General features: G+C 52.7%; 57 protein-coding genes (1 of these 57 cut by a window edge). 20 read left to right on the forward strand and 37 right to left on the reverse strand.

Features of this window, described 5'->3' with window-relative positions; genetic code table 11:
• Positions 1–1,482, forward strand: a 1,482-nt coding sequence (gene mltF, locus ACFFJP_RS11765) for a membrane-bound lytic murein transglycosylase MltF (RefSeq protein WP_377243955.1), incomplete at its 5' end; no start/stop codon positions are given.
• 229 nt (positions 1,483–1,711) lie between these two features.
• Here mltF and tadA read toward each other — a convergent pair.
• The gene (tadA, locus tag ACFFJP_RS11770) at positions 1,712–2,269 is read right to left on the reverse strand and encodes a tRNA adenosine(34) deaminase TadA (RefSeq protein ID WP_377243958.1); all 558 of its coding nucleotides are present in this window, start codon (positions 2,267–2,269) and stop codon (positions 1,712–1,714) included.
• Positions 2,270–2,469: 200 nt separating this feature from the next.
• Here tadA and ACFFJP_RS11775 point away from each other — a divergent pair, with 200 nt between their 5' ends.
• Entirely contained in the window at positions 2,470–2,688 is a 219-nt protein-coding gene (locus ACFFJP_RS11775; protein ID WP_377243961.1) for a hypothetical protein, read from the forward strand.
• 63 nt (positions 2,689–2,751) lie between these two features.
• On the opposite strand, the gene guaA is transcribed toward ACFFJP_RS11775, so the two are convergent.
• Positions 2,752–4,329 carry a glutamine-hydrolyzing GMP synthase gene (gene guaA / locus ACFFJP_RS11780; protein ID WP_377243964.1) on the reverse strand — a complete coding sequence of 526 codons (1,578 nt, stop codon included), beginning with the start codon at positions 4,327–4,329 and terminating at the stop codon, positions 2,752–2,754.
• An 85-nt stretch (positions 4,330–4,414) separates the two neighbouring features.
• Positions 4,415–5,884, reverse strand: a complete 1,470-nt coding sequence (guaB, locus tag ACFFJP_RS11785; RefSeq protein ID WP_377243967.1) for an IMP dehydrogenase — start codon at positions 5,882–5,884, stop codon at positions 4,415–4,417.
• 145 nt (positions 5,885–6,029) lie between these two features.
• Between guaB and xseA the strand changes: the two genes are divergently transcribed.
• Entirely contained in the window at positions 6,030–7,382 is a 1,353-nt protein-coding gene (xseA, locus tag ACFFJP_RS11790) for an exodeoxyribonuclease VII large subunit (protein ID WP_377243970.1), read from the forward strand.
• On the opposite strand, the gene ACFFJP_RS11795 is transcribed toward xseA, so the two are convergent.
• Positions 7,379–7,831, reverse strand: coding sequence for a hypothetical protein (locus ACFFJP_RS11795; protein ID WP_377243973.1), 453 nt, complete (start codon positions 7,829–7,831; stop codon positions 7,379–7,381). The genes xseA and ACFFJP_RS11795 overlap by 4 nt on opposite strands.
• A 112-nt stretch (positions 7,832–7,943) precedes the next feature.
• On the opposite strand from ACFFJP_RS11795, the gene ACFFJP_RS11800 reads away from it, so the two are divergent.
• From ACFFJP_RS11800 to ACFFJP_RS11820, 5 genes are all read left to right on the forward strand, one after another.
• A complete protein-coding gene (locus ACFFJP_RS11800; RefSeq protein ID WP_377243976.1) occupies positions 7,944–9,995 on the forward strand; it encodes a TonB-dependent receptor plug domain-containing protein in 2,052 nt (683 codons plus the stop codon).
• Between the two features lie 104 nt (positions 9,996–10,099).
• The gene (locus ACFFJP_RS11805; RefSeq protein WP_377243979.1) at positions 10,100–10,909 is read left to right on the forward strand and encodes a MipA/OmpV family protein; all 810 of its coding nucleotides are present in this window, start codon (positions 10,100–10,102) and stop codon (positions 10,907–10,909) included.
• Positions 10,899–11,297, forward strand: a complete 399-nt coding sequence (locus ACFFJP_RS11810; protein ID WP_377243982.1) for a DUF3019 domain-containing protein — start codon at positions 10,899–10,901, stop codon at positions 11,295–11,297. The genes ACFFJP_RS11805 and ACFFJP_RS11810 overlap by 11 nt, the downstream gene beginning before the upstream one ends.
• A gap of 1 nt (position 11,298) precedes the next feature.
• On the forward strand, positions 11,299–12,003 hold the full coding sequence (locus tag ACFFJP_RS11815) for a response regulator (RefSeq protein WP_377243985.1): 705 nt from the start codon (positions 11,299–11,301) through the stop codon (positions 12,001–12,003).
• Positions 12,003–13,301 carry a HAMP domain-containing sensor histidine kinase gene (locus ACFFJP_RS11820; RefSeq protein ID WP_377243988.1) on the forward strand — a complete coding sequence of 433 codons (1,299 nt, stop codon included), beginning with the start codon at positions 12,003–12,005 and terminating at the stop codon, positions 13,299–13,301. The genes ACFFJP_RS11815 and ACFFJP_RS11820 overlap by 1 nt, the downstream gene beginning before the upstream one ends.
• A 74-nt stretch (positions 13,302–13,375) precedes the next feature.
• Here the strand turns inward: ACFFJP_RS11820 and der are convergent, their stop codons facing one another.
• The 21 genes from der to trmJ form a co-directional block, all read right to left on the reverse strand.
• Entirely contained in the window at positions 13,376–14,857 is a 1,482-nt protein-coding gene (der, locus tag ACFFJP_RS11825) for a ribosome biogenesis GTPase Der (protein WP_208931755.1), read from the reverse strand.
• 218 nt (positions 14,858–15,075) lie between these two features.
• Positions 15,076–16,275 (reverse strand): outer membrane protein assembly factor BamB, encoded by a 1,200-nt coding sequence (bamB, locus tag ACFFJP_RS11830; protein ID WP_377243992.1) that lies wholly within the window; start codon positions 16,273–16,275, stop codon positions 15,076–15,078.
• A gap of 9 nt (positions 16,276–16,284) precedes the next feature.
• Positions 16,285–16,923, reverse strand: coding sequence for a YfgM family protein (locus tag ACFFJP_RS11835; protein WP_377243995.1), 639 nt, complete (start codon positions 16,921–16,923; stop codon positions 16,285–16,287).
• Between the two features lie 11 nt (positions 16,924–16,934).
• The gene (gene hisS, locus ACFFJP_RS11840; RefSeq protein ID WP_377243998.1) at positions 16,935–18,206 is read right to left on the reverse strand and encodes a histidine--tRNA ligase; all 1,272 of its coding nucleotides are present in this window, start codon (positions 18,204–18,206) and stop codon (positions 16,935–16,937) included.
• Positions 18,207–18,229: 23 nt separating this feature from the next.
• Positions 18,230–19,342, reverse strand: a complete 1,113-nt coding sequence (gene ispG, locus ACFFJP_RS11845) for a flavodoxin-dependent (E)-4-hydroxy-3-methylbut-2-enyl-diphosphate synthase (RefSeq protein ID WP_377244001.1) — start codon at positions 19,340–19,342, stop codon at positions 18,230–18,232.
• Between the two features lies 1 nt (position 19,343).
• Positions 19,344–20,417 (reverse strand): RodZ domain-containing protein, encoded by a 1,074-nt coding sequence (locus ACFFJP_RS11850; RefSeq protein WP_377244004.1) that lies wholly within the window; start codon positions 20,415–20,417, stop codon positions 19,344–19,346.
• Complete coding sequence (gene pilW, locus ACFFJP_RS11855; RefSeq protein ID WP_377244007.1) at positions 20,414–21,844, reverse strand: type IV pilus biogenesis/stability protein PilW; 1,431 nt, start codon at positions 21,842–21,844, stop codon at positions 20,414–20,416. The genes ACFFJP_RS11850 and pilW overlap by 4 nt, the downstream gene beginning before the upstream one ends.
• A 24-nt stretch (positions 21,845–21,868) precedes the next feature.
• Positions 21,869–22,996, reverse strand: coding sequence for a dual-specificity RNA methyltransferase RlmN (rlmN, locus tag ACFFJP_RS11860; protein WP_208931761.1), 1,128 nt, complete (start codon positions 22,994–22,996; stop codon positions 21,869–21,871).
• Positions 22,997–23,210: 214 nt separating this feature from the next.
• Positions 23,211–23,642 carry a nucleoside-diphosphate kinase gene (gene ndk / locus ACFFJP_RS11865; RefSeq protein ID WP_208931762.1) on the reverse strand — a complete coding sequence of 144 codons (432 nt, stop codon included), beginning with the start codon at positions 23,640–23,642 and terminating at the stop codon, positions 23,211–23,213.
• Between the two features lie 156 nt (positions 23,643–23,798).
• A complete protein-coding gene (locus tag ACFFJP_RS11870) occupies positions 23,799–24,212 on the reverse strand; it encodes a phosphate ABC transporter substrate-binding protein (protein ID WP_377244011.1) in 414 nt (137 codons plus the stop codon).
• Positions 24,213–24,226: 14 nt separating this feature from the next.
• Positions 24,227–25,300, reverse strand: a complete 1,074-nt coding sequence (locus ACFFJP_RS11875; protein ID WP_377244014.1) for a porin — start codon at positions 25,298–25,300, stop codon at positions 24,227–24,229.
• Between the two features lie 47 nt (positions 25,301–25,347).
• Positions 25,348–26,475 carry a hypothetical protein gene (locus ACFFJP_RS11880; RefSeq protein ID WP_377244017.1) on the reverse strand — a complete coding sequence of 376 codons (1,128 nt, stop codon included), beginning with the start codon at positions 26,473–26,475 and terminating at the stop codon, positions 25,348–25,350.
• 227 nt (positions 26,476–26,702) lie between these two features.
• The gene (gene fdx / locus ACFFJP_RS11885; RefSeq protein WP_208931766.1) at positions 26,703–27,041 is read right to left on the reverse strand and encodes an ISC system 2Fe-2S type ferredoxin; all 339 of its coding nucleotides are present in this window, start codon (positions 27,039–27,041) and stop codon (positions 26,703–26,705) included.
• A 1-nt stretch (position 27,042) separates the two neighbouring features.
• Positions 27,043–28,899: a Fe-S protein assembly chaperone HscA gene (hscA, locus tag ACFFJP_RS11890; RefSeq protein ID WP_377244020.1), complete on the reverse strand. Its 1,857-nt coding sequence runs from the start codon at positions 28,897–28,899 to the stop codon at positions 27,043–27,045.
• 5 nt (positions 28,900–28,904) lie between these two features.
• Positions 28,905–29,429, reverse strand: coding sequence for a co-chaperone HscB (hscB, locus tag ACFFJP_RS11895; protein WP_377244023.1), 525 nt, complete (start codon positions 29,427–29,429; stop codon positions 28,905–28,907).
• A 12-nt stretch (positions 29,430–29,441) separates the two neighbouring features.
• Entirely contained in the window at positions 29,442–29,765 is a 324-nt protein-coding gene (gene iscA / locus ACFFJP_RS11900; RefSeq protein ID WP_208931769.1) for an iron-sulfur cluster assembly protein IscA, read from the reverse strand.
• Positions 29,766–29,770: 5 nt separating this feature from the next.
• Positions 29,771–30,154 (reverse strand): Fe-S cluster assembly scaffold IscU, encoded by a 384-nt coding sequence (gene iscU / locus ACFFJP_RS11905; protein ID WP_377244026.1) that lies wholly within the window; start codon positions 30,152–30,154, stop codon positions 29,771–29,773.
• 42 nt (positions 30,155–30,196) lie between these two features.
• Positions 30,197–31,411 carry an IscS subfamily cysteine desulfurase gene (locus ACFFJP_RS11910; protein WP_377244029.1) on the reverse strand — a complete coding sequence of 405 codons (1,215 nt, stop codon included), beginning with the start codon at positions 31,409–31,411 and terminating at the stop codon, positions 30,197–30,199.
• Between the two features lie 19 nt (positions 31,412–31,430).
• Complete coding sequence (iscR, locus tag ACFFJP_RS11915; protein ID WP_377244032.1) at positions 31,431–31,913, reverse strand: Fe-S cluster assembly transcriptional regulator IscR; 483 nt, start codon at positions 31,911–31,913, stop codon at positions 31,431–31,433.
• A gap of 118 nt (positions 31,914–32,031) precedes the next feature.
• Positions 32,032–32,841 (reverse strand): serine O-acetyltransferase, encoded by an 810-nt coding sequence (cysE, locus tag ACFFJP_RS11920; RefSeq protein ID WP_377244035.1) that lies wholly within the window; start codon positions 32,839–32,841, stop codon positions 32,032–32,034.
• Positions 32,842–32,856: 15 nt separating this feature from the next.
• Entirely contained in the window at positions 32,857–33,594 is a 738-nt protein-coding gene (trmJ, locus tag ACFFJP_RS11925) for a tRNA (cytosine(32)/uridine(32)-2'-O)-methyltransferase TrmJ (RefSeq protein ID WP_377244038.1), read from the reverse strand.
• 222 nt (positions 33,595–33,816) lie between these two features.
• Between trmJ and ACFFJP_RS11930 the strand changes: the two genes are divergently transcribed.
• From ACFFJP_RS11930 to ACFFJP_RS11940, 3 genes are all read left to right on the forward strand, one after another.
• Positions 33,817–34,641 (forward strand): class I SAM-dependent methyltransferase, encoded by an 825-nt coding sequence (locus ACFFJP_RS11930; protein ID WP_377244041.1) that lies wholly within the window; start codon positions 33,817–33,819, stop codon positions 34,639–34,641.
• A 12-nt stretch (positions 34,642–34,653) separates the two neighbouring features.
• Positions 34,654–35,943: a phosphoribosylamine--glycine ligase gene (gene purD / locus ACFFJP_RS11935; protein ID WP_377244044.1), complete on the forward strand. Its 1,290-nt coding sequence runs from the start codon at positions 34,654–34,656 to the stop codon at positions 35,941–35,943.
• Between the two features lie 91 nt (positions 35,944–36,034).
• Positions 36,035–37,807 (forward strand): ExeM/NucH family extracellular endonuclease, encoded by a 1,773-nt coding sequence (locus ACFFJP_RS11940; protein ID WP_377244047.1) that lies wholly within the window; start codon positions 36,035–36,037, stop codon positions 37,805–37,807.
• Between the two features lie 45 nt (positions 37,808–37,852).
• Here ACFFJP_RS11940 and ACFFJP_RS11945 read toward each other — a convergent pair whose 3' ends face one another.
• Both ACFFJP_RS11945 and ACFFJP_RS11950 read right to left on the reverse strand, forming a co-directional pair.
• Positions 37,853–38,245, reverse strand: coding sequence for an MAPEG family protein (locus ACFFJP_RS11945; protein ID WP_377244050.1), 393 nt, complete (start codon positions 38,243–38,245; stop codon positions 37,853–37,855).
• Entirely contained in the window at positions 38,245–39,129 is an 885-nt protein-coding gene (locus tag ACFFJP_RS11950; RefSeq protein ID WP_377244053.1) for a TolB-like translocation protein, read from the reverse strand. Before ACFFJP_RS11950 ends, ACFFJP_RS11945 begins: the two co-directional genes overlap by 1 nt.
• A 104-nt stretch (positions 39,130–39,233) precedes the next feature.
• On the opposite strand from ACFFJP_RS11950, the gene ACFFJP_RS11955 reads away from it, so the two are divergent.
• The gene (locus tag ACFFJP_RS11955; protein WP_377244056.1) at positions 39,234–40,127 is read left to right on the forward strand and encodes a phosphoribulokinase; all 894 of its coding nucleotides are present in this window, start codon (positions 39,234–39,236) and stop codon (positions 40,125–40,127) included.
• A gap of 46 nt (positions 40,128–40,173) precedes the next feature.
• Here ACFFJP_RS11955 and ACFFJP_RS11960 read toward each other — a convergent pair whose 3' ends face one another.
• From ACFFJP_RS11960 to ACFFJP_RS12000, 9 genes are all read right to left on the reverse strand, one after another.
• A complete protein-coding gene (locus tag ACFFJP_RS11960; protein WP_377244059.1) occupies positions 40,174–40,668 on the reverse strand; it encodes an arsinothricin resistance N-acetyltransferase ArsN1 family B in 495 nt (164 codons plus the stop codon).
• Between the two features lie 28 nt (positions 40,669–40,696).
• Positions 40,697–41,488 carry an adenosylmethionine decarboxylase gene (gene speD, locus ACFFJP_RS11965; protein ID WP_377244062.1) on the reverse strand — a complete coding sequence of 264 codons (792 nt, stop codon included), beginning with the start codon at positions 41,486–41,488 and terminating at the stop codon, positions 40,697–40,699.
• A gap of 67 nt (positions 41,489–41,555) precedes the next feature.
• Positions 41,556–41,999, reverse strand: a complete 444-nt coding sequence (locus ACFFJP_RS11970) for an OsmC family protein (RefSeq protein ID WP_377244065.1) — start codon at positions 41,997–41,999, stop codon at positions 41,556–41,558.
• A gap of 86 nt (positions 42,000–42,085) precedes the next feature.
• Positions 42,086–42,436, reverse strand: coding sequence for a DUF3802 family protein (locus tag ACFFJP_RS11975; RefSeq protein ID WP_377244068.1), 351 nt, complete (start codon positions 42,434–42,436; stop codon positions 42,086–42,088).
• Positions 42,437–42,620: 184 nt separating this feature from the next.
• Complete coding sequence (astD, locus tag ACFFJP_RS11980) at positions 42,621–44,090, reverse strand: succinylglutamate-semialdehyde dehydrogenase (protein ID WP_377244071.1); 1,470 nt, start codon at positions 44,088–44,090, stop codon at positions 42,621–42,623.
• 23 nt (positions 44,091–44,113) lie between these two features.
• Complete coding sequence (gene astA / locus ACFFJP_RS11985) at positions 44,114–45,130, reverse strand: arginine N-succinyltransferase (protein ID WP_377244074.1); 1,017 nt, start codon at positions 45,128–45,130, stop codon at positions 44,114–44,116.
• A gap of 175 nt (positions 45,131–45,305) precedes the next feature.
• Positions 45,306–46,523 carry an aspartate aminotransferase family protein gene (locus ACFFJP_RS11990; protein ID WP_377244077.1) on the reverse strand — a complete coding sequence of 406 codons (1,218 nt, stop codon included), beginning with the start codon at positions 46,521–46,523 and terminating at the stop codon, positions 45,306–45,308.
• 316 nt (positions 46,524–46,839) lie between these two features.
• Positions 46,840–47,985 (reverse strand): HDOD domain-containing protein, encoded by a 1,146-nt coding sequence (locus ACFFJP_RS11995; protein ID WP_377244080.1) that lies wholly within the window; start codon positions 47,983–47,985, stop codon positions 46,840–46,842.
• Between the two features lie 76 nt (positions 47,986–48,061).
• Positions 48,062–48,649, reverse strand: a complete 588-nt coding sequence (locus ACFFJP_RS12000) for an anthranilate synthase component II (protein ID WP_377244083.1) — start codon at positions 48,647–48,649, stop codon at positions 48,062–48,064.
• A 196-nt stretch (positions 48,650–48,845) separates the two neighbouring features.
• Here ACFFJP_RS12000 and ACFFJP_RS12005 point away from each other — a divergent pair, with 196 nt between their 5' ends.
• From ACFFJP_RS12005 to ACFFJP_RS12020, 4 genes are read left to right on the forward strand one after another with little or no spacing between them, the layout of a single operon-like run.
• Complete coding sequence (locus ACFFJP_RS12005; protein WP_377244086.1) at positions 48,846–50,117, forward strand: efflux RND transporter periplasmic adaptor subunit; 1,272 nt, start codon at positions 48,846–48,848, stop codon at positions 50,115–50,117.
• A 58-nt stretch (positions 50,118–50,175) separates the two neighbouring features.
• Complete coding sequence (locus ACFFJP_RS12010; protein ID WP_377244089.1) at positions 50,176–50,886, forward strand: ABC transporter ATP-binding protein; 711 nt, start codon at positions 50,176–50,178, stop codon at positions 50,884–50,886.
• 9 nt (positions 50,887–50,895) lie between these two features.
• Positions 50,896–52,206, forward strand: coding sequence for an ABC transporter permease (locus ACFFJP_RS12015; protein WP_377244092.1), 1,311 nt, complete (start codon positions 50,896–50,898; stop codon positions 52,204–52,206).
• 10 nt (positions 52,207–52,216) lie between these two features.
• Positions 52,217–53,434, forward strand: coding sequence for an ABC transporter permease (locus tag ACFFJP_RS12020; protein ID WP_377244095.1), 1,218 nt, complete (start codon positions 52,217–52,219; stop codon positions 53,432–53,434).
• Between the two features lie 239 nt (positions 53,435–53,673).
• On the opposite strand, the gene ACFFJP_RS12025 is transcribed toward ACFFJP_RS12020, so the two are convergent.
• Positions 53,674–54,543 carry a LysR family transcriptional regulator gene (locus ACFFJP_RS12025; protein ID WP_377244098.1) on the reverse strand — a complete coding sequence of 290 codons (870 nt, stop codon included), beginning with the start codon at positions 54,541–54,543 and terminating at the stop codon, positions 53,674–53,676.
• Positions 54,544–54,707: 164 nt separating this feature from the next.
• Between ACFFJP_RS12025 and ACFFJP_RS12030 the strand changes: the two genes are divergently transcribed.
• From ACFFJP_RS12030 to ACFFJP_RS12045, 4 genes are all read left to right on the forward strand, one after another.
• On the forward strand, positions 54,708–55,817 hold the full coding sequence (locus ACFFJP_RS12030) for an S-(hydroxymethyl)glutathione dehydrogenase/class III alcohol dehydrogenase (protein WP_446686833.1): 1,110 nt from the start codon (positions 54,708–54,710) through the stop codon (positions 55,815–55,817).
• A 48-nt stretch (positions 55,818–55,865) separates the two neighbouring features.
• Complete coding sequence (gene fghA / locus ACFFJP_RS12035) at positions 55,866–56,702, forward strand: S-formylglutathione hydrolase (protein WP_377244101.1); 837 nt, start codon at positions 55,866–55,868, stop codon at positions 56,700–56,702.
• Positions 56,703–56,862: 160 nt separating this feature from the next.
• A complete protein-coding gene (locus ACFFJP_RS12040; protein WP_377244104.1) occupies positions 56,863–57,036 on the forward strand; it encodes a hypothetical protein in 174 nt (57 codons plus the stop codon).
• Between the two features lie 425 nt (positions 57,037–57,461).
• On the forward strand, positions 57,462–57,671 hold the beginning of the coding sequence (locus ACFFJP_RS12045; protein WP_377244107.1) for a helix-turn-helix domain-containing protein. Its footprint extends 252 nt past the window's final position; only the first 210 of its 462 coding nucleotides appear in the window; the start codon lies at positions 57,462–57,464; its stop codon lies off the right edge, out of view.

Here is a 57,671-nt window from a genome sequence, read left to right on the forward strand (position 1 = left end):
CTGTCTGTATTGCTGTGGATTGTCCTGCTGACCGGCTGTAGCCCGGCGCCGGCACCTATGCATTTACATCAGATTTATCAAAGAGATAGCATTCGAGTTGGCATCTTAAATGGTCCTACCAGTTACTTTGTCGGCCCGGACGGCGCCACCGGTTATGAATATGAGCTGGCGCAGGCCTTGGCAGATAAACTGGGCGTCAAACTTGAACTGGTCAGCGCTTTTTTTATCGATGAGCTGTTAGTGAAACTCAGTAATGGCGATATTGATTTAATCGCCAGTGGTTCGACTATCTCCGAAGCCTTACAACAAAAATACCGACTGGCGCCGGCTTATCAGCTGGCTGACGAAGTGCTGGTGTTTGGCCAGCAAACCCGCCGGCCCAAAACACTGCAGGATCTGTCTGGTCCTATCGTGGTGTTAAAAGGCTCCAGCCAGGCCGAAACATTGCTGGCATTAAAAACATCTGAGCCGCAGCTGCAAATTGAATTAAACGACACCGACGACCCAACCGAACTGCTGCAAAAAGTCGCCGAAGGTAAAATCGCCTATACCCTGGCGGATTCGCACATGCTGGCGATTAATCAGCGTTTTTACCCCAATCTTGGCGTGGCTTTGACTTTAAAACGCCAGCAACCGGTTGCCTGGCTGCTGCCGAAAAATAATGATGATTCGCTCTACTCAGTGCTGATTGAGTTTTTTGGCCGCAGTTACGAAGGCGCGGATTTGCTGACGCTTGAAGATAAATACTTTGGTCACGTGCGGCGTTTTAATTATGCCGACACGCTGGATTATATCGAAGCGATCGACAGAACCCTGCCACGTTACAAAAACATGTTTGAGCAACATGCCGGCCCACTGGACTGGCGTCTGCTGGCCGCACTGGCGTATCAGGAATCACGCTGGGATCCGAAAGCGCGTAGCCCGCAAGGTGTCGTCGGCATGATGATGCTGACCGTCGATACTGCAAATCTGATGAAAGTATCGAGCCGCGTCGATGCATCACAAAGTATCAGAGGCGGCAGCCGTTATCTGCAGCGGATGCTGGACCGCTTACCCGAACGGATCCCGATGCCAGACCGGCTCTGGTTTGCGTTAGCCGCTTACAATCTGGGTTTAAGCCATGTTGAAAGCGCGCGTTTGCTGACAGAAAAAGATGGCGCCAATGCCGATAACTGGGCCGAAGTGAAACAGCGGTTGCCGCTGTTGCGCCAGCGCAAATATTACAGGCAGACCCGCACTGGTTATGCGCGTGGCGATATGGCGGTGTATTACGTGGAAAATATTCGCCGTTATTACGACACTTTGTTGTGGGTTGATGAACGCAAACAAGCAGAACTGGCAACACAAAAACCAACGGTGCAAAAACAAGGTAAACCGACGGCTGCAGCGACAGCATCAAAAACGGCTAAAACCGCGACAGCACAAAAACCTGCGCTGAAATCTGATAGCAAAGACAAAAAATCTGAACCAAAACGCAACTGAATGACTCGAATCGTTTCTGTTACAAGGCAGCGCTTGCTGCAGTGTGCTTGAAGATGCGGGACTATTTCCCCTATAGTGGCGGCATTCAGTAGAAGGAAGTGGATATGTTAAGAAGAAAAAGACCAAAAATGTTGCGCAAGCGCCGGTTGATGGATGTAGGCGCCAGTCGACGTCGGGTCAAACGCAATATGTCGGTGTTAAAACTGTTTCGCCGCCAGCGTGAATATAATCAGCTCGCGGCATCCCCTGTGTCTGCAGTCGCTGAGATCTGCGGCTGAGTCATCTCTGTTTGTTCGGCATTTTTCTGCAATTTCAGCGCTTTTTGCTCAGCGCGGCGTTTCTTAAAAAAATCTGACAATTGCCGGGCACAGTCTTCAGCCAGCACCCCGCCGCACACCTCCAACTGATGGTTCAGTTGCGGATGACGCACAATATCAAACACCGAACCACAGGCACCGGCTTTTAAATCGGTCGCCCCAAACACCAACCGCTGCACTCTACTGTGAACTAAAGCGCCGGCGCACATGGCACAAGGCTCCAACGTCACATACAAAGTACAATCCAGCATCCGGTAGTTTTTCAGCACCAGACCTGCCTGTCGAATCGCCTGCATTTCCGCGTGCGCGGTCGGATCATGCCGGCAAATCGATAAATTCCACCCCTCACCCATCACCTGACCATCTTTAACCAGCACTGCGCCGACCGGCACTTCACCGGCGGCTTCGGCTTTGGCAGCCAATTGCATCGCATATAACATCCAGTGCTGATCGGTATCGCTGCTGTTCACGAAGGTTCTCCTGTCATCATCGCGACCGATTTTATCATGGCAAGCGCCAGCTGCAGCGGTGAAAATCACCAGAAATTGGCGAAAATAAACTATTCACAGTTGCATGCTGTAACAAGTTCGTTGTTTTATAAGTGAAAAATTTATGGCATAACAGTTGCCAGACGACTTCTGTTCAGTCAAAAAATCAGAGGGGAATTCAGATGGGTGTATTTGATATTGGTTTTATCGCGGTTGTTGGCGCATTTGCTTATGCCTTTTATGAACAGCACACCAAGACCAAAGTAAAACTGGCTACCGCCAACCAGAATACCGACGATGTGCGGGCGCAGCTCGAGCAGTTAAAGCAGCGGGTAGCCACCTTAGAAGCCATCGTTACCGACAAATCCTATACATTAAAAGACCAAATCAACCGGTTATAACCGGTCTGATACGGAAACAAAAACAGCAGCCGGGGCTGCTGTTTTTGTTGTAAACGAGAAGGACTATTCCCACTCAATCGTCGCTGGTGGTTTACCTGACACATCATAAACCACACGGCTGATGCCGTTGATTTCATTGATGATACGGTTCGACACATGGCCCAGCAGTTCGTATGGCAGATGCGCCCAGTGCGCGGTCATAAAGTCGATGGTTTGTACCGCACGTAAGCTGACAACCCAGTCGTACTTACGGCCATCGCCCATCACACCGACTGATTTCACCGGCAGGAACACCACGAAAGCCTGACTAACCTGGTCGTACCAACCGCTGTTACGCAGCTCTTCGATGAAAATCGCATCAGCACGACGCAGAATGTCGCAATATTCTTTTTTCACTTCACCGAGGACACGCACGCCCAAACCTGGTCCCGGGAACGGGTGGCGGTACAGCATGTCGTATGGCAGACCGAGCGCCAGACCGACTTTGCGCACTTCGTCTTTAAACAGCTCACGCAGCGGCTCGACCAATCCCATCTTCATATCCGCCGGCAAACCGCCGACATTATGGTGCGATTTGATCACATGGGCTTTGCCGGTTTTCGAGGCGGCAGATTCAATCACGTCCGGATAAATAGTGCCTTGTGCCAGCCACTTGGCGTTTTGCAGTTTTTTCGCTTCTTCGTCGAACACTTCAACGAACACCCGGCCAATGATTTTGCGTTTGGCTTCAGGCTCGGCTTCACCTTGCAACGCATCGAGGAAGCGTTGTTCGGCTTTGACATGGATAATGTTCAGACCGAAGTGGTCGCCGAACATTTCCATCACCTGTGCGCCTTCGTTTAAGCGCAGCAGACCGTTATCAACAAACACACAAGTCAGGTTCTTCCCGATGGCGCGGTGCAGCAACATCGCCACAACCGACGAATCGACGCCGCCGGACAGGCCTAAAATCACCTGATCATCGCCGATTTGTTTTTTCAAATTGACGATAGCGTCATCGATGATCGACGCTGGTGTCCATAGCTTTTCACAGCCACAGATATCGACGACAAACTGCTCCAGCATGCGCAGCCCCTGACGGGTATGCGTCACTTCCGGGTGGAACTGCACGCCGTAGAATTGTTTAGCTTCGTTCGCCATCGCCGCATGCGGGCAAGTTGGCGTCAGCGCGGTCGTGACAAAACCTTCCGGGATCGCAACGACCTTGTCGCCATGGCTCATCCAGACGTCGAGTAAACCATGACCTTGTTCATTCAGGTGATCTTCGATGCCGTTAAACAACGCGCTTGGGCTGACCACTTCAACCTGGGCATAACCAAATTCACGTTTGTCAGAGCTGGCAACTTTACCACCCAGCTGTTCGGCCATCGTCTGCATGCCATAACACACGCCCAGCACCGGTACATTCGCTTCAAATACATATTGCGGTGCACGTGGGGAACCGGCTTCAGTCACACTTTCCGGGCCGCCGGACAGGATAATACCGGTTGGATTAAATTCAGCGATTTGTTCGGCCGTGACGTCCCAGGCCCAGAGTTCACAATAAACACCAATTTCGCGGACGCGACGCGCGATCAGTTGAGTGTATTGCGAACCGAAATCGAGGATCAGGATTTTATGGAAATGAATATTTTTGCTCATATCAACCTTTTTAAGGTACGGGGCCATGCTGGCCCGGAAAATACAGCGCCGGCGTCAGGAGGTCTGAGGCCGGCGCTGGAATTTTTTAACTGACGCGGTAGTTTGGTGCTTCTTTGGTGATCTGCACGTCGTGGACATGCGATTCACCCATGCCGGCGGCAGTCACTTTGACAAACACTGGCTTAGTGCGCAGCTCGCCAATGTTGGCACAGCCGGTCAGACCCATCGATGAGCGCAGGCCGCCCATTTGCTGGTGAATGATGTTTTCAATCGGGCCTTTGTAAGCCACACGGCCTTCAATGCCTTCCGGCACCAGTTTTTCCGCGCTGTTGCTACCCTGGAAGTAACGGTCTGATGAACCGTTGCGCTGTGCCATGGCACCCAGAGAGCCCATACCGCGGTAAGATTTGTAATAACGGCCCTGATACAGTTCCACGTCACCCGGTGCTTCTTCGGTACCAGCAAACATCGAACCGACCATCACACAATGCGCACCGGCTACCAACGCTTTTGACACATCACCGGAGAAACGGATACCGCCGTCAGCGATGATACAAACGTCCATGCCTTTAACACCTTCCACTGCGTCGGCAATGGCGGTAATTTGTGGTACGCCACAACCAGTAACAATACGGGTGGTACAGATAGAACCAGGGCCAATACCCACTTTCACCGCATTGGCACCGGCTTCGGCCAGCGCTTTCGCACCTTCAGCTGTGGCCACGTTACCGGCGACAATCTGCAAATCCGGGTACATAGCACGGGTTTGTTTCACCCGGTCCATCACGCCCTGCGAGTGACCGTGTGAGGTATCAATCAGCAGAATATCGACACCAGCTTCCACTAATGCGGCGATGCGCTCATCAGTACCTGGACCTACGCCGACAGCGGCACCGACACGTAACCGGCCAAATTCGTCTTTACAGGCGTTTGGTTTGCTGGCGGCTTTATAGTAATCACGCACTGTGATTAAGCCTTTGAGTTTAAAGGCGTTATCAACCACTAAGACTTTTTCGATGCGGTGTTTGTGCATCAGCGCTAACGCGTTCTGACGCGGAGAATCTTCATGCACAGTGACCAGGCGTTCACGCGGTGTCATTACTGAAGAAATTGGCGCTTGTGGGTTGGTTTCGACGTTTAAGTCACGGCCGGTGACGATACCGAGCAGATTGCCCTCAGCATCGACTACCGGGAAGCCAGAGAAACCATGTTGTTGCGACAGCAGCTGCACGTCACGCACGGTTTGTTCAGCACGCACAGTGACCGGATCAGACACCACACCACTTTCGTATTTTTTTACTTTACGAACGTTGGCGGCCTGTTCTTCAATGGTCATGTTCTTGTGGATAAATCCTAAACCACCTTCCTGCGCCAGCGCGATGGCCAGGCGAGCTTCAGTAACGGTGTCCATTGACGCGGAAACCATCGGGATATTCAGGCTGATTTTGCTGGTCAGTTGAGTCCGCAGATCTGCGGTATGAGGTAGTACGGTGGAGTGCGCCGGTACAAGTAACACGTCGTCAAATGTAAGGGCTTCTTTGACTATCCTGAGCATTGCAACAATCTCGCTGTGGTGGTTAAAAATCGGGGAATGTTGCGGCGCAATTTTATCCGCAAAGCGCGTTTCAAACAACGCATTTTTTGTTTTTGTGACTGTATTTGTGCTAGTTTAGCCAGATCACTTGTTATGCCTGCCTGCTATGAATCACACGCAAAATCCCAGCACAAACCCGGAGATCTATACGGTTTCGCGGCTAAATGCCGAAGTTCGCCTGACATTAGAGCTGCAATTCCGCCAGCTTTGGCTCTGTGGTGAGATCTCAAATTTTGTTGCCGCCAGTTCCGGTCATTGGTATTTCTCGCTCAAAGACGCAGCAGCGCAGGTTAAAGTGGCGATGTTTAAGCAGGCAAATCGCAATGCCGCTTTTGTGCCGCGCAACGGTCAGCAAGTGCTGATCCGCGCCCGCATCAGTGTGTATGAACCGCGGGGTGAGTATCAGTTGCTGGTCGATTTTATCGAACCCGCCGGCGATGGCTTGCTGCGTCAGCAATACGAAATGCTTAAAGCCAAGCTGACCGCAGAAGGCTTATTTGCGCCAGAACGGAAGAAACCGCTGCCATCACAAGTGCAGCGGATTGGCGTGATCACCTCGCCGACCGGCGCCGCAGTGCGCGATATCCTGACGGTATTGGCGCGGCGCGCGCCGGCGTTGGAAGTCATTCTCTATCCGGCTTTAGTACAAGGCGCTCAGGCCGCGCAGGATTTACAGGCTGCGCTGGCGCATGCGATCCGGCGCAATGAAGTCGATGTGCTGATCATTGGCCGTGGCGGCGGTTCACTGGAAGATTTGTATTGTTTTAACGATGAGCAACTGGCCCGTCAAATCGCCCACTGTCCGCTGCCGATTGTCAGCGCCGTTGGCCACGAAATCGATTTTACCATCGCGGATTTTGTCGCGGATGTGCGGGCAGCAACGCCTTCTGCTGCGGCCGAACTGGTGTCTCCCGATCAACAACATCAGCTGACGCAGCTGATCCAGCTGCAACAGCGCTTGCAGCGTGGGATCCGTCTGCAACTGGGCCAACAGGCCCAGTGGTTTTTACAGCAACACAGCAAGTTACAGCTGCTGCATCCGAAACGGCGGCTGGAGCAGCAGCAACAACGCCTCGATGAATTACAGTTGCGGCTGCAACGTGCCGGCCAGCAACAACTAGAGCGCAAAGAGCGCGGGCTTGAGCAGCAACGGCAACGGTTATTGCAGCATGCACCACGCACAGCAGTGCTGCAGCAACACACCACGATGCTGCATGAACGGCTGCAACGCGCGATGCAACAACAACTGCAGACGTTGACGCAGCAGTGGCAGCAACATAGCGCTTTATTGCATCAGGTCAGCCCGCTGGCCACACTCAATCGCGGGTACAGCTTAAGTTTCACTGCAGAGAATACTTTGGTTAAATCGGTGCAGCAGCTGAAAAGCGGCGACACACTGACGGTGCGCTTTGCCGATGGCGCTGTGCTGACTGAAGTAAAACAGGTAAAGGCAACCTAGCGCACTGACGCCAGCGCTGTGCGGATCAACGCGACTTTTTCTGGCCGCTCAAACAACTGATATAACTCCAGCCAGTCGGTAAGTGCCATCCAGGGTAAATCATGGCGCTGTTCACAGCGGTTCGGCGCAAATAGCCATTGCCGCATCGCGCCGGCTTGCCGGACCTGAATACCCGCCATCACCTCAATCACCAGGCCAGAGTGATGCCGATACCGGCGGAAAAACCGGCTGCAATATTGCGGATGCGCCGCCACCGGCAACTCAGTGCTGAACTGCTGCAGACGCGCCGCCAACTCAGGTGCAATGGCTTCGCTGCAGACTAAATCAATATCGCGAAAGTCTTCCTGCAGTTGGCGTTCAACCAATAACAAACTGCCACCGATACCCCAATCCGGTAACGTTGCCAACGGGGCAAGCAGCGCCAGCGCCTGCTGAAATTTGTCTGACATCACTGCAACTCCCTGACACTTTCTTACAGATGTACAGCAATTGGCCGACAGTTATCCGCGCCACGCTTTGGCAAACTGCCTGCCATCTGTGTCTATATCAAGCGAGTGTATCATGCGATTTGCCTTCTCCCGACTGACTCTGTGTCTGGGCCTCTGCAGCCCTTTACTGCTAAGCGCTGCTGAAACCGCTAAACCGGACCCGGCATCACCCATTGAACGCATTCAGGTCAATGGCAGTGCCCTGCCCGCAGCCAGTCAGACCAATGACGAAACCGAGCAGCTGTTGAAAGTGGCTGGCATTATGAATGACCCACTGGCGGCCGTATTCAGCTTGCCAGGCGTGGTATACGCCGGTGGCGATTTTGGTGGCATGCCGGCGGTACGGGGTTCCAGTCCCGACGACAATGCGTTTTTAATTGATGGCTTGCCGGCTGGTTATTTGTTTCATATGTTCGGCAACAGCGTGTTTAACGAAGCGCTGCTGCATGACTTTCACCTCGACAGTGGTGGTTTCGGCGCGCAATACGGTAATGCCACCGGCGGTGTGTTTTCGGCAACCTTACGCGACCCGAAACAGCAGGACATTGGTGGTGAAGCGGAGCTGAGTCTGTTGCAAATGAGTGCTTTGGTTGAGGGCGCTGTCACTGACGACCAAGCGTTTTATCTGGCGGCTCGACAAAGCACAGTCCAATTGTTTATCAAATCCGGTGATGAACTGGATGATGGCGTCAAAATTTACCAGCCGCCAAAAAGCAACGACTATCAGGCGCGTTATCTGTTTCAGCTATCTCCGGAGCAAAAACTGACCCTGACACTAACCGGCGCCAGCGACAGTGCGCGGGCCAATATCAGTAAAGCCTCAGAGCAAGGTCGTACCGATCCGGAATCGGTAGGAGATGTGCGGATTGATAGCGCTTTTGCCAACCAGCAACTGAGTTATCAATACCAGCATCCGGTCGGACATCAGTTGCAGTTGCGGTATCAGCACAGCAGCAACAGCGAAGACAATCAATATGGCGGTGACCAGTTTGTCAGCTACGAAGATGAGCAACAGTTTTTGCAATTGCAGTCACGCTGGCAGCTGACAGCAGCACAGCGACTGGAAGCCGGTGTCGAACGCAGTCAGCGTGATGCAGACTATCGTTTTGATGTGATCCCTTATTATTGCACCGACCATCAGGCCGATTGCTTTGCTCAGCGCGGCGATCGGATCAAAGCCAAAGACCAACTGCATTACAACACCGACAGTGCCTTCTTGCAGCATCATTGGATTTGGAATCAGTACCTGAGTTCGTCAGTCGGTCTGCGTTACGACCAGCAGGACTATACCGATGAAAGCTTTCTGCAACCGCGCGCAGAACTAAGTCTGCAGCTGACACCACAGCAGCGCTGGTTTGTCCGGGCCGGACGCTACAGCCGGCTGGCCGATCTAGAAAAAAGCCTGCCGCTGCTGGGTAATCGTCAGCTGAAACAACCAACCGCGACCCATTATGTGCTGGGACAGGACTGGCAGTTTGCCGACAACTGGAATTTCAGTACTGAACTTTATTTGAAAAAACTGCAAAAGCTGCCACTCGGTCTGACTGACAAAGACGCCGACCAGGCGCTGCATTACAGCAACGACAGTGAGGGGCAGGCCTATGGCACAGAATTACTGCTGAAAAAACAACGCAGTTCCGGCGACTGGTATGGCTGGGCGTCGCTGAGCTGGTCGAAAGCCGAGCGCACTGATCTACGCCGAAACCTGACTTCTGAGTATTATCTGGACACGCCGCTGGTGGCGAACGTGGTCGTAGCTTATCCCTACGATGAAAAATGGGACTTCAGCGCCCGTCTGACGGTACGCTCCGGTGCCAAATATACGCCGATCATTGGTAATAAACCGAATCCTTATTACCCGGATTACCGTGTGGCAGTATATGGCGAACTGAATTCAGCAACGTTGCCGGTATATCATCGGTTGGACTTACAGGCTGAACAACAAAGCACTTTATTTGGCCTGCCAGTCACTTATACCTACGCTATTCTGAACGTGTTAAACCGGAAAAATGTATCAGGTTACTTCCTGCAAAAAGGTAAAGCCGGCGAAATGCCTGAGTATCACATTGAGGCGGAGGAAAATCTTGGTTTGTTCCCGTCGGTGGGCCTCAAAGTGCAGTTCTGACGCCTGCACTCATTCCTGACGGGGCGACACCTGCTTACACTTTTTAAACATTCCATTTGCGGCTCCAGCGGTTATCATGGGGCCGTTTTTATGTGGAGCAAAGCATGCGACCCTGGTGGTGCCTTTTTTTCCTGATATTGAGTAGTACTCGCTGTGACGCCAGCTGGGATGAACTGGAGTTTACCGGTTACCTGGCGGTAGGCACCGGCTTCCAGCGCGCGCTGGTTGGCCCGCTGGACCGGACGGTGAATGATAAACTGCTGCTGAACTTGTCGGCCGATCTGCAATACCGCAACTTTTTTATCGAATCAGATGACCGCCGTAATGTACTGCGTTATGGCAGTGGACTGCTGGGTTATCATTTGCAGCAACAGGAAGACAGTGCCCTATCGCTCATTGGCACCAATTATCATGATGCCATCGGACCTGATCTGAATACGGGCACTGGCCGGGCGCATTTGCCTGAGCTGGATGGTTTACAGCTGCGTGATTCCGATTTTCTGCTCGGCCTGCGCTATCAGCGCTTCTGGCAACAGCATTATATGGCAGTAGAAATTGGGCAGGACATTGAGTCGCATTACAGCCAGCAACTGCGGTTGTTGTACAGCTATCGCCAGCCGCTACGTAACTGGGATTTATATTACAACGTCGGTGTGTCATTTTCGGCGGCGAGACTGGTGAATTATTATTACGGCGTCAGTGCCGCAGAGAGTCAGAGCGGACGGCCCACATACAGCGCCGGCGCCGGTCAGCAGCTACATCTGGGCGTCAGTGCTTTGTATCCGCTCAGCACCGACTGGCTACTTGAACTTGGCCTTGCCGTGAATGGCTTCAGCAGTGCTTATACAGGCAGTCCGCTGGTCACCCGGAACAGCGAGTTCCGCAGTCTGGTGAAATTCCGTTATGTGTTCTGACCAACGGTATCGCCCTACTCTGTTCACCCTGCTGTGCTGCGCTTTGCTGAGCAGCCCGGTGGCCGCTGTTGCTGAGGCAACCGGCGGCATCAAACTGGCATTGACCCCAGCCACCTGCGTGGCGCTGCAACAGGGGCGCCTGTGTTATGCCACAGTCCATGTGCGCTGGCAGAGCGCCACACCGCAGGACTTATGCCTGCAGGCCGGCACACAAAAATTATATTGTTGGCCCACCGGTCGGGAAGGCCAATGGCGTTATGAATTCGCCGAATATGACGGCCAGCAGCTGCAGCTGGTCAGCCCGGACGGCATCCAGGCGCAGGCGACCATCAGCGTCAATTGGGTGCAAAAGAACCCACGGGTGAAACGCCATTGGAGATTATTCTGACATGACAAACGCGGCCTATGGCACCATTTTACTTGTCGAAGACGACCTGTCGCTCGCCAGCTGGGTGCAGGAGTTTTTACAGCAAAAAGGTTATCAGGTATTGCTGGAACAGCGTGGCGATACGGTGCTGCCGCTGTTAAGGCGCCAGCATGTTGACTTAATTCTGTTAGATCTGATGTTGCCCGGTCTGAACGGGCTCGACGTCTGCCGGCAGATCCGCCGCGACTATGCAGTGCCAGTGCTGATGCTGACTGCTCAGGGCGAAGAGGTCGACGAAGTGATTGGGCTTGGCGTTGGCGCGACCGATTATCTTGTAAAGCCAGTGCGGCCGCGGATCTTGCTAGCGCGCATTCAGGCGGCGCTGCGTCAGAGCGCAGATGCGACGCCCAGTCAGCAGCTGGTGTTTGGCAGTCTGACGATTTGTGCCAGTTCACGCCGGGTTTTGCTCGGCGAGACCGATATTGTGCTGACCAGCGCCGAGTTTGCCTTGTTGTGGTATCTGGCCAGCCGGGCCGGTCAGGTCTGCAGTCGCGATCAGGTGTTTCAGGCGTTAAAGGGTCGTGAACACGACGGTCTGGACCGGCGTTTTGATGTGATGGTGTCGGTGCTGCGGAAAAAACTCGGCGATGATGCCAAAGAACCCAAACGCATTAAAACGGTATGGGGTCAGGGCTATCTGTTTGTCACCGAGCACTGGACGATCTGATGTTTAAACTGTCACTGAGCCTGTTGCTGTCGGCAATTTGTGCACTGTTTATGCTCGGTGCCGTCCTCGACCAACTGGCCAATGACGACAGCCAGCCCGCACCTGACCAGTTACAGTTGTATACTACAGTGCTTGATACCATCAGCCAGCAGGCCGACCAGCAGCAACCGGCACAACTCAGTGCTTTTATCACGGCACAACAGCAACATTGGCAATTAGCATTACATCTCTTGTCACGCGACAGCCTGGCATTGCCACCGGAACTGGAAGGTCAACTACATGCTACCGGCGGCCTGGCGCTGGCCGGCACTGACGGCATGTCTTATCTCAAAGCATTACCAAGTCATCCACAATGGCTACTACAGTTGCAACTGCCACAAGCAACCGGCCATCAACCGGGCGATTTATGGCTGACGTTAGCATTATACGGCGGGCTTAGCCTGATCATGCTGCTATGGCTGGCACCGCTGGCGCGCCGGCTTTGGTTGCTGAGCCAGACCGCTGGCCGTTTCGGAGACGGTGATTTACAAGCGCGGTTGCCACCCAGTCGCTGGTCATACATCAGTGCACTGGAACAAAGCTTTAACCAGATGGCGCAACAGATTGAACAACTGCTGGCCGACAACCAGTTATTGGCGTCCAGCTTATCGCATGACCTGCGCACGCCGATTGCCTGTTTCCGTTTTGGTCTGGATGCCGCGTTGGAAGAACCGGATCCACTGCGTAAAGATCAGTATCTGCAGCGGCTGGAACAGGATTTAGACCGGATGGAAGCGATGGTCAACGCCTTTCTCGAATACGCCAGTCTGAACCGGCAACATCAGCATTGGCAACTCAGTCAGGTCGACCTGCAGCAGACTTGCCAGCAAGCCATGCATAGCTGTGAACCGCTGGCCGCCGCCAGACAATTGCAACTGCAATTCGTCTGTTCGGCTGACTTACCGAGCATTTGTGGCCATCCACACTGGTTGTACCGGGTGCTGCTGAATCTGCTGCAAAATGCCTGTCGTCATGCGCAGAGTCAGGTACAACTGGGGATCTGGCAACAAGACCAGCAGGTATACATCCGCATCAGTGATGATGGCGCTGGCATTGCACCTGCCGATGCTGAGCGGATCTTTTTGCCTTTTGTCCGGCTGGAGACACAGTCGAGTATCGCGCCACAATTCGGGCTCGGCCTCGCGATTGTGCGTAAAGTGCTGGACTGGCATCAGGCCCGGATCCACCTGGAAACCACAGCACCAGCAGGCGCCAGCTTTTTGATTTGCCTGCCGCTACAAAACACAAAGCCGGCTTGATGCCGGCTTTGTGGTTAAATTGTTGACCTCATCACCACTCACAACACTATGCGAATGTGGCATTGACGCCAAACTCAGCCTTGGTTGTGGCCGATTTTTTTCTTGTTCGCCAGATTGGCTTTCGCTTTGATCAGTCGATCACGTTTGTACTGCTGATTTGGTGTCAGTGTATTGCGCTTCTCAGCATACGGGTTTTCGGTGCCACGGAATTCGACCCGGACCGGTGTGCCCATTAACTGCAGCGATTTGCGGAAATAGTTCATCAGATAACGTTTATACGAATCTGGTAAGTCTTCCACCTGGGTGCCGTGGATCACGATCAGCGGCGGGTTGTAGCCACCGGCGTGTGCGTATTTCAGTTTAACGCGACGGCCTTTCACCAATGGTGGCTGGTGATCTTCCTGCGCCATATTCATGATTTTGGTCAGTAAAGCGGTATTCACCCGACGCGTCGCCGAATCAAACGCTTCTTCAACCGATTCAAACAGATTACCAACACCAGAGCCGTGCAGCGCTGAAATAAAATGCAGGCGGGCGAAATCGATAAAACCCAGCCGGCGATCCAGCTCACGTTTCACTTCATCTTTAACACCGTCATCCAGACCGTCCCACTTGTTCACCGCAATGACCATAGAGCGGCCGGCATTGAGCACGAAACCGAGAATACTTAAATCCTGCTCGGAAATACCTAAGCGTGCATCTAACACCAGGATCACGACGTTGGCATCTTCAATTGCCTGTAACGTCTTGATCACCGAAAACTTTTCCACCACATCATCGATACGGCCCCGGCGACGTACACCGGCGGTATCGATCAGCGTGTATTCACGATCACCGCGTTGCATCGGAATATAAATCGCATCACGGGTGGTGCCCGGCATGTCATAAACGATGACCCGTTCTTCACCGAGGATCCGGTTAGTCAGCGTAGATTTGCCGACGTTCGGGCGGCCTATAATCGCCAGTTTGATATGTTTGTCGCGTTGCTCCTGATCATCTTCCGGATCAATAGCTTTAAGATCTTCACCAGCCTCAAAAGCCGCCAGACGCTGCGCTTGTTGTTCAGTCAGCAGCGGCACTAACGCCTGCTGTAATAATGATGTGACGCCGCGGCCATGCGCGGCAGCAATCGGGTAGACTTCGCCGATGCCTAAACTATAGAAATCAGCAATCGCCGTATCAGCATCCAGACCATCAGTTTTATTGGCGACCAGAAACACGGTTTTGTTGACGCGACGGATGTGATTAGCGATAGCTTCATCGGCAACTGTTGCACCGGCGCGGGCATCAACCAGAAACAGCACGACGTCGGCTTCATCGATGGCTTTTAATGACTGCTCGGCCATTTCCAGCTCAATGCCTTCTTCGCTGCCGTCGATACCGCCGGTATCTACCACGATAAATTCCAGGCCTTCATAATCGACAGAGCCATATTTGCGGTCGCGGGTCAGGCCCGGAAAATCGGCGACCAACGCATCGCGCGTGCGGGTCAGGCGGTTAAATAACGTGGATTTTCCGACATTGGGACGGCCAACCAGAGCAACTACCGGTAACATGTTTCACCTCAACTGAGCTGACACGCACCTGTTGGAGTCAGCTTCTGCAATCAAATCATCGTCAGCACTGACGATGGACTTTATTCGTGGCAAGCTCCTGCTGAGCCTGCCGATGACGGCTGTTGCAAAAGCAACGGACCATCCTTCCTGTACATCCTGTACATAAAAAAAACAGGCCTGCGAACAGGCCTGCTTTGGAGAAACTCGCTGGGCAGCCTTTAGTCAGCAGTGCGCAATACGTCGATTTCGCCGTTGCGTGTCTGCAGGATTAAATAATCCGATGTGCTGACAGCTTCGGTGTAAAAACCTGAACTGTCAAACTCATGCCGCGCCAGATATTCGCCTTTGTCGCGGCTGAACCAGTGCAGATTGCCCTCGTTATCACCGACGACCAGATAATTCTTATACACCGCCGGACCTGTGACAAAATGCTTATGCAAGGTCTGCTGCGACCAGATCTCCAGGCCATTGCGGGTATCTACTGCATACAATTTACCAGTTGAATCAACCAGATAAATGATATTATCGACAATCTGCATATCGAGGAAACTGGCGTAATCGCGTTTCCACAGCACCCGGCCACTACGCAATTCCATCGCGACAAGCTGACCGTTATAGGCAATGGCGTAGATTGTACCATTTTGCACTATCGGTGTCGCATCCACGTCGATAATCCGCGCCAGGTCAGTTGAGCCTTTCGCAACAGCCACTGCTTCTTCCCAGGCCGGCGCACCTTGTTCGGAGATCAACACACCTACTTTACCGTTACCGCTGCCGTAAACCACACCGCCTGCAGCAGTGGCAACTGACGAAATGCCGCGCAGAGTCAGTAAGGCGTTTTCGGTTTCATGCATCCAGCGCTGTTCACCGGTATCTGGCTGCAGCGCAAAAATGCGGCCACCACCGGTATTCACCAGGATCAGGCCTTCACCGGCCACAGGAGCCGCTAGCACTTCACCTTTGACTTTAACATGCCAAACTTTCTCACCCGTTTCCGGATTCAGCGCCAGCACATCACCGTCTTCAGTGCCGACCAGCACTTTGTCAAAACCAACTGCGACACCACCAGCCAGCTTGGCATTTCGGTTATTCCACCAGTGACTGATGCCACCAAACAATGGCGCATCGTCACCATTGCGCAAATCGTAGCTCCACAACTTGTCGCCATTTTGCAGATTAAACGCAACAATTTCGCCGGCACGACTGGCAACGAATACCTTGTCGCCAAATACCGCAGGTTTAATTTTCGAATCGTAATGTTCAATACCATCGCCAACCGAGCTGCTCCAGACATAGTCCGGCGTTACTTTGTTGTCGATTTCAGGTAAAACCAGTTCTTCTTCATCGTTTGACGAGCAACCAACCAGCACAAAGGCCAGCAGCGCTGGCACCAGCGTGGTGCGCACAGATAACTTCACAGCAACCTCTTAGCCGGCAACGTGGGCCAGTTCGTTCAATTTGACATCTAATAACGGGTTTTTGCCGACTTCAGTTACGGCTTGTGCCGCTTTGTAAGCAGACAGTGCAGCAGTTTCATCACCAGACTTCAGCAAGACATCACCTTTCAGCTCGTTCTGCTGCGCTGCAAAAGCCGCCGGCATTGTTGCTGCAAGTGTGGCTAATGCTTCTTTATATTTGGCTTGTTCTGCCTGGACCCGTGCCAGCCGTAATTGCGCAACGGCAACGACTTCCGGAACTTTACTTGCTGCCGCAACAGCAGATAATTGCAGCTCAGCTGCAGCATAATCTTTTAATACTACCGCTTCTTTGGCCGCCATCAGCGCAGTCAGGTGGCTGTAGTTAGAATCTTTGTGATCGGCAATGAATTTTTGTGCGTCGACCAGCCAGGCTTTTTTATCCGCGCCTTCAGCCGCGGCTTTGTCCACCAGAACGGCATAGGCCGCTGACTGAGCCTGCTGCGCTTCTAATTGCTTGGCCTGATAAAAGCGGAAGCCGTATAAGCCACCCAGGCCGATGACAATACCAGCCACCATCGACAGGCCATGTTCGCGGAAAAAGCGCTTAATCGCTTCAATTTGTTGTTCTTCGGTGTTGTAAATTTCCATCAGGGACTCCGTTAAACCTGAGCCAGTACTGCGGCCAGATCTGCAATAAGGACAGTTTGTTGTGGTTGATCGGCGCGTAACCATTTGACAGTGACCTGCCCGGCTGCCAGTTCGCTGTCGCCAAGCAACAGACCGATCGCAGCACCAGATTTATCCGCACGTTTTAATTGTTTCTTCAGATTGCCACCACCACAGTGCAACATGACACGTTTGCCCGGCAGGGCCAAACGCAGCTGTTCGGCAACAGAGACGGCAGCAAGTTCCGCGGCGTCACCTAGCGGCATCAGATAAAAATCCGCTGCATTGCTGATTTGTGGTAATAACGGCAGGCTTTGCAGTAACAGCACCAGTCGTTCCAGCCCAAGGCCAAAACCCACCGCCGGCGTAGCTTTCCCGCCCAGCTGTTCTACCAGGCCATCATAACGGCCACCGGCACAGACGGTGCCTTGTGAACCCAGATTGGTGGTCACCCACTCAAACACGGTTTTGTTGTAATAATCCAGGCCGCGGACTAAACGCGGATTGATGGTGAATTCAATACCAGCGGCCTGCAGACGCGCTTGCAGCCCGGCAAAATGCAGTTTTGAATCTTCATCGAGATGATCGAGCAGTTGCGGCGCACCGGCCAGCATGTCGGCCATCGCCGGATTTTTGCTGTCGAGCACGCGCAGTGGGTTGCTGTACAAGCGGCGCTGGCTGTCTTCATCCAGCAGCTCTTTATGTTGCTCCAGATAAGCCACCAGCTTATCGCGATAAGCCGCACGGGCTTCATTCGAACCAAGCGAGTTCAGCTCCAGCCGCACGTAAGGTGTCAGGCCCAGTTGCTGCCACAGTCGTGCCGATACCAGAATCACCTCGGCGTCAATATCCGGGCCCTGCATACCAAACACTTCCAGACCAAACTGATGGAACTGGCGGTAGCGGCCTTTTTGTGGCCGTTCGTGGCGGAACATCGGGCCCATATACCACAACCGTTGTTCCTGGTTATATAACAAACCGTTCTGAATACCGGCGCGCACACAGCAGGCTGTGCCTTCCGGCCGCAGTGTCAGGCTGTCGCCGTTTCGATCGGCAAAGGTATACATTTCTTTTTCGACGATGTCGGTGACTTCACCAATCGAGCGCTTAAACAGCTCGGTCATTTCGACGATCGGGAAACGGATCTCGTCATAACCGTAACTGTTGACGGTCTGCCGGATCATCTGCTCAACGTATTGCCACACCGGGGTATCCTGCGGCAGACAATCGTTCATTCCGCGGATAGCTTGAATTTCTTTAGACACTTAAATACCTGAATAGCTTAGTTTTATTCTACGTTTTTCACATCGATCAGCTGTTTTTGAGCGGCCAGGTACATACGGACCTGCTGCTCCAGCTGTTCGGCGACAGATTCATTGTCGATGCGCAGTTTTTGCCGCTCGCCTTTGAGATAAAAACCGCTTTTTTTGCTGGCGCCGGCAACGCCCAGATCAGAGATCAGTGCCTCACCGGGCCCATTAACCACGCACCCTATCACAGATACGGTCAGTGGGTCGACCACATCTTCCAGCCGCTGTTCCAGCTCGTTCATCGTCTTGATCACATCAAATTCCTGCCGCGAACAACTTGGGCAGGCAATAAAGTTGATGCCACGGGAGCGAATGCGCAGCGACTTCAGAATATCAAAACCAACCTTAACTTCTTCCACCGGATCGGCTGCTAAGGAAATCCGCAGCGTGTCACCAATGCCCTCGGCCAGCAACATGCCCAAACCGATGGCAGATTTCACTGCACCGGCCCGGGCGCCACCTGCTTCGGTAATGCCCAGATGCAATGGCTGTTCGATTTGTTTGGCCAATAAACGATATGCGCCGACGGCCAGAAACACGTCAGACGCTTTAACGCTGACTTTAAACTGATCAAAATTCAGCCGATCCAGAATATCCACGTGGCGCATGGCCGATTCGACTAACGCGGCCGGGTTAGGTTCGCCATATTTTTCCTGAATGTCCGCTTCCAGCGAACCGCCGTTGACACCGATGCGGATTGGAATATTGTGAAAACGAGCAGCATCTACCACTGCCCGGATCCGATCTTCCCGACCGATATTGCCCGGATTAATCCGTAAACAATCAGCGCCGTATTCTGCCACCTGCAACGCTATGCGGTAATCAAAATGGATATCAGCGACCAGCGGGATCGGCGATTGTTGTTTAATCAGCTTAAAAGCTTCAGCTGCGTCCATCGTAGGCACCGATACCCGGACCAAATCGGCTCCGGCTGCTGCGATGGCCCGAATTTGCGCCACAGTGGCATCAACGTCAGTAGTTCTGGTGTTAGTCATCGACTGCACCGCAATAGGCGCATCACCGCCAATCAGCACAGTGCCGACACGAATTTGTTTGGAAACACGACGGATAATTGGATTTTCAGCGTACATCTTATTCGGACCCGGTTAATGTCAGGCGCGCAACCTGACCTTGCTTATAGCCTGATAAATCAATTGGTTTGCCAGCGAGACTGGCTGTCACTGCCGCGGGATCGCCAAGTGTGACCTTCAATGGTCCGATACCGGTTAAGGTCAGCGTCTGTCCAGTGTTTTGCATGTTATACGCCAGGCGTTTGCCGTTGGCGTCAAACACCGAGACCCAACACTCAGCGCTAAACTGCAACTGCAGCTGTAACTCACTTGCGGCGGGAACTGTGGGGGTGACGTCCGATGGTGTCGCAGCGAGTGCAGTAGCATCTGTTTCAGTTGTAACCGCAGTCTCTGCCAATGTGCCGGCAGCCGCATCTGGTGCTGGCGGCAATGGAGTGTCCGTCGCGGCTGTGGCGGCAGGCACCTGCGCTGTCGTCACCGCTTGTGTGGTCGGCGCGGCTATCGTCGTATCATTTGCGCTGGCAGGCACTGCGAGCGAACCTGCGGCGTCGGTCGCTGTGATCTCGACGTTATTCACCGCTGCCTGCGGTATTTCAGCTGCATTTGAGGCCGTTGCAACACTGGTTTCGTCGGATTCGGCGACCACTGTCAATACCGGTGTTGTCGATACAGCTGGCGTTTTCACTGCAGGCGAAGTCGCAGTTTCAAGTTCTGGCAGCATTGATACCGGCTGGTCATTAAGCATATGCGTTTGCCAGAACCAGACCAGAAACAAACCAATCAACAATACTAATAAAAAATATGTCGCCAGCATAAAACGGCTTTCAGCGGCATCCCGGCTGGTCTTTTTCGAAAAGCTGTGCATCGGCGTTGGCTGCGGCATGGCGCTCAGCAACTGGTCAAATTGCGCCAGGACGTCGGTCTCATCAAGTTTGAGTAAACGGGCATAATGACGCAAATAGCCCCGAATAAATGTCGGCGCTACCCGGGCGTCCCATTGCTGCGATTCAAGCTGATGGATCACTGCGGCTTTCAGATTCAGGTGCGCGGCGGCCTGTTCGAGGCTCATGCCAAGTGTTTCGCGCCGTTGTTTCAGCATGGCACCAGGTCCGGAGGTGGCAGTAGACATCGTCATAGTGCGGACTCCACCGGGTCATGCAACAGAATAGTTTGGCCATTGCTAAGTGCCGCATCAGTCGCAAGCTGATTCCAGGCTGCCAGTTGTGCCAGCGCCAGATTAAATTTGTAAGCGATGCTGAACAGCGTATCGCCATCCTGCACTTGATATTCACGTGGCAGTGCGGCTGCTTCGGATAACTTCAGCACCTGACCGGCCCTCAAGTCGCCAGGATCAGTCAGCTGATTCAGCCGTTGCAACTCCGACACACTCAGTCGGTATTTGCTGGCGATGCGAAATAAGGTTTCGCCATATAGCACCTTGTGTGTGCCGGGCTGAGACTGGACGGATGCTGAGGTCACGGCATCTGTCGACGGCTCGCTGCTTGGCGCTGTTGCGGGACCTGCCGTCGCCTCAGCCGGAGCTGGCAATACTTGGGGCGTCAGCGCTGGCTCTGGTGAGGCCGCAGGCTGTGTACCTGTCGTTTCCATTCGTGGCAGACTGCGGTCAGTGGTCAAGCCATAGGCCTGAGATTCTGGTTCAACGCCAGTTTTGCGTTTAACAATTTTGATTTTTGGGTTGCTATTGGGGGTTGCCGCCAATACTGCCGGATCAACACCAAGCAGGCTGGCTTTATATTGCTGGCGCAATTTTTCCGGTTCAGAAGCGCTGAAATCCGCTGACAGCATCCAGGCTGTTTCCGGACTGGTCTGGTATACCGACAACATAAATTTTTCAGCGGCTTGTTGTTCGGTTTTATCATCGAGCTGGTAGGCAATCATATAACGCAACAAAGTCGCCTGTGGCGACACTTGCCCTAATTCTTGCAAGCGTTTTTGCCAGATCCGGGCTTTTTCCATGTCACCTTTGGCGTAATTCAGTACCGACAAGTTGTAGACAATGGAATGTTTCGCACCGTTGTGGCGTAGCGCTTGTTCCAGATATTGTTGATATTTATCAAAATCTTTGCGGCCTAGCGCACAAAAAGCCAAATTTTCGTAGCTCTCGGCTACCCGGATGTAACCCGGGCGTTTCACCGCAGCCTGCAGTAATTGTTCAGCTTCGTCGAACTTATTGATTTGGCACAGAAAAGCGCCGAAGTTATTGTAAGTATCGGCGTTATCATTGTCTTTGCGCAGGGCGTCACGGTAGGCGTCTTCAGCTTGGTCAAACTCGCCAACCTGTTGATAGTAATAGGCCATAGCGTTGGACACTTCCGGCAGATCCGGCGCCAGTTCGCGGGCTTTTTCCAGATTAAAACGGGCTTGAGACGTTTCACCGCGTTGCAGGTAATTCAGGCCCAGTGACAGGCGGGTCCGGGCAATCTGTTTGTTATCCGTCTGGCGTTCACCCTGCCGTTTGCTGTCGACAATAGTCGACTCTGATACGCAACCGAATAGCAGCGCACTGCAAAGCCCAACGCCAGCAAGCCAACTCAAACGCATAACTGATTGCCTGTCCTTGTCTTTTCAGACCATTTTTACTGAAATTTCCTCACCTTTCATCTGTTTTTTTACCAGACGTTTGGTGCGGTCGATCACGTCACCGACCAGCTGCCCGCAAGCGGCATCGATATCATCACCGCGGGTCTTGCGCACTATGACAGTAAAGCCATATTCCTGCAGAACTTTATTAAAACGATCGATGCGCGAATTGCTGGATCTTTTATACGGCGAACCCGGATATGGGTTAAATGGGATCAAATTGATCTTGGATGGGGTATTTTTCAGTGCCTCGGCAAGTTCATGTGCCTGATCAGTGCTGTCGTTGACGCCTTCTAACATGACATATTCCACGGTCACTTTATCATTGGCACGAGAATCGGCAACGTAACGTTTGGCTGCCGCGAGGAATTCTTCCATCGGGTATTTTTTATTTACCGGTACTAATACATCCCGCAGGGCATTATTAGGGGCGTGCAGCGAAATAGCTAACGCCACATCGATTTTGCCCTTGAGCAGATCCAGCGCTGGTACTACACCGGATGTAGATAATGTGACACGACGCTTGGACAGACCAAAACCATAGTCTTCCATCATCAGTTCCATCGCCGGTACCACGTTATTGAGATTCAGCAAAGGCTCGCCCATGCCCATCATCACGACGTTGGTAACCGGTTTTTCGCCGGTATCGCCATAACTGCCAATAATCTGACCGACCCGCCAGACCTGACCGATGATTTCCGATACCGTCAGATTGCGGTTAAAACCTTGCTGCGCAGTTGAACAAAAAGTGCAATCCAGTGCACAGCCAACCTGAGAGGACACGCATAAAGTACGACGGTCTTTTTCCGGGATCCAGACTGTTTCGACTTCCTGGCCACCTTTAAGCCCCATCACAAATTTGATGGTGCCGTCCGCACTGTCTTGCCGTGTTACAACCACAGGTGCGTCAATGACGGCATGGCGTTTCAGCTTTTCACGCAGCACTTTGTTGATATTGGTCATCTTGTCGAAATCATCGACGCAGAAGTGATAAATCCATTTCATCAGCTGATCAGCCCGGAAGGCTTTTTCGCCAAGGGACACCAAAAATTCTTTCATCTGCTCACGGGTCAGATCAAGTAAGTTGATTTTCTGTTCAGGGCTGGTGGTCATGATTCACTCCGATGGCAGCTGGGCTGCAATCTAACTTGCTGGATTGGTGCGGCGATTTTGTCTGGTATATCGGTCCGCATGGTGACGCAGTGGCCGACAGATATGACAGAAAAAATCGTCTCTGGTTCAAGACAAGAAAGGGGCCAAGGCCCCTTTCTGTCCGTGTCCTGATGATATGATTGGCGCGAAACGCCATCCTTTCATCTGTAACGGATTAACGTGTACGGCCACACAGTTCAGCATCGCTGAAGAAGAAAGCGATTTCACGGGCAGCTGATGCAGCAGCATCAGAACCGTGTACTGCGTTTTCATCGATGCTAGCCGCATAGTCAGCACGTAAAGTGCCGGCTGTTGCGTCTTTTGGATTAGTAGCACCCATGATTTCACGGTTTTTACGTACGGCGTCTTCACCTTCCAGTACCTGGATCATTACCGGGCCTGAAGTCATGAAAGAAACCAGTGCATTGAAGAATGGACGCTCTTTGTGTTCGCCGTAGAAACCTTCAGCCTGTTCACGGCTCAGGTGCAGCATTTTCGCTGCAACGATACGCAGACCTGCTGATTCAAAACGGTTGTAGATAGCGCCGATCACGTTTTTGGCAACTGCATCTGGTTTGATGATGGAAAAAGTACGTTCTAAAGCCATGTCAGACTCCCTTTAAAATAATGGTTGAAAATTTAGCGGTCGCGAATTATACGCTATCGCGCATTGCTTGCCTATGTTTTCTGATGGTGCTGACAGGCTGATGACATCACCATAAAAAAACCCGGCAAAAGCCGGGTTTTTCACAGGATCATTACGTCAGAACTTGCCAACCACTTTGACGGTCGCATCGACTGCTGCAGCATCAATATACCCGATTGCCGTAGGGTCTGCTGCCACTGCCGCTTTCACATCAGCATCTGTTGCCAGCTCTTTTGGCGGCGTACCTTTACCGGTAAATACCAGCTTTGACCAATACGCTTTCATTTGACTGGACGACTTTCCTAACACTTTAGTGTCAAATTCGGCCCGAGCCGGTGCTGCTTCCGCCAGATTTAATGGTGTGGCTTTACTACCGTTGTTAAAAGCACTGCCACGCCCGGTAAACAACCGGCTGATCTCAGCCTGATCCAGACTGGCCGCATTAGACGGGTGCACGACCACTGCGACCTCAGCGGAGGCTGCTGTCGCTGATAAAACCAATGGAATAGCTACAAATTTCAACCAGTTCATGGTTTTCTCCACACTTAGAATACTAAATCAATGCCAAACGTAATGGCTTTACTGTCACCGGCAACCATTTGGCCATTTATGCCGTCATCGGTGACGTCGTCGTATTGCACTTTAAACGCTGCTGAACTATGGAAATCCCAACGCGCACCAATACTACTGGTGCTATGCATCTCAGATTCCGAATCAAAATCAGCAAAGGAAATAAAAGGTGTCCACTGCCCCACGCGATATCCCGCCGACAGTAAATAGGTGTCAAAATCACCGCCATCGAGAGTCAGGCGGTTAAATTCAGTCAACACCACCCAATTGTTGTAATCGATGTTGGCCGACAAACCGGCAAACTTACCACGACGGGAATCATCACCATCCCAGGTGACTTTTACGCCGTTGCGATAACGTTCGTTCTGGTAAGTCATGTAGGTAAAGCGTAAATCCAACCAATCGCGGTTCAGACTCAGCACACCACCAACAATATTTTTCCAAATTTCGCGGATTGGCTGCGAACCAAAAAACTCGGACAACAGTTTGTTCTCGGTGTCATCTTCGCGGCCGGTATAAATATTACCGCTGACCGTCCAGTCATTGACCTGATAATTAAACTGCGCATTCACGCCGTTGTAGTTAAAGATCTGCCAAGTGTAGTTATCCGCCGCCGGGCGGATCCACAGGTAGGCGTAACTGACATCGAAAAAGTCAGAATAGTAATAGAGCGGCAAACGCTTTTTACCGGCTTGCAAGGTCCAATGTTCATTCAGAGTGTATGACAAATACGCCCATTCGAATTCGGCATTAAAATCATCTGCTCCGCGACCAACGACCTGAGCCGTCGCCGTCAGACCTTCTGTCAGGTCTGCACTGATTTGCAGGCCATATTTCGAATCTGGTTTAAAACTCCAGTCTTCTTCATAAAAACCGACGATTGGATAGTTAGCCAGAAAAGTGGGCTCAAGGCCAAACTCAGGCACGCCTTCCCCACTGATCACCTTACCGCCAACTACTGAGGCAAAACCAGAGATATCAACATCGGCATAAACACTGCCGCTGACCATACTTGCAGCCAGCGCGGCTGCAATCAGGGATGTTTTCATCGCAAAACTCCTCTCATACTTTCTGCTGCTCCCCTGCCGGGGCTTCATTAAAAGACCAGATCAACACCCATGCTCAGCAGCCGGTCTTTTTGCAAGCTGTAGTTGTCTTTGGCTGAGCTCAATTGCACTTTAAACGCTGCGGATGGGTGGAAGTCATAGCGCATGCCAAAACTCCAGGTATCGCGATCAACCAACTGACTTTCAACCACGCCAGCAACCGTCTTTTTCAGCGGAACCTGTGCCGGAATTGGTTGGTAAATAGCTGACTTACTCTCATCATCGTCTTTTTCATAAGAAATATAAGGTGTGATGCTGTCAAAACGCCGACCCACCGACAGGTAATAAGCATCTTTGTTAGCAAAATAAGTGTTCTTTACCCGGACGTGGGTGTATTCCGAGACTGCCACCCAGTTATCGCGGTCATAACTCAGACCAAAGCCAAAAAAACTGCCTTCATCTTCATTAAAATCAATTTCACGCGCGACTGCGCCAAAACCAAACTGGGTCAAAGCAGACAGCAGCGGGTTTAACGCGGTTGCATTAATAGTGACATCAGCCATGACATAAGCCAGTCGTGCGCTCAGCCAATCATTGCTCAGCTCCCAAGTGACGCCGGTCGCGTCCTGGATTTTGCTGTCTGACAGTGCTCCGTTAACAGATAACTCACCTTCATAGGAGCCGAAAATCAACTGCACATTGGATGTCATATCGGCGATAGTGCCGGAATAATACAATGATAAACCATCCATCGTATCGAATTGCAGGTCGTACACCGCTCGTGGCGTGCGCATCCAGTCATAGGCGTAACCCACGTCAAGATAATCAGAATATTTATAAAATGGGATACGGATCCGGCCGGCATTTAACCGCCAGTTATCATTGAGCTGATAACTGAGAAATGCCCAGGCAAACTTCGCATCATAGTCATTGGCACCTTTTGCCATCAACTGCGCAGTGACCGATAACTTTTCCCCGAGATCAGATGAAAGTTGTACTGCAAATAGCGATTCTTCTTTGAATTCAAGGTCATTGGTATAACCGTACAGGGTGTCATCTTTGCCTGTGGTCAAGCCACCTTTTATTGATGCAAAGCCATTGATATTTACTTCAGCCAGTGCCGTGTTTGACGTCACACAGGCTGCAGCCACCACCAATCCAATCAGAGTCTTTTTCATTCACACACGCTCCAGACTTACCACGACATTTTTCAACCAGCTTAGTTCACCGAAGTAAAAAAACCAGAAAATTCAGAACTATAAATTTAAGTTCCATAACGCCTGAAAAAAAATTTAGCGGACTTTATATTAGATTTCAGCAACTTACAAGAAATGACACGGATGGATAAAAAAAGCCTGCTGATGCAGGCTTTTTTGGTATCGAATCTCAGAAATTCAGTTATAAATCAATGGCCTTCGCTAACCATATTGATCGTATACTTAGGAATTTCCACAACCAGATCAACATCACTGACCCGCGCCTGGCAACCGAGACGGGATTCTGGCTCAAGCCCCCAGGCCTTATCCAACATATCCTCTTCCAGTTCATCACTCTCGTTCAGTGAATAAAAACCTTCACGCACCACCACATGGCAAGTGGTGCAGGCACAGGACTTTTCGCAGGCATGCTCAATGGAAATGCCATTTTTCAGCGCGACATCCAGAATCGTCTCACCGGAAGTGGCTTCTAATGCGGCACCATCGGGACACAATTCCGGGTGAGGTAAAAAAATAATTTGGGGCATATCAGACCTCGTCGACCTTATGACCCTGCAATGCCATCCGGATAGACATATCCATCCGTCGCGCCGCAAAATCATCAGTTAAATGATTGGTATGTTCGATAGCTGCTTTGATTGCAGCGGTATCTTCACTGTTGGCCAGCTGCAGCAGTTGATGCAGCGCCAGTTCAATCTGGTGCAATTCAGTAGCAGACAATAAATGTGCATCGGCGCTGATTGCCGCAGAAACCGCTTCATGCACCCGGTTCGCTTCGACCTGTTGTTCACGTAATAACCGCAGTTGCATATCCTGCTTGGCGTACAGCATCGAATTTTGAATCATCTGTGCTATCTGGTCATTGCTCAGACCATATGATGGCTTCACTTCAATGGACGCACTGACGCCACTGGATTTTTCTTGCGCAATAACACTTAGCAGACCATCCGCATCGACCTGGAACGTGACGCGGATATGCGCGCCACCGGCTGCCATTGGCGGGATCCCGGTCAAATCAAAGCGGGCCAGCGAACGGCAGTCACTGACACCTTCGCGCTCGCCCTGCAATACATGGATTGCCATCGCGGTCTGACCATCTTTAAACGTGGTAAATTCCTGCGCCCGCGCGACTGGGATCACAGTATTGCGTGGGATGATTTTCTCGACCAGCCCACCCATGGTTTCAATGCCCAGCGACAGCGGGATCACGTCAAGCAGCAGGGTATCGCTGTCCGATTTATTCCCCACCAACACATTAGCCTGGATAGCCGCGCCGATGGCGACCACTTTGTCCGGGTCGATTGAGGTCAGTGGTTCGGTTTCAAACAATTCTGCCACCGCCTGACGCACCAACGGCACACGGGTGGAGCCACCGACCATGACCACCTTGGCAACGTCAGCCACATCAAGGCCAGCATCACGCAAGGTTTGTTTACAGGCACGCAGCGTGCGGCGCACTAATGGTTGCACCAGGGCTTCAAACTCAGCACGGCTCAGGCTGAATGTCGTGGCGATGCCTGCAACATCCAGTTGATAGCTATAGCTATCGACGCTACTGATGGCTTCTTTGATTTGGCGGGATAACTGCAATAACTGGCGCAATTGTTGATGGCTCAGTTCAGTCAGACCTGCCTGCTGTTTCAGGTGACTCAATACCAGGTGGTCAAAATCGTCACCGCCCAATGCAGAATCGCCGCCGGTAGCCAGTACTTCAAATACGCCACGGCTCAAACGCAGGATAGAGATATCAAAAGTGCCGCCACCGAGGTCATACACCGCAATCACGCCTTCCTGACCAGAATCCAGGCCATATGCCAGCGCAGCAGCTGTAGGTTCGTTTAATAACCGCAAGACATTCAGACCGGCCAGACGTGCCGCATCTTTGGTGGCCTGACGCTGAGCATCATCAAAATAAGCCGGTACGGTAATGACGACGCCGGTCAGTTCGCCACCCAGTGTCTGACTGGCTGTATCTGCCAGCGTCGCGAGAATTTCTGCTGACACTTCCACCGGGTTTTTCACGCCTGCGATAGTCTCCAGCGCGACCAGACCTTGCTGATCGACCAGCTGATACGGTAAATCCGCAGCATGGGCAAGCGTTTCCTGATAACCACGGCCCATCAGGCGTTTGACCGAAACAATTGTATTATGCGGATCCAGTGCTGCGTCCGCCTGCGCTGTTTTCCCCACAATCACCTTGTCAGTGGTGTAACGCACGACCGATGGCACCATGTCATCACCCTGCTTATTTTGCAGCGTTCTGGCTTCACCACTGCGTACCGTGGCAACTAATGAATTGGTGGTGCCGAGGTCAATACCGGCAGCAAGTTTGTGTTGATGTGGCGCGGCGCTTTGGCCGGGTTCAGCAATTTGTAATAAGGCCATGGCGTTTAGTCTTGTGTCTGCTGTGCAATAAACTCAAGCTCTTGCTCGAGTTTGAAGAAAAATTTGAGTTTGCGGATTATATCAGCTGCAGCTAAATCCTGCTCATGTGTGTCATGGCCGAGGGCAGCACTTAAGGTGGCCAACAGCTGCTTTTTCTGCGAACGGATTTGTCGCTCTGCGTCGTCAATCAGTGTGTCAGGATCCGACGCATCAGCGATTTCGGCCAGCAACTCGCGCAATTCCATTTGTTGCAGCAGAAAAACAGTATCGGTAAAACTGCGCTGCTCGGCACTGATTTTTACACCACGCAACGCTAACAGATGCTCAGCGCGCAGCAGAGGCTGCTTCAGACTGTGATATCCGTCATTGATATTGGCAGCTTGTTGCACTGCCAATAAACGGTCACGCTCTGAAGCGCTGGCGAAGTTATCCGGGTGGAATTGCTTCTGCAGCGCCAGATAACGCGTGCCCAGCTCGGTCAGATCCACATCAAACTGCGCAGGAAGCTGAAACAGCTGGTAATAATTCATCGATGTACCTGTCTAAACGGTAAAGCTCTCACCACAACCGCATTCGCCATTGACGTTTGGATTGTTGAACTGAAAACCTTCGTTTAAGCCTTCTTTGACAAAATCCAACTGCGTGCCGTCGATGTAGACCAGACTTTTGCCGTCGACGATGATTTTTAAATCGTCTTGCTCAAATACCTGATCGTCTTCGTTAAGATCATCAACAAATTCCAGTACGTAAGCCAGGCCAGAACAACCTGTGGTCTTCACGCCGACACGCAGGCCGAGACCTTTACCACGGTTAGTCAGAAAACTACGCACCCGATCTGCAGCTGCGCTTGTCATCGTGATCGCCATCGCAGTTAACTCCCGTGACGTTGCTTGTAATCCGCAATCGCCGCTTTGATCGCGTCTTCCGCCAGAATAGAACAGTGAATTTTCACTGGCGGCAATGCCAGTTCCTGTGCGATGTCGGTGTTCTTGATTTGTGCCGCTTCGTCCAGGCTTTTGCCTTTGACCCATTCAGTCACCAGACTGCTGGACGCAATAGCGCTACCACAGCCGTATGTTTTGAACTTGGCGTCTTCGATAATGCCCTGCTCATTCACTTTGATTTGCAGTTTCATTACATCGCCACAAGCCGGAGCACCCACCATACCAGTGGCCACTGTTGGGTCGTCTTTGGCGAAAGCACCGACGTTGCGCGGGTTTTCGTAGTGATCGATAACTTTGTTGCTGTATGCCATGATCTTTACCTCAATGTCAGGTTGGGTTTGCCCAGCCTGTGCTTAGTGAGCCACCCAGGCCACTGTATTTAAATCAATACCGTCTTTGTACATGTCCCACAGTGGCGACATTTCACGTAATTTGGCGATCGCTTCGTGCACGATTTTGATCGTGTGGTCTATCTGCTCTTCGGTGGTGAAACGGCCAATACTGAACCGGATTGAACTGTGCGCCAGTTCATCGGACAATCCCAGCGCTCGCAGCACGTATGAAGGTTCCAGACTGGCTGAAGTACAAGCTGAACCTGAAGACACTGCGATGTCTTTCAGCGCCATAATCAGTGATTCGCCTTCGACGTAGTTGAAGCTGATGTTGGTAATGCCCGCTACACGGTGGGTAGCATCGCCGTTTAAGAACACCTGTTCGATGTCTTTGATACCATCCCACAACCGCTGACGCAGTGTGGCAAAGCGTTGATTTTCTTCAGCCATTTCCAGTTTTGCAATCCGGAAGGCTTCGCCCATCGCCACGATTTGGTGCGTCGGCAACGTGCCTGAACGCATGCCACGTTCGTGACCACCGCCGTGAGTTTGTGCTTCTAACCGGATCCGTGGTTTGCGGCGCACGTACAAAGCACCAATACCTTTCGGACCATAGATTTTGTGGGCTGAAAACGACATCAGGTCAATTTTCAGTGCCTGCAGATCAATGTCAACCTTGCCGGCAGCTTGGGCTGAATCGACATGGAAAATGGTGCCATTTGCGCGGCACAGCTCGCCAATTGCTGCTACATCCTGCACTACACCAATTTCGTTATTCACCATCATCACGCTGACAACAGTGGTATCCGGCCGCAATACCGCTTTGAATTTCTCCAGATCTAATAAGCCGTTGGCTTCTACATCCATATAGGTCACTTCAAAGCCTTCACGCTCCAGTGCACGCATGGTGTCCAGCACCGCTTTGTGCTCGGTGCGCAGCGTGATCAGGTGCTTACCTTTTTTATGGTAAAACTGCGCCGCGCCTTTAATCGCGAGGTTATTAGACTCGGTGGCGCCTGACGTGAAGACGATTTCGCGAGGATCTGCGTTGATTAAATCCGCGATTTGACTACGGGCGACTTCAATCGCTTCTTCCGCCTGCCAGCCAAACCGGTGTGAACGTGAGGCCGGATTACCGAACTCGCCATCCATCGTCAGATATTGCATCATTTTTTCCGCAACCCGCGGATCAACCGGGGTGGTCGCGGCATAGTCTAAATAAATCGGTAACTTCATGCTGGGCTCCGTCTGAAGTCTACAACTGGCAATTGACTTCAATTTCGCTGATAGGATGTTTTAACTGCCGGCTATCCTGCCGCTTGGCCACGCGCTGAATTTCATGCTGGCTGACCAATTCACCCAGAGTGATCTGGGTCAGAAAATCTTCAATGCGACCGCTTAAATCGCTCCACAAACTGTGAGTCAGGCATTTGGCGCCGCCCTGACAATCGGATTTACCCTGACAACGTGTGGCGTCGACTGACTCGTCAACGGCACTAATCACTTCTGAGACGCTGATCAGTGCTGCCGGTTTCCCCAACTGATAACCACCGCCGGGACCACGCACACTGCTGACCAGACCATGTTTACGTAAGCGGGCAAACAATTGTTCAAGATAAGATAAGGAAATTTCCTGACGAACCGAAATGTCAGCCAAGGGCACCGGGCCGGAGCTGGCATGCAGCGCCACATCCAGCATGGCGGTGACGGCATAACGCCCTTTCGAGGTAAGTCGCATCTGAACTCCGGAGTCCGGTTGTGGGATGGCGCCGATTTTACATTCCTGACTGATTTAGTCAAGTATTAATCCTACTAAATTAGTCAGGTATTATTGCCACATTGGCAACACAGACGGACTAAATCGTCGGGTCAAATTCGTCCAGTTGCTGCTTGCGTTGCTCTGCCGCTAACCGCTCTGCTTCACGAAAAGCCTCATCTTCAATATTCATGGTAGGCACTTCAGTACAGACGTTGCCACCCAGCTGATTGACGCTCTGGCATAGCTCAGCCACCTTGTTATCAAGGCAGTGAATATGGTCCAGCATCCGGCCTATCGCATTGGCGACTGGGTCTGGGTTGTCGCTGGCCACCGCGTACGCATCAAAGCCAAACTTTTTTGCCAACTGCTGACGCTGCTCCGTCACTTCCGCGCCTTGTTTGGCGACAATACGGCCTGGGATCCCGACAACTGTCGCTCCCGGTGGCACGTCTTTAACGACCACGGCATTGGAACCGATGCGGGCGTTTTCGCCGACATACAAAGGCCCGAGAATTTTGGCCCCGGCGCCAATGACAACGTTGTTGCCAAGCGTCGGATGGCGTTTACCCGGATTCCAGCTGGTGCCGCCAAGCGTTACACCATGGTAAAGCGTCACATCATCACCAATCTCTGCAGTTTCACCGATCACCACGCCCATGCCGTGATCGATAAAAAAACGCCGGCCGATTTTCGCGCCGGGATGGATCTCGACGCCGGTCAGCCATCGCGCAATAGTACTTAAAAACCGCGCCAGCCATTTAAAATTGGCGCGCCACAACCGGTGGTTCATCCGGTGCCACCAAATCGCATGCAAACCCGGATAGTTAGTCAGAACTTCAATAAAATTGCGTGCTGCCGGGTCGCGTTCAAATACGCTTTTAATGTCTTCTCTGATACCTGCAAACATAGCCCGATCCTTGTATTAATCGTCTTGCCGGCCCTGCCGGCCAAAGCGCTGCACTGAGGTTAAAATGCCGCGCAGAATATTCAGTTCAGTTTCATCGGGCCGCGCCCGGCTAAACAGCCGGCGCAGCTTAATCATGATATGGCCGGGGTGCTGACGGATAATAAATCCGGTCTGGTCCAAAGTGGTTTCCAGATGCTGATAAAAACCTTCCAGCTGCTCTGCCGTTGGGAATTTTTCCGGCACATCGGCTGGCGGCAATGTTTGCTCACCTAACAACGCCATGCGGATCTCGTAACTGACCACTTGCACTGCCATCGCCAGATTCAGCGAGGTGTACTCGGCGTTGGTCGGAATACACAGATGAAAATTACATTGTCTGAGTTCATCATTCGACAAACCATTACTCTCACGGCCAAACACGATAGCCACCGGGCCCTGTGCCACTTCAGCGGCAACTTTCAGACCACATTGACGTGGATCCAGCACGGCTGTATCCAGGCTTTTGGCTTTATGACTAGTGCCGATCACCAGCGGACAATCAGCGATAGCGGCACTCAGACTGTCGACAATGCGGGCATTGGCCAACACATCACTGGCACCGGCAGACAATGCATACGCCTGACCGTCGACTTCGGTTTTTGGCGACACCAGCACCAGCTGCGACAACCCCATGGTTTTCATCGCCCGCGCCACCGAACCAATATTGCCGCTGTGGGTGGTTTCAATCAGGACGATGCGGATCTGTGCAAACATGGATATTGTGCCCGGGCTGCTGTTATGCCCAGAGAAAAGGCATAGCATTGTAAAAAAGAGCGGTATTTTAGCATAAGGCTTTTACTCTTGGGCAGGAAAAAAAGATGTCTGGCCATCTAAAGTTCAAAGTCTGAAGTTGTGACTTCGACGTATTTGCCACTGCAAAGCCCTGATGGCTTTGCTAGAATAGCGCCCGTTTCTCCCACAATAAGGATAGATCGCATGAAAGCTCTGACTTCGCTCGTGGTTATTTCCAGTTTGTTCGCCCTTTCCTCCTTTAATGTTACTGCAGATACTGCCGCCATTCAGGCCGCAGTCGACAACCAGGTCCGCAGTGCCACCAACAAAGCCCGTGACCAATATCGCCATCCGGTAGAAACACTGAGTTTCTTCGGCGTCACGCCACAAAGCACTGTGGTTGAAATCTCTCCCGGCGGTGGCTGGTACACTGAAATTTTGGCGCCGTTGCTGCAACAACAAGGCAAATATTACGCCGCACATCAGCCAAAAGATGCCAAATCTGAATATGCGCAAAAATCACGCGCCGACTATCTGGCAAAACTGGCCGCCAATCCGGTCTACAGCAAAGTTGAAGTGACTGAATTTTCTGCGGCTGGTGGCAAACAAATCGCACCGGCGGGCAGCGCAGATGTCGTGTTGACATTCCGCAACCTGCATAACTGGTACATGGCCAAAGGCGATGAAAGCCTGCTGACCGCATTTAAATCTTTCCATACCGCGTTAAAACCGGGTGGCGTGCTGGGCGTGGTTGAACATCGCCTGCCAGAAAGCAAACTGAATACTGACTGGCAAAAATCCGGTTATATGCCGCAAAGCCTGGTGATCAAGCTGGCAGAACAGGCCGGTTTTGTTTTAGACGGCAGCAGTGAAGTGAATGCGAATCCAAAAGATACAGCCGACCATCCAGGCGGCGTCTGGGCTTTACCGCCTACTTACACCAATAAAGAGCAGGATAAAGCCAAATATCAGGCCATTGGTGAAAGCGACCGGATGACCCTCAAATTCCGTAAACCTGCAACTAAATAAGTGGATAAACCGATGAAAGTTCTTGTGATTGGCGGCGGTGGCCGTGAACATGCTCTGGCCTGGAAAGCGGCACAGTCGCCAAAGGTCAGTCAGGTGTTTGTGGCACCGGGCAATGCCGGTACCGCACTGGAAAGCACTTTAACCAACGTCGCCATCGCGGCAGATGATGTCCCGGCTTTGCTGGCTTTTGCCAAGGCTGAACAGATAGCACTGACTATCGTTGGGCCTGAAGCACCGCTGGCACGCGGCGTGGTAGATGCATTCCGGGCTGATGGCCTGCATATCTTTGGCCCAACCAAAGGCGCGGCGCAGCTGGAAAGCTCCAAAGCTTTTGCTAAAGACTTCCTGGCACGGCATCAAATCCCTACAGCCACTTACCAGACTTTCACCGATATCTCCGATGCGAAAGCTTTTGTCGTTGAGATGGGCACACCGATTGTGATCAAAGCCGACGGCCTGGCCGCCGGCAAAGGCGTGATCATTGCCCAGACCGAAGCCGAAGCTTTTGCTGCCATTGAAGATATGCTGGCCGGCAACAAGTTCGGCAGCGCCGGCAGCCGTGTCGTCGTCGAAGAGTTTCTGGTCGGTGAAGAAGCCTCGTTTATCGTGATGGTGGACGGCCAGCACGCGCTGGCTTTTGCCTCTTCACAAGACCATAAAGCCCGCGACGACGCTGATAAAGGCCCGAATACCGGCGGTATGGGCGCTTACTCACCAGCTCCGGTGGTCACCCCTGCTGTGCACGATTGGGTCATGCAGCAAGTCATTTACCCAACGGTGCGGGGCATGGCGGCAGAAGGTCAGGTCTATACCGGTTTCCTTTATGCCGGCCTGATGATCGCGCCTGATGGCACGGCCAAAGTACTGGAATTTAACTGCCGCTTTGGCGATCCGGAAACACAACCAATCATGCTGCGCCTGCAGTCGGATTTGGTTGAGCTCTGTGCAGCTGCCTGTGAGGGCAAGCTCGATACACAGCAGATCCAATTCGACCAACGTGCCGCAGTCGGCGTGGTACTGGCTGCCGGTGGTTATCCGGATGACTATCGCAAAGGCGATGTGATTTCCGGGTTACCGACCGACGATAACCTGGAAGCCAAAGTGTTCCATGCCGGCACTGTACTGAAAGACGGCCAGGTACTGACAGCCGGTGGCCGGGTGTTGTGTGCGACCGCCTTAGGTGCCAATGTGACTGCTGCCCAGCAAGCCGCGTATCAGCTGGTGGATCAAATCCACTGGGATGGCGTATTCAGTCGCCGTGATATCGGCTATCGCGCCGTAGCGCGGGAACAGCAGAAGTAAGCTGTTACGTTGCAGAATGACTTTGTAAATTGCCGGCTAATGCCGGCTTTTTTTCCGGCCGGTTTTTCGGCTGTTAACCAGGATAAACACCATGCGTTTGACCTTGATCTCGATTGCACTGCTGGCGAGCAGCCTCAGTGCCCCGCTGCTGGCCGCAGAATGCACCACACCTTTTATTGCCATCCATGATATTCAAGGCCCTGGCGATAAAAGCCCAAAGGTGGGCACCACCCTGACCACCCGTGGTGTGGTGTTAGCGGTGTTATATGCCGACAGTAAAAACCCGCAGTTACTGCTTGGCAGCATCACCGCGGACCAAAACCCGCTGAGCAGTGAAGCATTGCTGGTCACCGACAGCCAACAAGCCAAACAACGCCAGGCCGGTGATGTGATCCAACTGACCGGTACCGTGCGCGAAATGGCCGGCATGACCGCGCTGACCAATATCACGCAAGCCGAATACTGCAGCCGGCAGCCAATACCTGCCGCCACGGCGCTGACCTTACCGGTTAACGCGCCAGAGGCGTTTGAGGCGCTGGAAGGCATGTTGCTGAGCTTCGCCCAGCCGCTGATCGTCAACGATAGTTATGGCCTGTCGCGTTATGGCGAACTGGTGCTGGCCGACAAACGGTTGCCAGTGGCCACCGAAGTAGCATTACCGGGCGATGCGGCCCGCGCACTGGAAGCTAAACATCAGCTGCATGAAATCACCATTGATGATGCCAGCATGAAACAAAACCCTCAGCCCGTGCGTTTCCCGACCGGCGATCTGTCAGCCAGTAATACAGTGCGGGTTGGCGATACGGTTAATAAGCTGCAAGGGTATCTGTTGCAAACCAAAGTGGGCTATCGGCTGGTCGTCAGTCAGCAACCTGAATTTGTTGCAACCAACCCACGTCCGGCCACACCTGCGGCGAAAAAAGCCGGTGAACTACGCGTCGCCAGCTTTAACGTGCTGAATTTCTTCACCGGCGAAGGCAACAGCCCCAAATTCCCGACCAAACGCGGCGCGACGGATGCGAACGAACTGCAGCGCCAGCAAGCCAAAATGCTGGCGGCGCTGGCAGCGATGGACGCCGATGTGATTGGTTTATTAGAAGTCGAAAATAACGGCTTCGGTGCCGGCAGCGCATTAGCAACCATTGTACAAAGCCTGAACCAGCAACTCGGTAGCGACGTGTATGCCTTCGTCCAGCCCAGCGAAAAACCTGGCTCTGACGACATTATGGTGGCGATGATTTACCGTAAAGCCAATGTCGAGCCAATCGGCTCCACGGCGGTCTATACCAAGGCGCCGTTTGATCGAGGCAGCCGGCCCCCCCTGGCGCAAAGCTTCCGCGATCTGACGTCGAAACAGCAGCTGACGGTCAGCATTAATCACTTTAAATCCAAAGGCAGCTGCCCAAAACAACCAGGGCCAGATTCTGATCTGAATGATGGCCAAGGTTGCTGGACGCCGACCCGCGTCGCTGCAGCAAAAGCACTGACCGAATGGTTGAACACCGAACCAACCGGCATCGATACGGACTATGTGCTGGTGATGGGTGACTTAAACGCCTACCGGATGGAGGCACCGCTGCAATATCTGGAGCAAAACGGCTGGCAGCATCTGGCGCCAAAAGATGCCGTGCATTCGTCATTTGTTTATCGGGGTCGCTCTGGCACACTGGACCATGCCCTGGCCAGTCCGCAGCTGAAAGCCAAGCTGCAGCAATTCCAGCATTGGGGAATTAATGCTGACGAACCGGCAGTACTGGATTACAACACTGAGTTTAAATCCAAAGCCCAGCAGCAATCGTTGTATGCACCCAATCCATACCGCTCGTCGGATCATGACCCGCTGTATATGGACTTTAAGTTCTAGATAGCACAAAGCCCCGCTCGCGGGGCTTTGTTTTCAGCAATACACTCAGACACTGAGTGCCGCACGGACTATCATGCTGAACACTGCGCCGACGCCAACAACCCAGACTATCGATCGCAGCAGAGCGTAATCCAGCAGATACAGCAAAATAAAGGCGACCCGACAGCCGACATAAAGCCAGGCCAGCACCTGCATCGTTAGATCGTAATTTCCGCTGACAACACAACCCAGCACCGCCGCCAGAAACAGCTGCAACGCTTCAAAACTATTGTAATGCGCTGCGTTGGCGCGGGCGCCCATCCCTTCCAAGCGCGCTTGCTGCGCCCGCGGCAGGTGATTGTCATAACCACCGAGTTGATTCATCGCCCGTGCAACCGGCAGTCGTGCCAGATAAGGCAACAAAGCGACGGCAAATAGTGCCCACAGAATAACGGCCATTACCCCTCCTGTTCACAGACAAAGGCCAGCACTGGCTGCACCGGGTTGAGTTTAAAACGGCTGACTTTGCCGTCACATTGTTTGGATAAATCAGCCCAGGGTAACCAATGATCACCACTCAGCTGAAAAACATATTTGCCGGCACTAACCAGCACTGTGCCCTGGCTGGTGATAGCTAAGTCCTGACCATTGGCTGGCATTGGTAACAGCGCATCGGCTTTTTTGCCGCCCGCCTGATATCGCCACAACCACAACGGGCTATCTGCCGGTTGACCTGGTCTTGGTGCGGTAAAGAAGAAGCGGTCGCTATTGGCCTGATATAACAGCGCCCGGCCAATATGGCCGGATAAAGTGGTTAGTTCGCCGTCTTTATTGCGGTACACGGCGCGGTTTGGTCCGGTGCTGTCTTCCAGTAAAAACAACAGCAAATCCTGATCAGATCCCCAGACGTGATAACCAACGCCTTTCAGTTCCGGATACAGCAGCTGCTCGGTTTGACTATTGATTTGCCATAAGCGCTGGGTGCCATCGGCTTCAACCCGCACCACCGAATAATCAGTGTCTGAACCTGGCACCGGTGTCGCGGAAAACTCACCAAATGGCGTGGCGCGCAGCGCTTTGCCGGCCCCACCCTCGCTTACCAGTAACCAATGAATATCGGTCGCCATCGGCCCTGTGCCAGCCTGCGCAGTCCACAATAACCGGCTGCCATCACGACTGAACACCGGTTGATTCTGATAACCTTTTTGCTGAATAGAACCAAGGACTTTGCTGATCTCAACACCGCGTTCGGCACTTTGATACTGAGCATAATGAATCACGTATTGCGGGTCCGCGCTGGCGCTCATAGCCAGAAACAACGCGGCAAGACTGAACACTTTCATGAAATTCCTGTTGAATAAGTCGAAGGCGACATTCGCTGCCGCTTGCTGTGACTTCACTTTATCCTTTATGGTAAGACCAAAGCAAATTACAGCGGAGTGCGCGGATGTCACAAAAAAACCCGATTATTGCCGTGACCGGCTCCTCCGGAGCAGGTACCACGACTACCACTAATGCCTTTTCACATATTTTCCGCGCCCAGGGCATTGACGCGGCTTTTGTTGAAGGCGATTGTTTCCACCGCTACAGCAGACCGGAAATGGACCTTGAAGTTCGCAAAGCCAAAGAACAAGGTCGGCATATCAGTTATTTTGGGGCTGAAGCCAACGACTTTGGTGCACTGGAACAATGTTTTTCCCATTACGCCGAGCATGGCAGCACTAAGATCCGCAAATACCTGCATACCTTTGACGAAGCCGTGCCGTTTAATCAACTGCCCGGTACTTTTACGCCATGGCAGGAGATCCGGCCAGAGACGGATTTATTGTTTTATGAAGGCCTGCATGGCGGTGTGGTCACTGATCATCATAACGTCGCGCAGCATGTCGATTTGCTGATTGGCATGGTGCCGATCATCAACCTCGAATGGATCCAGAAAATCATGCGTGACACCTCGGAGCGCGGCCATTCGCGCGAAGCGGTGATGGCCAGCATCGTGCGCAGCATGGATGATTACATCAATCATATTACGCCGCAGTTCTCCCGCACCCATATCAACTTCCAACGCGTGCCGACGGTTGATACTTCCAACCCGTTCAGCGCGAAAGATATTCCGTCACTGGATGAAAGTTTTGTCGTGATCCGCTTTCGCGGTATCAAACATGTCGATTTCCCTTATTACCTGCAGATGCTGCAAGGGTCATTTATGTCGCGGGTCAATACCCTGGTGGTGCCAGGAGGCAAGATGGGGTTGGCGATGGAACTGATTTTAACGCCGCTGATTGAAGAGCTGATGGTCAAACGCCGGCAGGCGCGCGGTCAGGTCAACTGGTTAGAATAAGTGGCTGAAGCGAGTGGCTGGAATGTGAGACCGGCACGGCGGTTTGTTACAGCAACAACTGCCAATAACCGACGCTGTGCCACTGGCCAAATTTAAAACCGATATCCGGCAGCAGCGCCACCTGAGTCATCCCACACTTTTCATGCAGGGCCACGCTGCCTGGGTTTGGCTGCACGATACCACCAAGGGCGGCGTGATAACCTGCCGCTCTCAGTGCAGCAAACAACTGCTGGTACAAGGCATAACCTAAACCCTGGCCTTGGGCGGTTGCCGCTAAATACACAGTCACTTCCACCGAATATCGATAGGCGGCGCGGGCTTTCCATGGCGTGGCATAACAATAGCCCACCACGTCATTACCATGCGTTGCCACCAGATAGGGTAAACCCTGCTGGAGTATGGTGGTGATCCGGCTCGCCATCTCATCGACCGGCACCGTCTGCTCTTCAAAGCTGACGGCGGTATGCTCGACATAATGGTTATAAATCGCTGCGATTGGCGCGGCGTCAGTCACTGACGCCGGTCGGATCTGATAAGTCACTTTGATATTTTTTCCATGACCGGCTGATTTAGCCTAAATCCGGCAGATTTCGGCCATAAAAAATCTCGCGCATTTCGCGTTTGACCTTTTTCGCGATGTTCTGCTGTTCGTCAGTTGCCACAGATTCAACACCAGCACCAAAGATGTAATTGTCCAGCTCGAAGTCTTTTAACATCATTTTGGTGTGGAACAGGTTTTCCTGATAAACGTTGACGTCAATCATCTGATAAGCATTTTTGGTCGCGTCATCCATAAAGTTCTGGATCGAATGGATTGGGTGATCGATGTAATGCTTCACACCGCTGACATCACGGGTAAAACCCCGCACGCGGTAATCGATGGTGACAATGTCCGACTCAAAACTGTGGATCAGGAAATTCAGCGCTTTCAGTGGAGAGATCACGCCGCAGGTTGACACTTCGATGTCGGCACGGAAAGTACAGATGCCGTCATGCGGGTGGTGTTCCGGGTAGGTGTGCACGCAGATGTGGCTTTTATCCAGGTGTGCCACTATCGCATCCGGTGTCAGGCCTGTGGCTTTGTCTTCCATCGGCTCTTCACAGACCAGGATGGTCACACTGGCGCCTTGCGGATCATAATCCTGTCGGGCGATATTGAGGATATTGGCACCAATGATATGCACCACTTCGGTCAGAATATCGGTCAGCCGGTCGGCGTTATATTGCTCATCGATGTAGGAAATATATTCCTGCCGATGTTGCTCGGTCTGCGCGTAGCAAATGTCGTAAATACTGAAACTCAGGCTTTTGGTTAAATTGTTAAAGCCATGCAGCTTCAATTTTTCAAAAGGTTTTACCACGGTATTCGGCTCTCCGCTGAGTGACGTGCACTCAGTATAGGTTAGTCAACTGCAGAACTGGCAACTGTCAGCCCTGCGGCTGCAGCTCGCTTGGGATCACGGTGAAAGAATGCGTCACTGTCATCGCCTTTTGCAGCATAATCGACACTGAGCAGTATTTCTCAGCTGACAGATTCACCGCGCGCTCGACATGTTTTTCACTGACATTAAAGCCGGTCACTTCAAAATGCAGATGGATTTTATCAAACACCCGTGGCACAGAATCCACGCGCTCACCACTTAACACCACGCGGCAATGTGTGACTTGTTGTTTGGCTTTTTGCAGGATACTGACCACGTCAACTGACGAGCAGGCACCAGCCGACATCAATAACATCTCCATCGGGGTTGGGGCGACGCCATTATCTTTATTTGAGTCAAATACTACGGCGTGCCCTGAACCAGAACGGCCAATAAAATTGCTGTCACCTGCCCAACTGACGGTGGCGTGAAGTTGATTATTCTCAGCCATGAAAGGCTCCTGCTGTCCGGGGGAAAAGGCTATTCTAGCGAAAAAAGTGCTTCGCCTGCCAGCAGTTATGCGGATGTCGTACCGACTTAGTCCATCAGATGAGCGATGGCGGTATCAAACAGATTTTTAATCAGCAACGAAACTTCATTGATCAGTTCAATTTGCTCTTCAGTAGCCGGTTTTTCGATGACTGACGCCAGCACTTCCTGGAAGTCGTACATGATGCCATCGACTTCACGCACAATTTGACTGCGGTGGATAGTCTCAAGCTCGGTGTGTTGCAAACATAACTGGATAATTTGCTCGGCAATTTGCTCTTCGATAATCACGCCCAGCGTTTTGCGATGCGACGTCGGCGTGCCTTGTTGCTCGAATAACGCTAAATGTTCGGTCAAAAACTGGATCAGATGTTCGTAACCGGGTTTGTCCGTGACCATAGCTCTGCGTACCGGGAGTGGATGAGGGACTTCAATCTGCCACAGATTGCGTTTCAGCGTAAAGCGCTGAACTTAAAAATATATCCGGGATTGGAGCCGGGCAAGTTTGTTTGCCGGATCTGTGCACAAATAATCACAGACTGCTGACAAAGAACCCGCGTTGGCGGGTTCTTTGTCAGTACGATCAGAACTGCAGACCTGGTGATAACTGCACCGGCAGTTCACTGCGAGCCAATTCCACTGACGCCACCGGATAAGCGCAATAGTCGGCGGCATAATAGGCACTGGCGCGGTGATTGCCACTGCCGCCGATACCACCAAAAGGCGCGGCAGAGCTGGCGCCGGTAATAGGCCGGTTCCAGTTCACAATGCCGGCACGGATGCGACGGAAGAATTGGTGGTACAGCGCTTCATTGTCCGATAACAAACCTGCAGACAAGCCAAAGCTGGTCTGATTGGCCGCTGCGATGGCCGCATCAAAGTCGCTGTAGCGGAATACTTTCAGCAGCGGACCGAAATGCTCTTCATCCGGCAACGCTTGTGCGGCCGAGCAGTCAAGGATCCCTGGTGTCAGTAAGCCAGTATCCGCGGCCAGCAGACGCATCGGCAGCAACACGCGGGCGCCAAGTTCAGTCAGTTGGTCCTGTACGGCCAGCATGCCCAGCGCGACTTTATTTGAGATCATCGAACCAATAAACGGTTGCTCTGCAGCATCGTACAACCCAACGCGGATATTGGCAGTGACTTCGAGTAACCGCGCCAGGATCGCGTCACCAACCTCACCTACCGGTAAATACAGACGACGGGCACAAGTACAACGCTGACCGGAAGAAATAAACGCCGATTGGATAATGTCATGCACAGTGGCATCGATATCACTGACATCGGCCACGATCAGCGGGTTATTGCCGCCCATTTCCAGCGCCAGAATTTTGTCCGGCCGGCCGGCAAACTGTTGATGTAAAAAATGGCCGGTGCGCGAACTGCCGGTGAAAAACAGCCCGTCCAGCTCCGGATGCGCGGCGATGGCTTTGCCGGTCACCACTTCGCCCTGCAGTAAGTTCAGCACGCCAGCCGGTAAGCCGGCCGCTTGCCATAGTTTCACCGTGGCTTCTGCTACCTTCGGCGTCATTTCACTGGGTTTAAACACCACAGTATTCCCCGCCAGTAACGCCGGAATAATATGACCGTTGGGTAAATGCCCCGGGAAGTTATAAGGACCAAATACCGCGACCACGCCATGCGGTTTGTGCCGCAGCACAGAGCGGCCTTGTGGCATTGGGTTTTCTTTTTCACCGGTGCGTTCCTGATAGGCCCGGATCGAGATATCGACTTTACCAATCATCGCCGCCACTTCGGTGCGGGTTTCCCACAGAGGTTTACCGGTGTCTTCAGCAATGCAAAGCGCTAATGCTTCTTTGTGTTCATTCAGCTGCTGGCCAAAGGCGCGGATATAATCGGCGCGCTGATGGAAAGTAAGATCTGCCCAGGCATCAAATGCAGCGCGGGCTGCCCGAAATGCTTGATCAACCTGTTGTTCAGAGGCGGCCTGACCTTGCCAGATTTGCTGGTTTTTCGCCGGATCTATTGAACTGAAAACTAGTCCCTCGCCCGCAAGCCACTGACCGTTAATAAACTGCACTTGTTGTGTCATCAAACTATTCCTTCAAAACGGGCTTATAAACGGGCTAAACGCACCCAGTCACCATCACTGACCTGCAGCGCTTCGGCAAACTCGGCTGGCAGATTCACCTCTGTGGCGGTCTCTGCGACATGCAGATGCGTCCAGCTGGCGCGGAAATTTTCGCGATCGGTATTGCAGACCAGATACGGCTGGCCACCACTGACCGGCGCGATGCGAACCTGCAGACGACGGCTGTTACGCGCCGTCCGGATATGCTCAAGCTTGGCTTCTACGGTTGGACCGGCATCAAAAATATCGACATATCCGGTGGTGGAAAAACCTTCAGATTGCAGCAGTTGCAGCGCCGGGCGGGTTTTTTCGTGCACTTTGCCAATCACGGCCTGAGCTTCTTTACTGAGCAGACTGACGTAAATCGGATACTTCGGCATTAATTCCGCAATAAAGACTTTCTGGCCGATGCCAGTCAGGTAATCGGCTGTTGGAAAGTCGACCGAAAAGAAGTGTTCCTGCAACCATTCCCAGAATGGTGAATTGCCGTTTTCATCCGACACGCCACGCATTTCGGCGATGATACGGTCGGAAAAACGCTCGCGAAATTCCGCCATAAACAAGAAGCGAAACCGCGACAACATCTTGCCGCTGTTTTTCTCGCGGCGGTGTTCGCGCAGGAATAAAGTGCAGAGTTCAGTCGCCCCGGTGTAATCGTTACATAGCGTCAGGATATCTACAGTTTTATAAACCCCCAGTGCGCGGGAGGTATGCACAACTTTGCCCAGATGATAGTTATAAAACGCATCATCCAGACCTACAGCAGCTTCTATGGCACTGGTGCCACAGATTTCGCCGGTCGCAGTGTCTTCCAGCACAAACAGGTAGCCCTCATCGCAAGGGCTACTGACGGCTTTACGAAAACTCTGTTCCGACCGCTTAATTTTGCGCTGCAGCAGCTCATCATTGACCGGCAATGACGTAAATCCATGGCCGGATTCGACTGCCATTTCATAGAGCACCGGGAAATCTGCGGCGCGGATTGGACGGATCACCATCATAGGTCGCTTCCTCGGAGTTGTGCGGGGGCTTCAATCCCGCAGTGTTTTGCTTTATCCGGCGGCTTGTTATTGTTATTGGCAGCCGCCGTTGCTTCGTTTTACCCTTCATCCTTGAAGATTCGGGGGTGTTGGCCGCCTTCACTCACACTAGTCACATAGCTATGGTATTTGATACTTAACCCTGCACCACCTTCGCTACAGCGCGGTCAAACCGGGCCATGCCTTCGATAATGTCTGCATCCGGGATCACCAGACTTGGTGCAAACCGCACTACGTCATAACCGGCCATCAGCACGAATAAACCTTCGGCTGCAGCGGCTAACAGGAAATCACGCGAACGGCCTTTATATTGCTCGTTTAACGCAGCGCCTAATAACAAGCCCTGGCCACGTACGGCGCTGAAAACATGATATTTGGCGTTGATTTTCTCAAGCTCAGCACGAAACAGTGCTTCTTTGGCTAAAACGCCGTCTAACACTGCAGGCTGGTTGATGGTGTCGATGGCGGCATAAGCCACAGCACAACCGAGCGGATTGCCGCCATAAGTAGAACCGTGGGTACCGACTTTCAGGTGCGAAGCAATCTCAGTGGTGGTCAGCATGGCGCCGATTGGGAAACCACCGCCGAGTGACTTGGCGCTGGTCAGAATGTCCGGCACCACCGGCGTATGCATATAGGCATACAGTTTGCCGCTACGGCCAACACCGGTTTGCACTTCATCAAAAATCAACAGGGCATTGTGCTGGTTACAAAGTTCACGCACGCCTTGAATAAACTCGGCTGTGGCCGGGATAATGCCGCCTTCGCCTTGTACCGGTTCCATAATCACGGCGCAGGTATTGTCAGAAATCAGCGCTTTGAGGCTGTCGAGGTTGTTGAATTCAGCATGCAGTACTGCCGCAGGCTTTGGCCCGAAACCATCTGAGTAAGCCGCCTGACCACCAACGGTCACAGTAAAGAATGTGCGGCCGTGGAAGCTTTTGCCAAAAGAAATGATGTCTTGTTTGTGCTCACCGAATTTCTCCAGTGCCCAGCGCCGCGCCAGTTTTAATGCGGCTTCGTTGGCCTCAGCGCCTGAGTTGGCAAAGTAGACTTTGTCGGCGAAGGTATTATCGACCAGCTGTTTTGCCAGACGCAGCGCCGGCTCGTTGGTCATCACGTTGCTTAAATGCCACAGCTTGCCGGCTTGTTCTGTCAGCGCATTCACCAGCGCCGGATGGCAATGGCCTAATGAACTTACCGCAATACCGCCGGCAAAATCGACATATTCGCGGTCATCCTGGTCCCAGACACGGGAACCCTGGCCACGCACCGGAATAATTGGGGCCGGTGCGTAGTTTGGCACCATGACTTCATCAAACAAAGCGCGGGTAACGGGTAAAGCTGCTGACATGGTAAGTTCCTCTGAGTGCGGGAGGCCGTGATTGGCTTATGCAATTATGCAAAATTACGGCAGATTTTTATTCAGAATTATTTGGCAGTATTACAGAAAAAAACCGCGAAGTCTCGGGTAAAAATCGCTGAAAAGCGCGAAAATAAAGGGCTGCAGATAGATTTGCATTTCAGGTGAATAACTAAGCAACTCATTGTTTCCGTATGCAGGCGCCGACTCAGTGCTGGCGCGCTACAGAACGACAACAGCCGGCAGAGCCGGCTGTTGCATGAATATGGTGAAAATAATCTGGTCTGATCTGTATCAAGCAGGCAATTTAGTCGATATCCAGCCGATCTAAGCGGGTTTGTTGCAACAATTGCCGATGTTCCGGCCGGATCTGTACTTCCTGCATCCATTGCAGCTCTTCCGCGTCGGTCAGTAATTTGTATTTGCGCAAAGTCTGCGCCTGCACAAAATACACGGCCTGATGCACGATCTGTGTCAGACGGCTGGCGCCGCTATAGCCCACTCCTTCGGCGAACTGGTCCAGTACCTGGCTGAGCGGGACGCGTTTTAAGCCCCACTTCGCGACCAGGTCGGCGCTGATATTGGCGGAAAATTCCTGAAAACAAGAATTAAGGAAACTGGCATCCGCATCCAGGCTATCCAGTGCATCTGTCAATTCCGTATCCCGGGCGTCACGGGATTTCAGCATCGCGGCCTGTTTAACTTGTTGATAGGTGCGCAAATAAGTGCGTGCCACCACCAGATATCCCAATGAATGGAACAAGCCGGCGCAATAGGCGACAAATGGATTTTCACCGGTTTCCTCGGCCAGCCGCTGCGCCGCCAGCGCGACTGCAATGCTGTATTGCCAGATTTGGCCTTTAAAACCAGTAAAAGGATCGGTGGCATGGGGCAAAGACCGTTTGAGAGCAAACACCGGCAGAATTTGCTGCATCGCTTCCAGTCCCAACAATCCCAGAGCAGGCTTAATCTCTTTAATAAAATTACCGGACGGGGTTTTATTGCGGTACTGCGGCTGGTTTACCAGTTTCAGTAAATCTTCTTTCAGCCAGTCCACCGGGCTTATCAGATTTTCCAGCTGACTCAGTGTCAGCGCCCGTGCACTCAGCACATCTAACACCGCCGGAAATCCATCCGCCAGGTTAAATACGGTGCTGGCGATAGTGTCATATTTACCGAGCTTCAGAAACAGTTCTTCGGCCACCTGATCGTGCAGATGCGCCTGAGTAAATTCAACAAATTGTTGTTTGGCGATTGCGCCGGCCTGACGGTTAAAGGCGGCCTGCTGTTCAATATCGAGCAGAGTGCGGCCCGCCGAAGCCTGTTGAGGCTGTGCTGCTGCATTGGCAGCTTTTTGCGCCTGACGCTTGTAACCATAACGTGTTTGATCTGGTTTTATTTCGAGGATGCAATCAAAAAAACGCTGTTGTTGCACTTGAGCAATTGACGACATGGAACCGCTTAATACTTTTATTCTGATTCCGGCAGTTTGCGGTGGCACAGGCTGCGCTGTCAATGCGCGCGCGCCTTTAGCGGCGGTGTTCGGCCAAAAAATTAGCGAGTAACTGATGACCTTGTTCGGTCAGAATGGCTTCGGGATGAAATTGCACGCCATGCAGCGGCAAATGGCGGTGCGCGATGCCCATAATTTCATCGATTTCACCGTCGGCAGTCTCGGTCCAGGCGGTCAGGCGAAAGGCTGCCGGTAATGATGTTTTATCAACGATCAGCGAATGATAACGGGTAACACTAAGCGGATTGTTCAGGCCGCTGAATACCGAACTGTTGTCATGGCGGATCAGCGAGTTTTTGCCATGCACTACCTGGCGGGCGCGGATGATCTTCGCGCCAAACGCTTGTGCCAGCGCCTGATGCCCCAAACAGACGCCCAATATCGGTAACTTGCCGGCAAACTCAGAGATAGCAGCCAGCGAAATGCCAGCCTGATCCGGACTGCAGGGGCCTGGCGAAATCACTAAGTGATCCGGCGCCATGGCTGCAATACCGGCCAGATCAATCTCATCATGCCGTTTCACCACGACCTGTTGCCCCAGCTCAGCAAAATACTGCACCAGATTCCAGGTAAAAGAGTCGTAGTTATCGATCAACAGCAGCATGGTGTGGCGTTTCTCCTGAAGCCGGATAGAGCAAAGGCGGCGGATTCTACCGCAACTGAGCGGCCGACGCACAGTCCCGTGGTGAACATCGGGCTGAAATGACCAGATACACATTCAGTTACATGTTTTTGTTCCCAGCATCCCAACCATTTTGGCGCTCACTCTGACTCATTGGCATTGATATAAGGAATTGCTGATGAAAATAGCTGATACCAGTGCGCAAGATGAAGTTCTGCGCCCCACCCACTCGAAACCCCGCTGGCTGCTGCCAGTTACTGCTGTTGCCGGTATTGGTTTGTTGCTATGGCTGGTCTTGCCGGCAGTACAAAGCTGGTCAGCGTCAGATATCTCCGTGCCGCTTTCGCGCGTGCGCATTGATACGGTGAAAAGCGCTGATTTTACCCGCGATATTTCCGCCCAAGGCCAGGTAGTGGCAGCAGTCAGTCCGAAGCTGTATGCGCCGGCGGAAGGCACTGTCACGTTGCTACTCGATGCCGGTACTGAAGTGAAAAAAGGCCAGATCCTCGCCACCCTCGACAGTCCGGAACTCAATAACAAGCTGCAGCAGGAACAAGCCACATTGTTCAGTCTGCAAACCAGCTATGACCGGCAGAAAATTCTGGCGAAAAAACAGCAGCTGACTGACCAAAAAGCTGTGGATATCGCACAGGTTACGCTGACCACCGCCGATCGGGAAAAGCGCCGCGCCGAACAAGGTTATACGCTCAAAGCCATCAGTCAGATTGACTATGAAAAAGCGCGCGATGATTTGGAAACCGCCAAAGTGCAGCATCGCCATGCAGTCGAAGATGCTGTGCTGAACAAAGAAAACCTCGAGTTTGAACTGCAAAGTCTGGCGCAGGCGCTGCAACGTCAGCAGCTGCTGGTTGGTGATTATCAGCGTCAGGTCGACAGCCTGAACGTGCGCTCGCCGGTCGATGGCCTGCTCGGTAATCTCGCTGTGGAAAACAAAACCTACATCATCAAAAACCAGCTGATTTTGTCGGTGGTGGATTTAAGCCAGTTCGAAGTGGAAATCGCCGTGCCGGAAAGTTATGCCAATGATTTGAGCATCGGCCTGCCGGTTGAAGTGACCGTTGAAAGCCAGGTCTACGCCGGCAAACTTGTCACCATTTCACCGGAAGTGTTTGAAAATCAGGTCAAAGGCCGGGTGCGCTTCACCAAAGATGCGCCGACCGCCTTGCGGCAAAACCAGCGACTCGCCAGCCGCATTCTGCTGGAACAACGCCCTGCGGTATTGCAGGTGGCACGGGGTCAGTTTTTGGATAGCAGCAACGGGCGTTTTGCTTATCTGGTGCGGGACGGTATGGCGGTGAAAACCCCAATCGAAACCGGCGCCCGCAGTATCAATGCCGTTGAAATTCTGTCGGGCCTGAAATCCGGCGACCAAATCATTACCTCTGGCACTGACATTTTTCAGGGCGCCAGCACAGTGCAACTGAATTAAAGCAACTGAACTAAGCCACAACGAATCATCAAGCCGGGCAGTGCCCACAGGAGAATCTATGCTCAGCATGAAACACATCAGTAAATCTTTCGCCACCGACAACGTCGTCACGCACGCACTGCGTGATATCAATCTGGACCTCGGCGAAGGCGATTTTGTCAGCGTGACAGGCCCGTCCGGCTCCGGCAAAACCACCTTCCTCAATATCGCCGGCCTGCTGGAAAGCTCCACTTCCGGCGAATACTGGCTGGATGGCGAAGACATCAGCAAGCTGGACGACAAAGGCCGCTCGCGGATGCGTAACCAGAAAATTGGTTTTATCTTTCAGAGCTTTAACTTAATTCCGGATTTAAACCTGTTCGACAATGTCGACGTGCCGCTGCGTTATCGTGGTTTTAACGCGAGCGAACGGAAAAAACGCATTGAGTATCATCTGGACCAGGTCGGCCTCGCGTCAAGAATGAAACATCTGCCGTCACAGTTATCCGGTGGTCAACAACAACGGGTGGCGATCGCCCGTGCGCTGGCGACCTCGCCACGTTTTTTACTGGCGGACGAACCAACCGGTAACCTGGATTCGAGCATGGCGCAGTCGGTGATGAGCCTGCTCGAAGATATCAATGCCAACGGCACCACCATTCTGATGGTGACACACGATAACGGCCTGGCGGCACGCGCCAAACGGCAAATTTTTATCAAAGACGGCCATGCGCAGGAACTGGTACAAGGCCAACATCACCACAACATTCACAATCTGGCTGCGGTCTGAGGAGGCGGGATGTTCAGTTATTATCTGAAGCTGGCACTGCTCAGCTGTAAAAGAACCTGGGGGATGACCCTGCTGATGGTACTGGCGATTGCACTGGGCATCGGCGCCGCGATGACCACAGTCACCGTCAATTACCTGATGTCGGCCAACCCTATTCCGCAAAAAAGCGACCAGCTGTTTTACGTACAACTCGACAACTGGGAGCCGAACAATCCATTTTTTGACAATGGCGATCCGCCGGACCAACTGACCTACCGTGATGCAACTTATTTGTGGCAGGCGAAAAAAGCGCCGCGTCAGGTGATCATGAGTGGCATGTCCGCGGTGGTGGAACCGAAAGATAAAGATGCCCTGCCGTTTATGGTGACAGGCCGCGCCAGCAGCGCTGATTTTTTCCCGATGTTTGACGTACCGTTTTTATATGGATCCGGCTGGGACGGCGCGGCCGATGGGAAAAAAGAGCTGGTCGTCGTGATCAATGCCGAGCTGAACGAACGACTGTTTGGCGGCCGTGATTCAACCGGCGAAACACTGCGTCTGGCCGGCAAAGACTTCCGCATCAGTGGTGTGATAGCGCGCTGGGATCCGAAACCAAAATTTTATGACATCACCACCGGCCCTTTCGAAGATGTCGAAGAAGTCTTTGTGCCTTTTTCGCTAATCACTGAGCAGTTTTTTGACCGCTCCGGCAATACCAATTGCTGGAAACCAACCGAGTCTGGCTTTCAGGCATTTCTCGATTCTGAATGTATCTGGACTCAGCTATGGGTGGAATTACCAACCAGCGCAGATCGTGAGGCTTATCAGAGCTTTATCAACGCTTACACCGCGGAGCAACACAAATTCGGCCGCTTTGCCCGGCAGGACAATAACAAACTCAGTGATGTGATGACCTGGCTGGAACAACGGCAGGTGGTATCGGACGATGCCAGCATGATGATGGCAATGGCGCTGATGTTCCTCGCGGTCTGTCTGCTTAATACGGTTGGCCTGCTGCTGGCAAAATTCCTTGGCAAAGCCAGTGAGATTGGCGTGCGTCAGGCGCTCGGCGCCAGCCGCAACGATTTGTTTTTACAGCATCTGGTCGAGTCCGGCGTGATTGGTCTGGCCGGTGGCGTGCTGGGATTGCTGCTGGCCTGGCTGGGGCTGGAAGCGGTCAAAGCCATGTATGGCGACTGGATCCGCGACCTTGCCGTATTGGATCTGAATATGGTGCTGCTGGCCATCGCGCTGGCGATAAGCTCCAGCATTCTGGCCGGCCTGTACCCGACGTGGCGCGCCTGTCAGGTGCAGCCATCGCAACAATTAAAAGCGCAATAAGGAGCTTCTCATGTTAGAACTCGGACCTATGCTGCGCGCCTTAATGCGCAACAAAATCGGTGCGTTGTTGATCGCACTGCAAATCGCGCTGACGCTGACCATTATGGTGAACGCCATTTTTATGATGCTGGCGCGTAGTGCTCAAATGGCCAGACCCAGCGGCCTCGATGAACAAAATACCTTTTACCTGACCAACACTGTGTTTGCACCGAATTACAACCTGCAAGCCGCCCTGGCGCAGGATTTACAACGGATCCGGCAGACGCCCGGCGTGGTGGCAGCGACACAAATTAACGCCATCCCACTCAGTGGCGGCGGCTGGTCGATGAGCTTGCAGAATAAACCCGGTGATGATATCGACGGCACCGGCGTCGCCGTGTACATGGTTGACGAACAAGGCATTGCCGCGATGGGGCTCGAACTCATCGCCGGCGAAAACTTTGCGCCCAGTGACGTGATCTGGCGTGATCAGGGTGCGACCGAATGGCCGGCCAAAATCATTCTGTCGCAGGCGATGGCGGCACAGATGTTCGACGGTGACTGGAAAAAGGCGCTGGGGCAGACGCTGTACATCAACAACCATGAGCCGATGCAAATCACCGGGATCATCAAATCACTGCAGGCGCCCTGGAACGGCTGGGATAACGTCGAAAACGCTATGTTGGTGCCACAACAGCTGGACAGCCGTAACAGCCGCTTTTTTATCCGCACTGAGCCGGGCCGGCGCGACGCGCTGATGCCACAGCTGGAAAAAGCGTTGGCAGAGAGCGATAAAGGCCGGATTGTGCGCAATATGCAGACCATGGAGCAAACCCGGGCCGACAGTTATCGCGAAGATTTGGCAACCTACAATATCCTGCTGACCGTCATTGTCGTGTTAACGCTGATCACCGGTTTTGGCATTGTTGGTCTTGCGATGTTCAGCATCAATCGCCGCACCCGGCAAATCGGCACCCGTCGCGCACTCGGTGCCAGTCAGTGGCAAATCATGCGCTACTTTATGCTGGAGAACCTGCTGATTAGTGGCCTTGGCGTGCTGCTTGGCATTGGTGGCGCAGTCGGCCTGAATATCTGGCTGGTCAGTACCTTCGCGATGAAACCGCTGACGCCAGGCCTGCTGCTGGTTGGCTGCGCCGCACTGTTGGCCGTCGGGCAACTGGCAGTCAGTTACCCGGCACTGATCGCCGCCCGCATCTCACCAGCCACCGCGACCCGCGGCCGGGCTTAAAGCAGCCGGCACAGGCGCTGTGAAAGCAGCGTCTGTGCTGATTGGTGTCAGATGCGGAAATTTGCAGATATATGCGGATAACCTGTACGGCGTGTGACGCCCAGCGGGCTTTCGCTTGCGCGTACCTACTTGCTAATTGAGATCGTAGGTACCGGCAAGCAACGCGTCGCCGTACTATTTTCGTTGAAATTTAAACGACGCAATTCGCCCACGGCATAGATTCAAATCTCAGCCTCCCATCAAGCCAACTGCTGTTGCAGGTAATCCAATAACAACCGCACTTTCTGTGGCAAATGCTGATTCAGCGGATACAACGCCCAGATGCCGTCGTCTTTTGGTTGTAACTCTGGCAACAGTTCGACCAAAGTGCCCTGTTGCAGATGTGGCAACAGGTAATAATCCGGCAGTTGCGTGACGCCGAGGCCCTTCAGCACCGCATCGGTCAACGCGACACCGCTGTTGCATTTGATATAAGGCGTGGGCCTGATTTGTAATTTCTGGCCTTGTTGCTCAAAACGCCAATACTCGACCGAACCAACCAGACAACGATGCTGGCTCAAATCGCTGAGCTGCACCGGCACGCCCTGCTCGGCCAGATAAGCCGGACTTGCAACCAGATAAGCGCGCCGGCTGCCAAGTTTTCGCGCCTGCAAACCGGAATCACTGAGCTGGCCCAATCGGATGGCGCAATCAAAACCGCCTTTGACCAAATCAAGCTGGGCATTGGTTAAATCCAGCTCCAACTGCAAGCGTGGGTATTTTTTCAAAAAGTCATGCAGCAGCGGCGCAATCACGGTTTCACCATAAAACACCGGCGCGGTCAGTTTAATCAGGCCCGACGGCTGGCCCTGTAAATCCAGCAGCTGCTGATTGGCCTGTGCCAGCCCATGTAACAAAGGCCGGCACTGCTGCAAATACAAAGTGCCGGGTTCGGTCAGATGCACCTGCCGCGTGGTGCGTTGCAGTAACAACACCTGCAGCCGCTGCTCCAATTCGCGCACATTGCGGCTGACCTGCGCCACCGACATGCCGAGCTGACGCGCCGCCGCAGAAAAACTACCCAGTTCCGCCACCGCGACAAATTCGGACACGCCCTGCCATTCTTTCATTTATGCAAAACTCATTTTCATTTTTGCCTGATTATCTTCGATTAAGAAAAAATTACAATGTACCGTACTCTGTCGTCGTTTATTGGGCCATCTTTTATCAGGTTGCCTATTATTGGCTATCGTGATGACCCCGCCCTCTTTACAGGAACCAAAGCATGCAAATGATTAAAACCCGCGCCGCCGTCGCCTGGGGCCCAGGCCAGCCACTGTCGATTGAAGAAGTCGATTTAATGCCACCACAACAAGGCGAAGTGCTGGTCCGTATTATCGCCACCGGCGTCTGCCACACCGATGCGTACACACTGTCGGGGCAGGATTCTGAAGGCAAATTCCCTTGTATCCTCGGTCACGAAGGCGGCGGTATTGTTGAAGCGGTAGGTCCTGGCGTCACCAGCGTGGCGGTCGGCGACCATGTGATCCCGCTGTACACGCCGGAATGTGGCAAATGCAAATTCTGCTTATCCGGTAAAACCAACTTGTGTCAGGCGATTCGTGCCACGCAAGGTCAGGGCCTGATGCCAGATGGCACCACGCGTTTCTCCAAAGACGGCAAGCCAATTTTCCACTACATGGGCACGTCAACTTTCTCTGAATACACTGTGCTGCCAGAAATCTCACTGGCCAAAATCAACAAAGCCGCGCCGCTGGAAAAAGTCTGTTTGCTCGGTTGTGGCGTCACCACCGGCATGGGAGCGGTGATGAATACCGCCAAAGTGAAGGAAGGCGACACCGTGGCGATTTTTGGTCTCGGCGGCATTGGTTTGTCGGCGGTGATCGGTGCTGTGATGGCCAAAGCCAGCCGCATCATCGCCATTGATATCAACGAATCCAAGTTTGATATCGCACTGAAATTAGGTGCGACCGATGTGGTCAATCCGAAGAACTTCAACAAGCCAATCCAGGAAGTCATCGTTGAGATGACCGATGGCGGTGTGGATTTCTCCTTTGAGTGTATCGGCAACGTCAATGTGATGCGCTCAGCGTTAGAGTGCTGCCACAAAGGCTGGGGCGAGTCGGTCATTATCGGCGTGGCACCGGCAGGTGCGGAAATTTCTACCCGGCCATTCCAGCTGGTAACAGGCCGGGTCTGGCGCGGCACCGCTTTTGGTGGTGTGAAAGGCCGCAGTGAACTACCGGATTATGTTGAACGTTATCTCAATGGCGAGTTTGAGCTGGATACCTTTATCACGCACACTATGCCGTTGGAACAAATCAACGAAGCCTTTGATTTGATGCATGAAGGCAAATCGATCCGCACCGTGATCCATTTTTAATCTGTTGAGCCGACGTCCAAGCGTCGGCTGTTTTAATAGGATTTGAGTATGTCATTGACGCAACTGGCCGAATCCCGTCTGTTTGGCGGCCGCCAGCTGAAGTTTGAACACTTTGCCAATACGCTGAGCTGCAAAATGCAGCTGTCGGTGTATTTGCCGCCGCAAGCGGAAACGCAAAAAGTGCCGGCGCTGTATTGGTTGTCGGGCCTCACCTGTACCGATGAAAACTTCTCAGTGAAAGCTGGTGCACAGCGCATCGCGGCGGAGCTTGGCATTGCGCTGATTATTCCGGATACCAGCCCGCGTGGCGAATTGGTGGCCAATGATCCGGCCTATGATTTGGGCCAGGGCGCCGGTTTTTACGTCAATGCCACTGAAGCCCCCTGGACTGCGCACTACCGGATGTACGATTACATTAGCCGCGAATTGCCGGCCATTCTGCCGGTGGCCCTGCCACTGACACAGGTGAAGTCGATTAGCGGGCATTCGATGGGCGGCCACGGCGCTTTAGTGCTGGCGCTGCGTCAGCCAGCGGCATATCGCTCTGTCTCGGCTTTTTCACCGATTTGCCAGCCAAGTCAATGTGAATGGGGCCGCAAAGCCTTTAGCAATTACCTTGGTGATAATGTTGCTGATTGGCTGGAATATGATGCCAGCGCCTTATTAGCCAAAGCGACAATGGTGCCGCCGATGCTGGTAGATCAGGGCGATCAGGACCAGTTCTATCCGGCACAACTACGCACTGAAGCCTTGATTGACGCGGCCGCCAGCAGTGGTGCCAAAGTCGATATCCGTTTTCAGCGCGGCTACGATCATTCTTACTATTTCATTAGCAGCTTTATCGAAGAACATCTGCGTTTTCACGCACGCTATTTGTTTGAATAAGTAGCTGTAACACCTGTTAAGCCTCGCTGGCCGCCTGCCCTGCAACGTCGGCAGCCAGCTTTTCCCCACGCCGGCAGAGCCGGCGTTTTTTTATCTCCATTTCCGGAAAAACCCGCTATAGCTTAATAAACCCTTTGCAGTTCCCGTTGGAGTATCAGCCATGCAGCAGCAAGACAAAGTTAAAACCCCATTCGACACCGCTTCGCAACCAAACGCAGCCACACAGGATTTCCTATTCCAACCCGATTATTTCCACGGCGAACTAAACGCCAGCGAAGACAGCTTAGAGTGGCAGGAGTTTGCGCTGTTGCAGCAGCATGGTAGTGGGGGCTGAGCGCTGACTTCGGACCATAACTGCTCGGTCTACTACAGCAGACCGGGCGTCACACGCAAGCCGTGAATACTCCCAGATCTGCTTTTGTAATCGTCCGGCCGTTTTGAGAGTTCATTGGAATCGTCACAACGTGCCGGTTGCAGACGCTTGAAAAATATATGCTGATTTTCTGTACGGCGGCGCTCACGCTTGCACGTACCTACTCACAGAATGAGACTGTAGGTATCGGCAAGCGCAGCGTCGCCGTACAGATCGAAGCTAACTTCGATCCTTGCATTGAAGCCGAAACGGCCTCAACTAATGCCCATGTCGGGTAACTGTCGGGTCGTAGCCCGCCAAATGTCAGGTGAATGCCGGGTATGTGTCGTCACCGTCAGGTATGCTAAAACGCTAAGTTGCTGCTGCACTGTCTGCAAGGTGGGTCCATGATTCTAAAACAATTACGTTTGAGCCGTCTGTTGTCGCAAGAACAATTGGCGCAGATGTCCGGGTTAAATGTCCGGACGATTCAGCGCATTGAGAGTGGCCATAAGCCCAGCACTGAGACGTTAAAGTGCCTGGCAGCAGTGCTGGAAGTTGATGTGTTAACACTCACTGAGGAGCACTTTACCATGGATAAAAAATCCACCGATTGG

Origin of the sequence: Rheinheimera tilapiae (genome assembly GCF_042432165.1) — a bacterium.
In the GTDB taxonomy this organism is placed as follows: Bacteria; Pseudomonadota; Gammaproteobacteria; order Enterobacterales; family Alteromonadaceae; genus Pararheinheimera; species Pararheinheimera tilapiae.

Bases quoted from the DNA above. Each gene is read 5' to 3' on its own strand.
- ACFFJP_RS11775 (WP_377243961.1), top strand. From the start codon at position 2,470: ATGGGTGTATTTGATATTGGTTTTATCGCGGTTGTTGGCGCATTTGCT.
- guaA (WP_377243964.1), bottom strand. From the start codon at position 4,329: ATGAGCAAAAATATTCATTTCCATAAAATCCTGATCCTCGATTTCGGT.
- guaB (WP_377243967.1), bottom strand. From the start codon at position 5,884: ATGCTCAGGATAGTCAAAGAAGCCCTTACATTTGACGACGTGTTACTT.
- xseA (WP_377243970.1), top strand. From the start codon at position 6,030: ATGAATCACACGCAAAATCCCAGCACAAACCCGGAGATCTATACGGTT.
- ACFFJP_RS11795 (WP_377243973.1), bottom strand. From the start codon at position 7,831: ATGTCAGACAAATTTCAGCAGGCGCTGGCGCTGCTTGCCCCGTTGGCA.
- ACFFJP_RS11800 (WP_377243976.1), top strand. From the start codon at position 7,944: ATGCGATTTGCCTTCTCCCGACTGACTCTGTGTCTGGGCCTCTGCAGC.
- ACFFJP_RS11805 (WP_377243979.1), top strand. From the start codon at position 10,100: ATGCGACCCTGGTGGTGCCTTTTTTTCCTGATATTGAGTAGTACTCGC.
- ACFFJP_RS11810 (WP_377243982.1), top strand. From the start codon at position 10,899: ATGTGTTCTGACCAACGGTATCGCCCTACTCTGTTCACCCTGCTGTGC.
- ACFFJP_RS11815 (WP_377243985.1), top strand. From the start codon at position 11,299: ATGACAAACGCGGCCTATGGCACCATTTTACTTGTCGAAGACGACCTG.
- ACFFJP_RS11820 (WP_377243988.1), top strand. From the start codon at position 12,003: ATGTTTAAACTGTCACTGAGCCTGTTGCTGTCGGCAATTTGTGCACTG.
- der (WP_208931755.1), bottom strand. From the start codon at position 14,857: ATGTTACCGGTAGTTGCTCTGGTTGGCCGTCCCAATGTCGGAAAATCC.
- ACFFJP_RS11835 (WP_377243995.1), bottom strand. From the start codon at position 16,923: ATGGAAATTTACAACACCGAAGAACAACAAATTGAAGCGATTAAGCGC.
- ispG (WP_377244001.1), bottom strand. From the start codon at position 19,342: ATGTACGCTGAAAATCCAATTATCCGTCGTGTTTCCAAACAAATTCGT.
- ACFFJP_RS11850 (WP_377244004.1), bottom strand. From the start codon at position 20,417: ATGACGATGTCTACTGCCACCTCCGGACCTGGTGCCATGCTGAAACAA.
- pilW (WP_377244007.1), bottom strand. From the start codon at position 21,844: ATGCGTTTGAGTTGGCTTGCTGGCGTTGGGCTTTGCAGTGCGCTGCTA.
- rlmN (WP_208931761.1), bottom strand. From the start codon at position 22,996: ATGACCACCAGCCCTGAACAGAAAATCAACTTACTTGATCTGACCCGT.
- ndk (WP_208931762.1), bottom strand. From the start codon at position 23,642: ATGGCTTTAGAACGTACTTTTTCCATCATCAAACCAGATGCAGTTGCC.
- ACFFJP_RS11870 (WP_377244011.1), bottom strand. From the start codon at position 24,212: ATGAACTGGTTGAAATTTGTAGCTATTCCATTGGTTTTATCAGCGACA.
- ACFFJP_RS11875 (WP_377244014.1), bottom strand. From the start codon at position 25,300: ATGAAAACATCCCTGATTGCAGCCGCGCTGGCTGCAAGTATGGTCAGC.
- ACFFJP_RS11880 (WP_377244017.1), bottom strand. From the start codon at position 26,475: ATGAAAAAGACTCTGATTGGATTGGTGGTGGCTGCAGCCTGTGTGACG.
- fdx (WP_208931766.1), bottom strand. From the start codon at position 27,041: ATGCCCCAAATTATTTTTTTACCTCACCCGGAATTGTGTCCCGATGGT.
- hscA (WP_377244020.1), bottom strand. From the start codon at position 28,899: ATGGCCTTATTACAAATTGCTGAACCCGGCCAAAGCGCCGCGCCACAT.
- hscB (WP_377244023.1), bottom strand. From the start codon at position 29,429: ATGAATTATTACCAGCTGTTTCAGCTTCCTGCGCAGTTTGATGTGGAT.
- iscA (WP_208931769.1), bottom strand. From the start codon at position 29,765: ATGGCGATCACGATGACAAGCGCAGCTGCAGATCGGGTGCGTAGTTTT.
- iscU (WP_377244026.1), bottom strand. From the start codon at position 30,154: ATGGCATACAGCAACAAAGTTATCGATCACTACGAAAACCCGCGCAAC.
- ACFFJP_RS11910 (WP_377244029.1), bottom strand. From the start codon at position 31,411: ATGAAGTTACCGATTTATTTAGACTATGCCGCGACCACCCCGGTTGAT.
- iscR (WP_377244032.1), bottom strand. From the start codon at position 31,913: ATGCGACTTACCTCGAAAGGGCGTTATGCCGTCACCGCCATGCTGGAT.
- cysE (WP_377244035.1), bottom strand. From the start codon at position 32,841: ATGTTTGCAGGTATCAGAGAAGACATTAAAAGCGTATTTGAACGCGAC.
- trmJ (WP_377244038.1), bottom strand. From the start codon at position 33,594: ATGTTTGCACAGATCCGCATCGTCCTGATTGAAACCACCCACAGCGGC.
- ACFFJP_RS11930 (WP_377244041.1), top strand. From the start codon at position 33,817: ATGAAAGCTCTGACTTCGCTCGTGGTTATTTCCAGTTTGTTCGCCCTT.
- purD (WP_377244044.1), top strand. From the start codon at position 34,654: ATGAAAGTTCTTGTGATTGGCGGCGGTGGCCGTGAACATGCTCTGGCC.
- ACFFJP_RS11940 (WP_377244047.1), top strand. From the start codon at position 36,035: ATGCGTTTGACCTTGATCTCGATTGCACTGCTGGCGAGCAGCCTCAGT.
- ACFFJP_RS11945 (WP_377244050.1), bottom strand. From the start codon at position 38,245: ATGGCCGTTATTCTGTGGGCACTATTTGCCGTCGCTTTGTTGCCTTAT.
- ACFFJP_RS11950 (WP_377244053.1), bottom strand. From the start codon at position 39,129: ATGAAAGTGTTCAGTCTTGCCGCGTTGTTTCTGGCTATGAGCGCCAGC.
- ACFFJP_RS11955 (WP_377244056.1), top strand. From the start codon at position 39,234: ATGTCACAAAAAAACCCGATTATTGCCGTGACCGGCTCCTCCGGAGCA.
- ACFFJP_RS11970 (WP_377244065.1), bottom strand. From the start codon at position 41,999: ATGGCTGAGAATAATCAACTTCACGCCACCGTCAGTTGGGCAGGTGAC.
- ACFFJP_RS11975 (WP_377244068.1), bottom strand. From the start codon at position 42,436: ATGGTCACGGACAAACCCGGTTACGAACATCTGATCCAGTTTTTGACC.
- astD (WP_377244071.1), bottom strand. From the start codon at position 44,090: ATGACACAACAAGTGCAGTTTATTAACGGTCAGTGGCTTGCGGGCGAG.
- astA (WP_377244074.1), bottom strand. From the start codon at position 45,130: ATGATGGTGATCCGTCCAATCCGCGCCGCAGATTTCCCGGTGCTCTAT.
- ACFFJP_RS11990 (WP_377244077.1), bottom strand. From the start codon at position 46,523: ATGTCAGCAGCTTTACCCGTTACCCGCGCTTTGTTTGATGAAGTCATG.
- ACFFJP_RS11995 (WP_377244080.1), bottom strand. From the start codon at position 47,985: ATGTCGTCAATTGCTCAAGTGCAACAACAGCGTTTTTTTGATTGCATC.
- ACFFJP_RS12000 (WP_377244083.1), bottom strand. From the start codon at position 48,649: ATGCTGCTGTTGATCGATAACTACGACTCTTTTACCTGGAATCTGGTG.
- ACFFJP_RS12005 (WP_377244086.1), top strand. From the start codon at position 48,846: ATGAAAATAGCTGATACCAGTGCGCAAGATGAAGTTCTGCGCCCCACC.
- ACFFJP_RS12010 (WP_377244089.1), top strand. From the start codon at position 50,176: ATGCTCAGCATGAAACACATCAGTAAATCTTTCGCCACCGACAACGTC.
- ACFFJP_RS12015 (WP_377244092.1), top strand. From the start codon at position 50,896: ATGTTCAGTTATTATCTGAAGCTGGCACTGCTCAGCTGTAAAAGAACC.
- ACFFJP_RS12020 (WP_377244095.1), top strand. From the start codon at position 52,217: ATGTTAGAACTCGGACCTATGCTGCGCGCCTTAATGCGCAACAAAATC.
- ACFFJP_RS12025 (WP_377244098.1), bottom strand. From the start codon at position 54,543: ATGAAAGAATGGCAGGGCGTGTCCGAATTTGTCGCGGTGGCGGAACTG.
- fghA (WP_377244101.1), top strand. From the start codon at position 55,866: ATGTCATTGACGCAACTGGCCGAATCCCGTCTGTTTGGCGGCCGCCAG.
- ACFFJP_RS12040 (WP_377244104.1), top strand. From the start codon at position 56,863: ATGCAGCAGCAAGACAAAGTTAAAACCCCATTCGACACCGCTTCGCAA.